The following is a 44,696-nucleotide window of genomic DNA, read 5'->3' as shown; positions in this document are numbered from 1 at the left end:
TTATAATGCACTACGGGTTTGTTTAATATTATAGGCTTGAAATCTGATCAATCTATAAAAAATGTCAACAAAAAAACTCAGTGAATGGTACGCTACCGCTATTTGTGGAAATGATATCACTTCCTCCTGTCTCTATGTTTCGGCTCTGGCTATTGTAGCGGCAGGTCAGTATGCATGGATCGCACTTTTGATGGTGGCAGCGGTACTCTTTCTATTCAGAAAGATCTATGGCGAGGTGGTCGGAGCATTGCCCCTCAATGGTGGTGCATATAATGTTCTGCTAAATACCACGACAAAAAGTAACGCGTCTATCGCAGCCTGTCTTACCATCTTGTCTTACATGGCAACGGCTGTGATCTCCTCAAGCGAGGCGATGCATTACCTACATCATATTTTGCCATATTTCAATGTAAACATCGCAACATTCGTACTGTTGCTCATATTTCTGGGGCTGACTATTTTGGGAATTTCTGAAAGTGCCGTAGTAGCCCTGATCATCTTCTTATTCCATCTTGCAACAATGGGACTGTTGATTGGTTCCTGCTTTTTCTTTGTCTGGCAGCATGGATTCTCAATATTGATCGACAATTTTCATCTTCCTGCCAGAAATGGAAGTATCTTAACCGCTATTTTCTTTGGATTTTCAGCTGCTATGCTTGGGATCTCAGGATTTGAGAGCTCTTCAAATTTTGTGGAGGAGCAGGAGCGAGGTGTTTTTGCGAAAACATTAAGAAATATGTGGATCGCAATATCAGTGCTGAACCCGATGATTGCATTTCTTGTAATATGCATCATCCCCATATCGGCAGTAGAATCACACCAAAATTCTTTCTTAAGTTATATTGGTACTTTGACCGGTGGAAAATGGCTCGCTACGATCATTTCGATCAATGCGGTCTCCGTTTTAAGTGGTGCGGTATTAACTTCATTTGTTGGGGTCAATGGTCTTATCAAAAGGATGACATTGGACAGAATATTACCAAATTACTTTCTGAAAGAAAATAAACGTGGCAGTACATACAGGATCCTGATCCTTTTCTTTCTGCTGTGTCTTTCAGTGCTATTGGTGACCACAGGACAATTGGCACCATTGGCCGCTGTTTATGCTCTGTCTTTCCTGACTGTCATGGCATCATTTGCGTTAGGAAATATACTGCTTAAACTCAGAAGGTCTCGTCTGCCACGTCCGGAATACGCCAAACCCGGCGTTGTGCTGTTGGCTTTTGCCGCTATAATTATTGCTCTATACGGGAACATCATGACCAAGCCTCAATATCTTGTCACCTTTCTGCAATATTTTATTCCTTCGGTACTGATCATTCTGGCCATGCTGTTGCGAAAGGATATTTTGCATTTTATTGTTAATCTGCTTCAGTCGCTGTCGAAGAACTATAAAAAATACACGCTCACAAGACAGAGATCATTGTACCGGAGCCTGAAAAAACTCTATGAGCAGGATTTTGTTTTCTTCTCAAAAGGTGATGATATCGCGACATTAAATAAGGTGATGATGTATCTTCATGAGAATGAGGTGACTAATAAAATGAAAATTGTCACAGTACTTCATGAGGCCCAGCAGCCGGATCCGAAGTTTCTCGCAGATTTTGACACTCTGGACAGAGCTTATCCCGAGGTCGATATGGAATATGTGACTATACTGGGTGACTTCACACCGGAACTTGTCGAGGAACTCAGTAACAAATGGGGAATCCCAAAGAACTTTATGTTTATCAGCAGTCCAGGGGAAAAATTCAGTTACAGAGTTGATGAACTTGGAGGAGTAAGGCTTATTTTGTAATTACAAAAAGCAAATTAAGATTAGCTCAAGAATAGATTCTGTACCTTAAACTGCCTGGTAAAAAGGCAGTTAAAAAAATACATCTTAAAAAGAAGGCCGCAGTAATCTCTGTGGTCTTTATTAATTTAATCTCCTTATGGATTATGTGATTTCTTTAAATTTTATTGGCTAGCGGTCAATCATTGAATAAAAACGTCATTGGCTATTGAAAAATACCTTTCCAAATAAACCAGACTGTCAGCAGCGGTAGATTGATGAGGGCCGTCAAAGCTTATATAAGGGAAATTTACACCAATCCAATCTTACCATCAACAAAATATACGGAGCGTACGTATCTATCAACAAATTTCATAATGATTTTTACGGATAAATATCAAAAGATATTCCTGTCAGAAGTGATTACTATTGATAAATCATTAATAATTGAAGTTAGTATCTCTATTTTTGTAAAGTTTTTTAATATAGTTGTTCATAGGCAATATTTCTTACTGAAATTATGAACCAATTTTTGAAATCGTTGAAAAATTGATAATAATAAACGATTTATAATTTTTAGCACATAATTTGTATTGAGGAAAATGTCTAATGTTTTTAGAAAAAGTAAAAAAGTGAACCGGATTGTTATTCTTTTTTTGATTAAAAAAGGAACTTTAAACCCTAAAGTAATCCTCTTTCATTTTTATTTGATTATTTCTAATACTGCATTTAGTATTAATAATAAAGCAATACAGCCAATACATTTTAGAAAACCTAATGATTAAAAAAAAACTCAAAAATAAAATCCGATGCAGAGTTATGCTTATTGATCAGGAAGAATGACAAAGTGGCCTTAGAATGTTTATATCTTGATTATTGCTGTATCTTATATGGTTTGGCGCTTAGATCTGTCAAATCACAAGTAGATGCACAAGAGATCGTTCAATTAACCTTTTTAAAGATATGGAAAAACATCGATCTTTTTGAAGGTCAAAAACCTCCGCTGAAGATATGGGTAATACAAAATCTGATGACCGTCATTCGAGAATTCCTGACATCTAAAAATATCAAATTCAATTTCACAATAGCTGATTTTCCCAATTTTAGTTTTGAGCTGATACAGGATAATACTGAAGATTACAGGAAATTGGATATTGATAATTTAAAATCAATTTCGATCTGAAAGTTTGGTCTTTGTTCATTTCCAAAAATTATTATTCTAACGACAAGTCAAACACAATTTTACCAATATCATTAGAACAATAATTTAATCTTAGTTTCTTCGATGAAATGTACCTTAATCTGGCTGCAATATTTTTTTTGGTTCTATTGTTGCTAAATAAGGATATGAGAAAGATTTTTTTGGTCGAAGAACAATTCATAGATTTTGCCTTGAATTTATATTAAGACCCTTTTCTTGGATTTACAAATGGCATAAGCCAAGAATAATTTCATATGATGAGCTGAAAGAATTTATAGAAATAAACTCCGATATTGAGTTAGGAGATAATCCACTTGATGAACTAAGTAAAATAAAAAGACTTTTAAATGGTGATTTAGATTGTTCAAATACTGATAACATTGAATCGTGGATATATATTTCTGAATTATATTTCAATTTCTTAAGAGATAAAAAGGCAATAGATTTCAATGAAATTTTATTCAAATCATATAAGATTGTTTCTGAAAATGATTTTGTTGCACAATCTATAGCAAATAAATTTTACGAAATATCGATTGATGAGTTTCAGGATACAAATATATTTCAATACGAAATTTTAAAGGCTATTCGAAATGAATCTGAAGATTGTACATTTTTTATGGTTGGAGATGAAAAACAAAAAATATATGCCTTTGCTGGAGCTATTGATAATGCATTCAGTAGAGCATCATATGATTTTCAAGCAGAAATAGAAAATTTAGATACAACATATCGTTCTACTACAAATATAGTTAAAGGATACTCAATTCTTTTTAAAGATCATCTTGAATTACAGAATGATTCAAAGTACAAAGACTTTAATTTTGATATAGTAATTTGTGAAACCAAATATGACAATAATAATGATTACATAGCTAATACCATAGCCAAGCTTATAAGTGATGGTAAAGCTGAATTATCCGATATTGCTATATTAACAACGAGTTGGAGAGATGCTTATTTCATAAGTAAGTCACTTCGTCAAAAGTATCACGTGGTTGGTCTTGGGTCTTTACCTCATAAAAATATGAATACTTCCTCTTTTGGACTTATACGTTCTTTAAGCAAATTTTTATTTTCACCTTCAATTATAAACTTAAGAATAATCAAAAGAAATTTTGATTCTCATTCTTTAGAAAATAACATAGTATTTACAGAAAAAGAATTAACTTATAAAATTAACTCATTGATAACAAGTTTTAAAGAGCTTGAATTAACTGCTAATTTAACTAAAGGTTTAAGTTCAGTAAAACACATATTTGATACAATTTTTAGTGTAAATAACTCTGATATTGAAGAAATAATCAACAGTATAAATAATATTGATAAATCTCAATTATAAAGATTGATTTTTTATAGTTAAATAGGTTTTATTCTCTCAAAATTACAACAAGATTAAAGATAAGATATTTCCTTTTATCAATTGAAGCTTTTAAAGCAAATAGGTGGGATTAGGGAGTTTTAGTACATAATATACGAATTTCGGTACATTACGATAGATTGCTATGGCATAACATTTGTAAAATTCTCCTCAAAATTATTGTTGATTTACAAAATAATATAAATCATTAATCAAAATCTAAATTATGAGTTTTATAGACAAAGTAAAATTGGCTGCCGAGCTAGCAAAGGCGAATTTCAGTGAAGGTATCGATGATGGTTACGACCATTCCACTACATCTGCCGGAAAAAAAGGGTTAAGATCCGGTCGTGTATCTGAGTTAACTGCGATGGCAGACCTAAAACCCGGAGGTGCAGAAAATCTCAAAACCATAATGGAAATTGCAGGCGGAGATCTGAAAGGTGCAACCAAAGTAGGAACGCTGCATGATCTTCGTATAGTTTTGTTTGATAACGATACCAAGATTCTTTTCTGCACGGCTTATGATGGCGACTGGGATGCTTATATTGATGATTTCGCTACAAAAATTCCGCAGCTGATGGACATCATTTTTGGGAATGTTGAAGGCTGGCCAGGCATAAAAAACCCGAGTGTAAAACAGTTCATTCTAGACCATCAGATTACCGCGACAGGTTGGTATGTAGGTGTTCCGCATCTTACGGTGAATGATATAAGGAGAAATGATAAAATCATTAAAGGACTGAATAAGGCAATTGACGAAGCAAATAAAATCTAATCTATGGCACTGGAATTTTTAAAGCGGATTTTTAATCCCAATAAAGTAGAAATTGAGCTGAATGAAATACAGGCCTTAATTCTCAGAAGCCGACCTATACCATATTTCGGAACAGTGGCTATTATTGAAATCAAAGATGCTGTGGCAGCCAGACAAATGCTCCAAAAACTTTTGCCGATTGTGAGTTCTGCGGAAGAATGGCATAAGAATGAAGGCGCATCGGTTACGTTGACGTTCACTTATAAAGGTCTGGAAAAAATCGGCGTGCCTAAAGAGTCGCTTGAGACTTTCCCCGAATCCTTCAAGGAAGGAATGGCAGACCGCTCCCGTTTTCTATATGACATTGGTGTCAATGACCCCAAAAACTGGGAAAGGGTTTTTAAAAGGTCGCATATTCACATCGCTGCGGCGATTATCGCCAACAATGAAGAGGCGTGGAAAAGCAAGCTGGAGGAATTTCGGTCTAAATTGGCTGATAATAGAGGCATAGAAGTAATCTTGAGTCACAATTTCAGCGTATCTGAAGAGGTTAAAAATGTGTTCGGATTCAGAGACGGTATTAGCAACCCGGAAATTGAAGGCAGTGGGATAGAAGTTCCGGCTGGATTTGACCGCCCGCTTAAAGCAGGCGAATTTATACTGGGCTATCCTGGAGAAGCCGGCACCATAAAGCCGTTTCCACAGCCTGAAGTTTTAGGGAAGAACGGTTCTTTTATGGTTTTCAGAAAGTACCAGAGCCAAGTGGCGGAATTTAATCAGTTCGTTAAAGAAAATTCTTCTTCGCCGGAAGAGGGAGAGCTCTTGGCTGCTAAAATGGTAGGTCGCTGGCGAAGTGGTGCACCTTTGGTTTTAGCTCCCGAAAAGGATGATAAATCGCTAGGAGATGATATGCAAAAAAACAATGATTTTTCTTTCAAGAATGATGAGTACGGTAAAAAGTGTCCGTTCAGTTCGCATATCCGCAGGATGAACCCAAGAGATTCCAAATCTTTTGTTTTGGAGGATGAACGTTTGCACAGGATTATCAGAAAAAGTGTAACTTTTGGCGACATTGTTCCGCCGGAGGTAACCAAAAATGACGGTAAGGAACGTGGACAGTACTTTATTGGCATTAGTGCTGATGCAATGGGAACACTGGAATTTCTTCAAAAACAATGGGCAAACGATGGTAACGCCCAAAATCTGGGAACAGAAAAAGATCCTATGATCGGTGTACAGGACGAAGACGCACTGTTTTCTGCACCGGGAGAACCCCTCATCAAAAGATACCGTGGTTTGCAGACCTACAACATCGTGAAAGGCGGCGAATATTGTTTTATCCCAAGCATTTCTGCTTTAAAATGGATTAGCGAATTAAAATAAAAAAAGCACTATGGAAGATTACATCAAGTACAGTTACGAAGTGGAAGAAATTCCAGAAAATTTCGATGAGTATATTACCACCATTAATAACGATATCCGCGAATACATCAAAAATACGCCAAACCTAAGCAGGGCGACCCATCATACCAGAGATGCGCACGCCAATGGCTATGCAGTGCTGAAAGCAGAGGTTGAAATTTTGGATAATCTGCCCGAAGAACTGGCGCAGGGCATTTATTCGAAACCCGGAAAACACCAGGCAGCAGTTCGCTTTTCCAATGGTTCGTCCAGAGTTTTGCCCGATAAACTAAGCGGTAATGCACAAGGATTTGCTTTAAAGATTTTTGGGATAGATGGCAAAAAATTATCTCCGGGAGAGGAAGATTCTCCCAATGTTGATTTTAACCTGATTAATAATCCGGTGTTTTTCTGCAACTCGGCAGAACATTATGTTTTCATTTCAAAGCTGTTTTTAAAGCTAAATGATTTCTTTGAAAAGGGAGCGTTGGGAAAATTGGAATTTGCCACACTTTGGGTCACCGAAAATAAAAAAGCATTTCCAAATTTTGAGGCTTTGAAGGAATTGGGAGCTCTTAAAACTTTTGAAAAAATCCCTTCCATCAACAGTTTTCTTTATGAATTTTACAGTATGGGAGCAGTTCGCCACGGTGATTATATCGCCAAAGTAAGAGTGAGCCCAACTGAGCAGACCAAGAACGCCATCACTGAAAAAAATATTGATCTAGACAGCGCAGAATGGCCGTACAGAAAAGGAATTATCAAAGAAACAGCTCAAAAAGACCTTACGTTTGAGTTGCAAATACAACTTTGCAAAGACCTGAAAGAAATGCCTGTGAATGACCTTACAAAAGAATGGTCGCAGGAATTATCACCATTCCGTACGGTGGCAAAAATCACAATACCAAAACAAACGGTTCCTGAGGATGGTAATTTTGAAATTATGGAAAATCTGTCGTTTACACCGTTCAGAACCATCGAAGAGAATTCACCGATCGGAAATTTACAGCGTTCACGGCAATCAGCGTATGTAACATCTTCAACCTCAAGACACGAGCTAAACCACAAAAAACGTAAAGAACCAAAGAATTTGGAGGAAGCATTCAGTCCGGAGTTTTATCAATTATAATTGAAAATGAAGATTGCTGAGTCCTAGTTCCGTAAATTTTATTACCAAAAATCAACCAAAATTATGAGCAAAATAAAAAATGTAACGGTAGCCGGAAGTGGTGTTTTAGGATTCCAAATTGCTTTTCAAACAGCAATTCACGGATTTGAAACCACTGTTTACGATATCAGTGATGAGGTGTTGGAAAAGGCGAAAGCAAAGTTCGAGGGCTTGGCCGAAAGTCATAAAAAGGATCTTGGCGCCACCGAAGAACAAATTACAGAAGCCAGGGAAAGACTGCACTATTCATCCGATTTGGCATTTGCCGTGAAAGATGCCGATCTTTTGATAGAAGCAGTGCCAGAAGATATTAAAATAAAAACGGAATTTTATAAGCAACTCTCCGCAATTGCACCGGAGAAAACCATTTTTGTAAGTAATTCATCCACCTTGTTGCCAAGTCAGTTTGCTGAGGTGACAGGAAGACCGGCTCAATACCTTAACCTGCATTTTGCCAATCAAATATGGTTGCGAAATACGGCGGAAATTATGCCACATCCAGGAACCGACGAAAAAATAACTGAGGAAATAGTCGATTTTTCAAAGGCGATAGGGATGGTGCCTATTTTGGTAAAAAAAGAAGTTCCAGGTTATGTGCTCAATTCTTTATTAAATCCATTTCTGAATGCCGGAATGCAGCTTTGGATTGGCGATTATGCTACGCCAGAAACCATAGACAAAACCTGGATGCTGGGAACTGGTTCGCCTTACGGACCAATGGCTTTGTATGATATTATCGGATTGACGACACCATACAACATTTACAAACTGCAAGTAGAGAAGGGCAAAACAGATGATAAGATTGTTCTGGATAAACTTAAATCAACTTTCATCGACCAAAATAAACTGGGAATTTCTACTGGCGAAGGCTTTTACAAATATCCAAATCCTTCGTGGCAAAGTCCAGATTTTTTGAAAGTGCCGGAAGCCGATTTATCTAAAATCAGTATCAAAAATGTTGTGGTGGCTGGAAGTGGTGTTCTCGGTTTTCAGATTGCGGTGCAGTGCGCTTATTTCGGCTATAAAGTCACGGTTTATGATGTTAATGATGAAGCTTTAAATAAGGCAAAAAACCGTTTTGATGTCTTGGCTGAAGAATATAAAAACTACCTGAAAGCTGATGAAGAAAAAATCGAAAATACCAAAAATAATCTCACTTATTCGACAGATCTGATGTCTTCTTTACAAGATGCTGATTTATTGATAGAAGCCGTTCCGGAAAGCATCGATATCAAAAAAGATTTCTGGGAAAAAGCTTCTAAGCAAGCGCCTGAAAAAACCATTTTTGCGAGTAACTCATCCACACTTTTGCCGAGCAGATTAAGCACATTTACCAATCGTCCGGAAAAATTCATCCATTTACATTTTGCCAATCATATAATGGTTCGTAATACGGCAGAAATAATGGGTTCTGATCAAACCGACCCAACGGTTTATAACGAGATTGTAGAGTTTGCAAAATCCATTGCTATGCTGCCCGTGGAACTGAAGAAGGAAAAATCGGGCTACGTTCTGGATTCTTTGTTGATTCCGCTTTTGGTGGCTGGCCTTGCACTGTGGGCGAATGACGTTGCCGATCCTGCAACCATTGATAAAACCTGGAGAATAGCAACAGGTGCTCCTTTTGGACCAATGGCTATTTTAGATTTGAATGGGATGAACACCAATTATAACATCCTAAAAGAAATCCCGGGAGAACTAACACAGAAAATAGCAGAAAAGCTAAAAGCCGAACTTATCGACAAAGGAAAACTTGGTCAGCAATCCGGCGAAGGTTTTTACAAATATCCTGATCCGGAATGGCAAAGCAAGGATTTTTTAAAAGCTTAAAGTATCCTGAATTCTCATCGAAAACAGTGAAAGAAGCCATAAATATAAATACCATAAAAAACTCGGGATTTTTAAAATCCTGAGTTTTTCAAGTATAAAACAACCTCTTATAACAACTTAGCTTCTTTTAAAATCTCTTCAACATAAGTACCTTCTATTTTCTTGATACCATATTTCTCAAGGATTGAAATCAACCAAGGAAATTCAATTTCATTGAGGTTTTTGTTGTCATTAAGGTGATAGATGGATTTCAGCAGTACCCTGATGTCATATGAAGAAGCAAAAACTTCCGGGACACCTCTGTCTACATCCAAAAGGGTGTAAACTGCCTCCATTGCTGTACGCACGGAATATTCGGTTGTGAATACGGTGTCTTTTCCAGTTTCGGCAAAATTACCGATAAAAGCCAGGTTTACAGAATCCTTCGGAACCACCAATGGGCGGTCTCCCAATGCACGAGGCATAAAGTAAGATGTGATATAAGGCATACGGCAAGGGATGCTGTTGGCAGCTTGTGCAATTTCTGCTATTTCATTTTCAGGAACACCAATATGGTATAAAAATTCTTTGCAAAGCTCTATGCCCGTAGCTTCTGTAATTTTCTTTTGGATATAATTTCCTGGTTTATGAGAATACAACCCATAGACCCAAACAATTACTTCATTTTTTTTCTGAGCCTTGAAGTGGGGCTGTCTGCTGATGGAAAAGCCATACCACCAATTGGAGTCGTTTATTGTGACAGGTCCGCTAGTCACTATTGAACCGCTTCTTGGGTCTTTTTTTGTTATTTTTTCTATATACGGAATCACTTTTTCGTCGAAGAAGGTAATGCTTCCGGAGATTACCCAGTTGGCTTCGGGAATGTTTTTGTAGAACTTTTCGGGTTTTCCAAAGGCATCGTCCTGGTCTGCCAGATTCTGCCAAAGTTGCCAACTTCCGCCAATGCCGTCTGCAACATGAGCAGGGTTATGATTGTCACCGTATGTACTGCTTTCGGTAATGGAGCCGTTGGTAACAAACACCAGGTCGTTTTTGGTCAGGCTGATGCTTTCTGCATTGCCATTCTTAATATATTCGATTTTCTTCGCTACTTTTTTGCCGTTTTCATTTTCTACAAGTATGTTCTGAACCTGGCTATCATACTGGAAGGTAACACCGTGGGACTCAAGGTAGCTTACCAACGGACGAATCAGTGATTCATATTGGTTGTATTTCGTGAAGCGTAGTGAGGACATATCTGCTATGCTGCCAACGTGATGGATGAAACGAAGAACATATCGGCGCATTTCCATCGCACTTGCCCAAGGTTCGAATGCGAACATCGTAGCCCAGTATGTCCAAAAGTTGGATTGGAAAAATTCTTCTGTAAATACCTGGTCTATCTGTACATCCTGTAGTTTTTCTTCAGGAAGAAGAACCAGCGCTATAAGTTCGTGGATGGCTTTCTGGGACAGGGTAAGCTTACCATCCGTGGGCAGTCTTTCTCCACGGTTTTCGATAACACGGGCGTGGGAAAAGCTAGGGTCTTCTTTATTGAGCCAATAATATTCGTCCAGTACAGAAACGCCTTCCGTTTCTAATGAGGGTATCGAGCGGAACAAATCCCAAAGGGTTTCGAAATGTGTTTCCATTTCCCGTCCGCCTCGTATGATGTAGCCTTTCTGCTCATTCCAGATGCCGTCCATACTGCCACCGGGTAAAGCTAATTCTTCCAGAATACGGATTTTGTTTCCTTCCATTTGCGCATCGCGTATCAAAAAAGCTGCAGCAGCCAATGAAGCTAATCCCGAACCGATAAGAACGGCAGATTTCTGTTCAATATTTGCCGGTTTTTTCGGGCGGGCAAATGCTTCGTAATTTCCATTACTGTAATACATAATTAGAATTTTTTAGTTTATAATATATGATAAAATAACCTTGTTTTTATTTAATAAAGTTACACATATTGCTTTCACTTTATATATCCCAAAATTCTAATTGTATATGCTGATATTCCAATAATATTATCTTTGGAGATTCTGTTTTTCGGCTTCCTTTTTCTTTTTTTCCTGCTTGCGGAAGTAACCTCTGAAGAGAAAATTATGCTTCAGAGCCTCCATATTCTGGTTGAAGCCTTCGGTTCCCTTTTCGATATTGTAAAGGCTGTTATTGATGTTTTTTGTAAGAACGGTATCAGTGATAAGGGCATTTATCGGTCCTTTTCCCTTTTCTATATTTTTACTGAATGCCTGCAGGTTTTTACCAACTATGATAAGTTCATTGCTTACTGTATTAAGATTATTGCTGGCGGCATTGACGTTATTGAAAGTCTGCTTAAGCTGGGACTCAAAATCTTTGTTGGCAAGGAGAAGCCCCGTTGCTCCTTTTCCCTGGCGTGTAGACGTAATGATGGCTTCTGCAGTACTGCTCAGGTTTTCTATATTTTCCGTGCTTTGGCGTATTTTCAGGATGGATAATTTTAAGTTTTCGGCAAACGCCTTGTCATTAATTAATTTTAAAATCTGACTGCTGTCAATTTTATGCACAGTGTTTTTAAGAGATTTGGATATATCCTGTATATTGTTGTTGCTTGCCGATAGCGTGTTGAGTATTTCATCCACACCTGGTTTGGTATCTGCCGTGAGATATTCTTTTTCCTGCACTGGTCTGCCCGGCTTACCGTAAGGCAAAATATTGACCACCGCATTGCCGATAATGCCTTCTGTTCCAATCGAGGCTTTGGCATTATTGTCTATATGCTTTGCAATATCTTTGTCTATAAGCATAATGACCTCTATATCATCCCTTCCGGACAATTTTACTGACTTTACAGAACCTGCCTGCATCCCTGAAAATAGCACATTGCTTCCTTCTCTGAGTCCATTGGAGTTTTTGAATCTTGCCCTGAGCTCAAATTTGCTGGTAAAAATGCCTGAACCGCTGCCAATGTAAAAGAAAACAGCCATCATAAGTATAAGCCCCGAAATTACAAATAAGCCGAGCTTGATATTATTTTTATTCATATTTTAATCAAAAAATTGTTTAATGTTTTCGTCATCAGAACTTTCAAATTCCTGATAAGTACCTTGTGCATAGCATTTTCCGTCAAGCAGCAAGACTACTTTGTCAGCCGTATTTTTCACACAGTTCATATCGTGTGAGATAATGATTGATGATGTTTTGTATTTTCTATGTATATCCATGATAAGGCTGTCTATTTCTTTTGCCGTTACCGTATCAAGTCCGGTGGTAGGTTCATCATAAAGGATGATTTCCGGCTTGAGGATGACAGTACGTGCCAGAGCTATTCTTTTCAGCATCCCTCCCGACAATTCGGATGGCATAAGGTCTACGGTATGTTTAAGCCCCACACTATCGAGTGCTTCTTCAACCCGTGCGTCAATTTCAACCTGCTTCAGCCGGAACCACCGTCTTCTTAAAGGGAATTCCAGATTTTCGCGGATGGTCATAGAGTCATAGATGGCATTTCCCTGAAAAAGAAAACCTATTTTTGAGCGTGCCTTGTCCAGCTCTTGATTTTCCAGTTGGACAATATCCTGCCCGGAAATCATTATCCTACCGCTATCAGGTGTTAAAAGCCGGACGATACATTTGATAAGCACAGATTTTCCCGTGCCTGATTTTCCGAGAACTACAACATTTTCGTTCTTATCGACCGTTAGGTTAAAACCGTTAAGCACTTTTTTTTCACCAAAGCTTTTATAAATATCTTCAATGACGATGGCCGGTCCATTGTCATTATTGCCGTTTGCTGTTGTTTTTGTTTCCGCCATAATGATGATTTAATTATATCCGAGAATGCCGGTTATCTGTACCGCAATCAGGTCCAAAACGAAGATAAGGATAGAGGAGAGCACGACCGCTGAATTGGCGGCGTTCCCCACGCCCCGTGTTCCTTTTACTGCATTATAGCCTTTATAGGCACCCACGATTCCCACTGCAAAACCGAAAAAAAAGCTTTTGATAAAAGCTGGTATGATGTCACTGAAATCCAAGGAGTCAAAAACCTGTGAATAGAAAAGTGACAGGCTAGTTGTACCGCCAATGTTAACACCTATCCAGGCACCATATAGTGAAATGGCATCCGCCAGGATGATAAGTACGGGAAGCATAAATGTTGTAGCCAGGACACGTGTGGCAACAAGGTATTTAAAAGGATGTGTACCGCTTACTTCCATTGCGTCTATCTGTTCGGTAACCCGCATCGAGCCCAGCTCTGCCCCGATGCTACTGGCAATTTTACCTGCAAAGATGAGAGCGGCGATTACGGGTGCTATTTCACGGATGATGGCAATGCCTACCATTACAGGCAGCTGGGATTCCACACCATAGCGTACGAGGCTTGGCCGCAGCTGCATCGTAAGAACCAAGCCGATGATAAAGCCTGTCATGGCAATAAGCCCCAAAGATTTGTAACCTATGAGATAGCATTGTGCGAGCAGTTCCTTTATTTCATATGGTGGACGGAAACCTAATAGAAAGTAATTTTTGGTAAACTGTGTGATATTGCCTGTTTCCTGTAAAAAACTACGTATTTTAATCATTAACAAATTATTTTTTTAAATTAAAATATTTTTAGTCTACTTTTCCAATTGCTGTATTTTTTTATTGAGCCAATCCCTTATATCTTCATATACATATTCTTTAATATCCTCATTAAGTATTTCGTGCCGCATGTCAAGATAGATTTTTGTTTTAACATCTTTAAATCCATCTTTTTGCATTTGCGTAACTGTTTTTTCAACACCTTTTCCGAAGTTTCCTATCGGATCATCAGCTCCGCTTACAAAAAGAAAAGGAAATTCTTTTGAGATTTTTTCTGCCCAGTTTCTTTCCGTTGCCTGTTGGTTTAGAGAAACTAATGCGTAAAAACCATTATTGGTAAAAGGTACTCCGCATAGGCTGTCCCTGCAAAATGATTCCCGGTTGGATTTGCTGAGGCTCAGCCAACTGGTAAGGTCGCCATCTTTCTCGCCTTTAAAATGTTGATTATTAATTTTTGAAAAAGTTTGGTTGATGAATTTGCTCCGGTGTTTTGGAGCAATAATATTGTTGATTGACAGAAAAAATTTAGCCAAACCGATTCCGTTGATTTTTCCTCCCGTTCCCACGATGACAGCGCCTTTAAAATCAGCTTCCTGATTCTGAAGTAAGCATCTTGCAATGAAAGACCCCATAGAATGCCCCAGTAAAAAATGAGAAATGTTAGGATAGTTGTTTTCTAAATATGCTGCCATCGTTGCGGCATCGTCTATCAGTTGCTGCTTGGGATTTTCTTTTTGAAAATAACCAAGTTCTTCCAGGTTTTCCGCCGTTTTTCCGTGTCCGAGATGGTCATATAATAGAACTGCAAAACCGTTGTTCGCCAGATATTCCGCAAAATCTTTATAACGACCGCTATGCTCCTGCATCCCGTGTAGTATAAGGACAGTAGCCTTTGGAGGTTCATTTATTGGTTCGAATAATTCATAAAAAAGATTGTGCGTACCTGAGTTGGCAATTTTCTTCCTCTTTATATATCCTGATGTGTGTTTTGCCATAGTCGGTTGGTTTTGTACAAAAATAAATATTCTGCCCTTGACAAAAGCAAGAGCAGAATAAAGTTAGATAAATTGGTTATTATAGACAATCTTTTATAGATTAAAGAGAGATTCGGTATCCTAATGAAAGATTCCAGCCACGGTTATAAGATGTTACGTTGTCTATATTGGAAAGATTACCTAATCCCAGGCCATATTGTCCTTTCAGATAGATTCCCCAAGGTGTTTCATATCCGGCACCGAAATTAAATCCCCAATCGAATCCTTTTGTTTCATCGCTGCCACTACCAAAGTTGATGTCGGTTTCCTGAGAACCGATTACTGGGATATTCTCTCCTTTATATTTGCCGCTTACTCCAAATCCGATGTAAGGCCCTACCTCTGCAAAAATTCCTCCGGACTTTCCTCCTTCAATTTTATACTGATATCCGAGATTAACAGGGACTTCAAGGTAGTCTAGGCTGGTTTTGAAATCTCCGATGCTGGTGGTGGTTTTTGAACCCTTGTTGCTATAAAATAAACCGGGCTTTACGTAGAAACCTTGTGACAAAGGGATGTTAAAGCCTGCCCCGATGCGGAATCCTGTTTTGGAGTCATCAGATTCGGAAGAATTATCGCCTACCTCAGTCTTTATTTTATTAAAATTCAGACCTATTTCAGGGTCAATCGTAATTTGCGCTTTTACAGCGAAAGTAGTTGCACAAAGTGCAATGGCCAGTGTGATTTTTTTCATTTTTTGTATTGGATTTAAATTGTCAATCTAATATTGTCGTTAACAAAATTTTTTTATTTTTAATTTCTGTAAGAGGTATGAATGGCTTTTGCCAACACGTCTGGTTTTTTCCAGTGTTCCGTTACTGGAGTTACTTTTTTATCGAGACCGAGTAGGGTATATACCGCGATGCGTGCTGCACGAACCGAATATTCTTCCGTGAAAACCATATCTTCAGGAATTTCTACAAACTGGCTAATCATTGCTAAGTTGGTGCTGCCTTCAGGAACAACTGCAGGACGGTCTTTTTTAGCTCTTGGCTGAAACAAAGCATCGATGTAAGGCATCATACACGGAATAACATTGATAATGCTATCTTTTATTTCCTGTTCGTGCTTTTCAAAATGTAAATGATGAATCAACTCTGTCAAAATTTCTTCGCCCGTGCAATCAATCATCGGCTTTTTCACATAATCTCCCACTGCATCTGGATATAATCCGTAGCCCCAAAGAATGGTAGTATCATCGCCTTGCGCTTTGAAATGCGGTTGTGCGGCCACCACAATTGACATTCGCCACGATGAATCTTTAAATGTCATCAAAGCTCCGCTGCCCGGTTTGTTGCCAGTGTATTCTTCAATAAGTTTTAGAAATTTATTTCCTTTGAATGTTGGCGTAAATGAATACCATTTTGTTTCATCAGGTTTTGTAAAGAACGGGTCGGGGTTACCCAATTTGCCGGGTTTCTTGTTGGCAATTTTACGCCATAATGCAAAACTTGGCGGATTTGACGGTAAATATTTTGCAGGCGTATTATAATCGCCGTTATTAGAATTATCTGTAATACATCCGTTGGTAAAGAATACCAAATCGCCTTCATTCACGGTTATTTTCTCTGTATTTCCTTCTGCATTGATGCATTCTATTTCCGTTACGGTAATGCCATCATCATCGGCAAAATCCAAATCGGTAACGGTTTTTCTTAATGAAAAGTCCACTTTATGCTGATCCAAAAATGCCTTCAACGGTAAGATAACGGATTCATATTGGTTGTATGGTGTTCTGGTAACCCCTTCGAGTGTTTCGATTCTTGAAAACTCCAGAAGCATGCGTTTCATGTAACGCTGAAATTCAAAAATGCTGCTCCATTCCTGCCATGCAAAAGTGGTCTGCCACATATACCAGAAGTTGGTGGTGAAAAAATGGTCGCTGAACCAGTCTCTGATGGTCATATTATCCAATTCATTTTCATCAGCAAAGAACAGTTTTACCATTTTCATACGGTCACCAGTATTGAACTGCATATTGGTAACAGGAAGGATATTCCCATCCTTATCTATAAGTCTTGCTTTTGCCTGTGTCGGGTTTGCATGGTCAAAAGCAAGAATTTCGTCTTTTACGGAAATGTTTGGTACTTCCAATGAAGGGATACGGTTGGCCAAATCCCAGAAATTCTCGTAAGTTTCTTCGTTAAGCATTCGTCCGCCACGGCAGATAAACCCTTCTTTTTTAGTTCCTGCTCCATCATTGCTTCCTCCCAATATTGGTAATGCTTCAATGATGTGTATGTTTTCGCCTTTAAACTCACCATCTTCTAACAGATATACGGCACCAGCAAGACTTGCTAATCCGCCTCCGACAAAATATGCATGTTTGTTCGATTTGCTCATATGATACTTTTTTTAAGGTTATTTTTAAATGATAAAGATATTGATATACCATAATTCCCTAGTATCCCTAAATTCGAAAATCATATACGGAATTTCTTTTTTAAAAATGCTGTTGTCTTCGGTACCTTTGGGGCGATATTGACGCATGCTTTTTAAAGAAACGGCCGAATGCAGAGGTAGAATTAAAGCCTGTTTCAAATGCAATCTGAGAAATATTTTTTTCTGGATAGCCGAGCAGAACGCAAACCTCTTTTAATAAGGCCTCATCAATAATCTGATGCGGCGTTTTGCCGGTCGCTTTTTTTACAATCAGAATAAGATATTTGTTGGAAATGAATAGCTTGTCCGCATAGTATTGTACGTCCTTATGCTGCAAAATATTTTCTTTCACCAATTCATTGAATTTAAAAAAAATATGATTGTTATCCTGTGGAGTGGAATATGCGTTGTCTTTTCTGCCTTCATCAGTTAGGACTGCAACTTCCAATAAAATATTAATAATAATAGTACGAAGAATATCTTCTGTAAAACGACCATTCCTCGTGGTCTGCTGCTGAAGATATTCCAACAAATTGATTAAGTGTTTACTACTTGCTTCGTTGGAAATAACTACATTAAAGGTAGTTTTATTGAATAGAGACAGATTCTCGATAAAAAATGGATTAGAAATGTTCTTCAGCAGGAAATTCTTTTCAAAGAATAGAACCTTCATGCGGAAATCTTTGCTGGTATTTACAAATTTTATAATTGTTGACGGAGCAGATATCAGGAATCCGTTTTGGGATATATTGTAATGGTGATTATCAATTTCTAAATCAATACTACCGGAAACACAGATGCAGAATGCATAAAAATCCATGCGGAACAGTCTTTTTGGGAATTCAAAAATGAGTTTTCCTGAAGATATATAGTAAGGTTCATCACAGTGTACCTGATAAAAAGATAATATTTCTTTAATACTTTCGTAAGCTTTCATAGTTCCGGTTAATGGTACAGATGTGGAGTTTTTAAATAACTTTATTGATTATCAATACTATACAAAGATATAATAAAAAAAACGATGTACTATAATGCATCGTTTTTTATTTTTTGCCGACTAAAAAAGCAAAATAGCGATTCCGGAACGTAGTAATTTATGCTAGATGGTTCAGTTGTGGAGTTACTAATTTACTTTAAATCATTATGAATAAACGGCGAAATCAATGCATTCACTGTAATTACAGCTACTGTATCAAGGCAGGAACAACATCACAAAATAAGCAGCGCTATCAGTGCAAAAAATGTAAAAAGAAGTTCATTGGGAACTATTCTTATCGTGCATATCATAAAAGTACTAATCATAATATTCAGCAACTAATAAAAGAAGGAGTTGGTATTAGAGGTATTAGCAGATTACTTGATGTCAGCAAGACGACTGTACTAAAAAAGATTTTAAAAATCGCTTCTAAAGTTGTTAAGCCACCAATCAGTTCATTTCTGTGTACGCCAATTCCATCATCTTTGATTGTAATCTGACTTATAATTGTTGGATGTATTTCAGAATTATCTGTATAATCTATATCAATCCATACATTGTTCGCTTTTGCCTGGATAGAATTGTTAATTAATTCACAAAATGCTGTAAACGTACTAATGTAGTTTGCAAATAATTCATTTACTAATCTAGAGTTTGTAGTTAATTTTCTATTCATCGGTTATGGTTGATTTTTTTTAGCTATCTTTTCGTACAATATTTGTAATTACTAAAATATTTATGAGCTAATTTAACATATTAAGTTAAACAATTGATACTACAAATTAAATTGAATCTAAAATTCATTTATTAGAATATCAAATTATTATAATATTTTTTGTTTTAAAAATTAATATCCCATTTTCTTACGGGGCAATTCAATTTCATGTGGATATGGCTCTCTAAAAGTGACACTCACATCTTCCCGAAGACTTCTTTCTATTTCCAGTGATTTTTCCTTATCCATCGAATATCGAGGATCTGCGATCAGTGGCATCTTTGCCATTTTTATGATGGTGACCGTTGGAAAGTGGTAGTCCACCTCAACCGTTCCCAATAATAGATAAATGCCACCTTCTTTAAAAGGAAACCTTCTGAGACTATCAGGGAAATGGGCTGTGTCAAAATACTGTCCTTCGGCATCGATCCAAGTCCCGAAATACATATCATCCTTCTTCCCGGGATGATTTTTCTTTTTAATGGGCACATGCTTTCTTGAGATCAGATAGGCCAACATCTTAACCTGTTTCTTATGGTATTTCAGCAGATCCCTCACCAAAACGTGACCTCTGTATTTTGTCTTCAGCAGGTCAAACATAGAAAAGGAAACAGGAAAGCCCAATATTTCGATCTCATCAAAAGCATCTTCAAATTGATTCCGTTCAATAACAGGCAGTTGATAATCCTTCTGAGGCTCATCAAATAAAGAAATGATCTTCGTTTTATACTGCCCTTTTGATAATAGGAATCGAGCTTCGATCAGCAATTCATGTTTTTGTTTTCCTGTAAACCTGAAGGCCCCAATAAAAATGAGTATCTGCAGTGACTCTATACCGATCGGTACTCGCTTAATAAAATCCTCAAGTGATGTATAATCTCCATTGTTTCTTCGTTCGTCAGTAATGAACTGCTTGAGAGAAGCTTCCAGTTTTTCGATATGCATAAAACCAAGATATACGTCAGTCCCATACACTGTCGTCTGAAATTCACTGAGGTTGACACAGGGATTATGAATGGTTGCCCCAGCCATTTTGGCTTCATGGACATATACTTCTGTTCTGTAAAATCCACCACCGTTATTGATGGCTGATACCATAAATTCGATAGGGTAGTAGGCCTTGAGATAAAGGCTTTGGTAGCTCTCCACTGCATAGGAAGCCGAGTGTGCCTTGCAGAATGAATAGCCGGCAAACGATTCGATCTGGCGATATACTTCCTGAGATAATTGTTCAGGATGTCCTTTTTTCCTGCAAGACTCAAAAAAATCATCTTTTAATTTCTGTAATGCAGATAAAGAACGGCCTTTACCGCTCATTGCTCTGCGCAAGACATCACCATTTTCTGCAGAAACACCACCGAAATGAAGTGCGATTTTGATGACATCCTCCTGATAGACCATAATACCATAGGTTTCTCCCAATTCCTTTTCAAAGACCTCGTGAAAATATTCGAACTGATCGGGATGGTTATGCCGGAATATATATTCCCGCATCATTCCGCTTTGGGCTACACCAGGACGGATAATGGATGAGGCGGCCACCAAAACCTTGTAATTCTCACACTTCAATCTTCTCAATAATCCCCGCATAGCAGGCGATTCAATATAGAAACAGCCAATCGTCTTTCCGATACTCAGGAACTCATTGCACTTGGCTTCATTCTTTGAGATCCTTGTATCCTCAATGTCAACAGTGATCCCTCTTTTTTCTTCAATCAGTCTAACCGTATCTTTTATGGTTCCCAATCCTCTTTGTGATAGAATATCAAATTTCTCTAAACCTATATCTTCTGCAGTATGCATATCAAATTGTACGATCGGGAATTCCTTTGGGGGAAATTCCAAAGCAGAATAATTCGTGATCGGTTCCTCTGAGATCAGTATCCCGCAGGAATGCATGCTTCGTTGATTAGGGAAACCTACTAATAATTTTTCATATTTATAGATCTCATCAACGATGGAATTCTGATCATGCTGATCCCTCGGTTTTTTAGATAGAATATCCAGTTCTTCTTTGGGTAGCCCGAACACTTTCCCCAATTCCCTAAACCTCGATCTGCTTTTAAATTCCACATTCGTTCCGCAAAAGGCAACATGGTCTTTTCCATATTTATCAAAGATATATTGCAGTATGGTGTCCCGGTTCTTCCAGCTCCAGTCCAGATCAAAATCTGGTGGTGTCTTCCTGTTAAGATTTAAAAACCTTTCAAAATAAAGGTCCAGTTCCAAAGGGCATATGTCCGTGATCCCGATACAATAGCTCACAATGGAATTGGCACCGCTGCCACGACCAACATGCATAAAGTCCATCCGATTGCTGTACTGGACGATATCCCAGGTGATCAAAAAATAGCCACAGAAATTAAGTTGATCGATCACTGCCAGTTCTTTATCCACTCTTGCCTTTGCCTGTACGTTATCATCAGGATATCTTTTGTCTAAGCCCTCATAAGCCAGTTTTTTCAATAATTTAAAATCATTTTCCTTGTTTTCGGTATAGTACTTTTTGTTTTTGGGTGTTTTAAAGTCAAAGTCAAAACAGCATTCATCAACAATATATTTGGTGTTTTCAATGATCTCCTGATATTGGGAATACTTCTCTAACAGTCTTCTTTTACCGATAAAAGTCTCATTGCTTTTACAATAATCATCCTCTGTGAGTTTAGTAAATAAAGTGTTGCCTGCTATTGCCCTCAGAACCTTATGCAGTTCATATTCTTCATCCGTCTTAAAGGTTACCGGATGCAGGATAACCATTTTATGGGTCAAGGCCGTCAGCTCAGGAGCGTATAACAGATTTAATTCATCCTGTCTTATTCCTATATATTCATGTTCCAGTAGTTTTTCCGGTATATTCTTCAGAGGGTAGATCACAAAGCTATCTTCCAGCTGAGGATTAGCTTTAGGGATCTCGATTCCTTCACAATTGTAATTGGTCAAAAGCCTGTTGACCTCTGCGATGCCTTTTGGGTTTTTGGCAAGACAGATGTAGTATTGTTCATTCTCCACCCGAATATCAACCCCAACAATTGGTTTGATCCCTACATTCTGACAAAGCTTATAAAACTGGTAGATACCCGTAACCGTATTGATGTCGGTCAATGCCAAAACCTTTAGTTTATGGTCAACAGCGAGCTGAACCAGATCTTCAACAGAAATGGTCCCATAACGCAAACTGTGATAAGTATGGCAATTGAGAAACATAATAAAATATTAAAGTATTAGACCTGATGCTCTGCCGACACTGGATGGACCGAACCTATCCTTCAGATGATCCATCGTCTGATACAAAGAGATCAATTCTTCCGTATCTTCAAAAAGATCCATTTGGTGCAGGCCATGGACCAGACCGGTAAATCTGACACCGATCAATCGGATCCTCATTCTTCTTGTATAGACCTTATTGAATAGTTCCAAAACATACCTGAGCAAAGTATGATCAGCCGAAGTATAGGGGATCCTGCATTGTTTGGTCTCCGTATCAAAATTCGCATATCGAATCTTAATGGAAACTGTTGAGGTCAGCCATTTTTCGTGTCTCAGCTGATAACAAAGTTTTTCAACCATTCCTGACAATACACTTCTGATGTTCTGAATATCGATGGTATCCTGAGAAAATGTATTCTCTGTAGAGATCGATTTTCTTTCGGAGTATGGAACAACCGGCGTTTCGTCGATACCGTGTGCTTTCTTCCAAAGGGTCGTACCATTCTTTCCGACCAGCTCCTGCAATACATGGACGGGCATCTCAGAAAGCGTCTTTATGGTCTTGACACCTAATCGTGAAAACAGGTTGAATGTTTCAGGTCCGACCATCGGGATCTTTTTAATCGATAAAGGATTTAGGAAATTTTGGATATTGGCCTCTTTCACTTCAAATCTTCCGGTGGGTTTGGATTCACCGGTTCCGATCTTAGAGACCGTCTTATTAGTGGAAAGAGCAAAGCTGATCGGCAAACCTGTATTTTCAGTTACAGCATCGACGATCTCATTCGTCCATTGAAAGCAGCCGAAGAACTGATCCATTCCTGACAAATCAATATAAAATTCATCAATGCTGGCTTTTTCCAACACCGGAACTTTTTCCTGAATGACCTCTGTTACCAGATGCGACATATTGGAATAATATTCCGTATCCCCTTTTATCACTCTTGCCTCCGGACACAAACGCAAGGCCATTTTAATGGGCATAGCCGAACGGACACCGAATTTTCTTGCTTCATACGAGCATGATGCCACTACACCACGATCCCCACCTCCTATGATTACGGGCTGTTTCTCCAATACAGAGTTTTTCAGCCGTTCACAGGAAACAAAAAAGGTGTCCAGGTCCATGTGTGCAATTGCTCTTTCCATTTGACAAAATTAGATACATTATGTATCTTTTTTATTATATTTGCAGATACAAATTGTATCAATGTCAATATTTTCAGAAAACATCAGGCTTCTAAGGCATAAGAAAAATTTATCTCAGCAGAGTTTTGCAGAAAGTCTAGGGATGAGTAGAGTGCGTTATTCAAAATACGAAGACGGGCGTTCAGAGGCACCTTACGAGATCCTGATCCGGATCTCCAAATTCTTCAATGTGAGTATCGATCTGCTGCTGACCCTTGATATCAGCAAATATCCGGTGGACAATATGATGAAGCTACCGGAGAACAGGGTGGTATTGCCGATTACCGTAGATTCTGAAGGGGAGAATTTTATCGAGATCGTACCTCAGAAAGCATCGATGGGTTATCTGAAAGGCTTCAGTGATGCAGATTATATTTATAAGCTTTCCCGAATGAAACTTCCCTTTTTGAAGAATGGAAAATACAGGGCTTTTCTGGCGGATGGTGATTCGATGCCTCCTTTTGCAGACGGCTCCTATATTATAGGCGAATACATAGAACAATTGACCGACCTGAAACCTGGGAAGGAATATATTTTCGTCACTTCAGAAGGCATCACTTACAAGACATTGGTCAAGCAGACGAAAAAGTCAGTTATTGTCTCGGCTGACAATACATTTTATGAGCCTTACGAGATCCCTCTTGAAAATGTTTTTGAGGTATGGAAATATGTGCGTGGAATCCTTCCGGAAAATTATAAACCTGGAAAGACAAATGAGACATATATCAATACAGTGTTGCAGGAACTTAAAACCAGTATCAAAGAACTGGATGACAAAGTCTCTTCCATTAAATAATTTTTATCAATCAATATTCCCATGCAGCTGAGTTTATTTGATGCCGAAGAGTTTTACGAGTTTCCAAAAGACCTTTTGGAATACAGGGAGAATTTCCTGAGTAGGGAAGAGGCTGATGGATTAAAAGACCATCTGCTTAAAACCGCCACATGGGAACAGCGTACTCAGAAAATGTATGATAAGACCGTCTTGACGCCGCGACTAACTGCCTGGTATGGCGATCAGAACAAATCTTACGAATCAGCTGATAATAATACTTCAAGTACCAATCTCTGGATCCCGGAGCTATTATCCCTGAAAGAGCGAATTGAAAAAGAATTTGGATATAGGTTCAATGGTGTTCTATTAAATCTCTATCGTGACAACAATGATTCAGTTGCCTGGCACAGGGACAAAGAAAACAGATATGGAAAACGCCCTGTCATTGCATCGATCAGCCTTGGGCAGACCAGGAACTTTGATTTCAGAAAAAGAGACCACCATCAAAGCAAATACGGTCTGCCGCTTCCTAATGGTTCACTCCTTATTATGAAAGGTGACCTGCAGGAAAACTGGGAACACCGGATCGCCAAATCTACTGTACGTATGAAGGAACGTATTAATCTAACATTCCGATTGATCAGTGAACTATAATATCATAAAAAATAAAATTAAATAATAGTTATATGTCTATTTCTTACTACGATTTTAAAAATCTGCCCACGCAATCTCAATATGAATTGGCTTTGGCCGAAGGAAGGGTCATCAGTGAAACCTCTAAGGATGGACTAAAGTTTGTATTGTATGAGCTGTCGAGTTTTTCAGTTGAGATCGTATATAATACCATCAATAAAAAGATAGAAGGTCTTAGCGTCTTCCAGAATAAAGGAACTTTATGACACATAAAATAATTCATTTGTCTGCATATCAAAAAAAGTGTGATTGGGATCACATTAAAATAGTGACTTAGATCCTGTATTTGAAACACAGATAAATTCAAACTTTGTAGTAATAAATTAAATAGATATAAAAATGAGCAAAAAAGTTTTATTTGTGCTTACTAGTCACGACGAATTAGGAAATACAGGTCAGAAGACGGGATTTTGGACGGAAGAGCTAGCGGCTCCTTATTATGCATTGTCTGATAAAAATGTGGAAATAACATTGGCATCTCCAAAGGGTGGTCAACCACCAATTGATCCGAAAAGTGAAGACCCTTCATCTCAAACGGATACTACACGCAGAATGGACAATGATGAGGTTTTAAAGGATAAATTAAAAAATACCCATAAATTATCCGAAGTCAAAAGCGAAGACTTTGATGCGGTATTTTATCCTGGTGGTCACGGTCCTTTATGGGATCTGGCTGAAGACAAGGTTTCTCAACAACTTATCGTAGATTTTTATACCAATGACAAACCTGTAGCATTTGTATGCCACGCACCAGGGGTTTTGAAGGATGTGAAAATTGACGGTGAATATTTGGTAAAAGATAAAAATGTCACTGGATTTACAAATACCGAGGAAGAGGCTGTACAACTTACGGAGATAGTTCCGTTTCTGGTTGAAGATATGCTGAAACAGAATGGCGGATCATACAGTAAAGTTGAAGATTGGGCTCCTTACGCTGTGGTTGACGGAAGACTGGTCACAGGACAAAATCCTGCATCATCTGAAAAAGTGGCTGAGGAATTATTAAAACTTATTTAGTTTTTTCATTCCAAAGGATCAGACCTTAACGTTCGACTGTAAAATAATTCCATTCTTTTTAGGAAAAATTAGGATAATCAGGTCTTTTTTAAAATACAATTAACACCACCATTCACTTTCAAATGTATTTAGTTTACATAATTTTGCAAAGGAAATACTTTTATAAAGGTTTTCATGGTTATTAGTTTTTATCCCCATATTATTTGGGGATTTTTTATTTCTAAAGCAACTAAAATGTTGTAATAGTTGAAGCCAAAAGTTAGAAAGCGACATACGTTCTATATTCTTTTAAAGTATAGGTAATTGTTGCATTCAATTTAAAAGCTCACCTTTTCAGGATATGTAAACACGGCTATTTTATTTAAGTTCAATTAGCAATACCTTTGCTTATCAAGCTTTTTTAAAACGACAGTCAATCACATGGACGATCAAGATGTCACATATCCGGTCTATTCACCAGCCTCAGTCATTGGGATCTTCAGCAATGCCCTGAAGCTCAATGCCACGGTCAATCTGATCTATCTTAAAGGCAGATATGCTTTTGGTGGTGGTAAATCCTATGGGAACTACTATTATGACCTTCTGTTCTCAGAAGGTGATCATACTTCGATAGGGATTCGTATTTCTTCATTGCTCAGGAGCAAGATCATCAATAATGAAGTGTATACGCTCAGAGGCTTTATTGAGAAAAACATTAAAAATTCTTCGATTGAACTGCGCTTTGTGGTTGACGAGATCGTTCAGCAGGAAGAAAAATCCATCTCCGAAGAAGAATTGGAAAGGTATGGGCTGATCCAGAAAAAACTGGAGACAGGATCAAAAGACCTTGAAACCCTGATCAGGGATAAGATGCTCAAAGATGAAAAGGTCAGGGTCGCTAACATTTATGGAAATAATGCGATTGTCCGGAAGGATTTTTTCGAAGGATTGGATGTTTCCCGAAAATATTTTGATATTTCAGATCACAGCTGTAATATCACTTCCTCCACTGCGATCATTTCCAAACTGAAGGAAATTTCAGCTTTGGATTATGACATTGTTGCCTTGGTCAGGGGAGGAGGTGACCGGCAGAGTATGGAAACCTTCAATGAACTGAGCCGATCCGAATTATTCATAACAATGAAACCGGTTACTGTTACGGCTATCGGTCATACGGTCGATGAAACTTTATTGGATAAGCTGGCTGACAAGCGTTTTCATTTACCCCACGATTACGGCGCTGGATTGCATGCCATTGCAGAGAAGCTATCCCACGAAAGATCAAATTCAAGAGCTTTGCTCATCGATGAGGTCAAAAAAGATGTTACCAAGCAGTTTTCGGAACAGGTAGAAACTTTAGAAAAGCAGCTGAAGAAGAAAAATGAAGAATTCACCGAAGCCCAGAAAATATATAAAGAGCAGGTAGAGAACCATAACAAAACCTTTACAGACCAACTGAAAATCAGAAACGAGGAATTTCATAAACTTCAGGTAGCGTCCGGTAAACAGCTTGAAGATCTTCAGAAGAATTTCCAGGAGCAGCAGAAACAACGCCAGGCTGAAATGGAAAACTACAAAAAGGAGATCGCCATTCTGCACGAAAAGAATGTCCAGTCCGGCATCAATGAAAAGACTGCTTCATTAAGAATTCTTTTAGAAAATGTAAGGCAGGATAATGTAAGGCTGAATCAGGAAGTGCACAGAAATAAAACTAATTATGGGAAGATTATTATAGTTTTTCTTATAGCATTGATCATTGGCTTTTTCTTAGCAAAACTGGTTTAAATAGCGTTTTGAACCGAGACACGTTACTAGATCAGTTTTCTCTCTTTGGCAATAACGGCAAGGTGGAAAGGCGTTTTCGCACCGCATAGCTTTTTTATAATTGTAAGTCTTTTCTCAATGCTGCTCTTACTTGTAATGATCGATTCGTCGTCCTCAAGTTGTTTCGGTATATCACCGATCTTCAGACCTTGTGACAAGTACTTTAGTATCAAAAAATCTACTTTTTCCATTTAACAAATTTAAAAATAATTATGTTCTGTCGAGTTCGATCCAGACAGGTGCATGGTCACTGCTTTTTTCCCAGCCGCGGACTTCCTTATCTATACCCCCTCTGATCAGGCTTGATTTCAAATATGGGCTTAGTAAAATATGATCTAGTCTGATTCCCGCATTTCTGTCGTACGCTTTGTATAGATAGTCCCAAAATGTGTAGATCGTTTCATCTTGAAATAAGGTACGGATAGAATCTGTCCATCCATTTTTCAGAAACTGCCTGTAAGCTTTTCTGACTTCTGGTTGAAAAAGTGCATCATCTTTCCATCTTTCAGGTTTATAAACATCTTTTTCAGTCGGAATAATATTAAAATCGCCTATCAATATGGCAGGCAGATTCATATCGATAAATTGTTTTGTTCTTTTTTTTAGACGCTTGATCCATTCCATTTTGTATTCAAACTTTGGCCCTGGAAAAGGATTTCCATTCGGTAAGTAGAGACAGCAGATCACGATCTGGTCAATAATCACTTCAAGATAGCGGCTTTGAATATCATCTGCATTACCAGGCAGTGAACGCTGGACTTCTGTCATGTCAAAATCTCTACACAGGATTGCTATTCCATTCCATTGCTTTTGTCCATGCCATATCGCCTGATAGCCGGCTTGGTTAATTTCAGCAATAGGGAATTTTTCCTGCTGCGCCTTCAATTCCTGAAGGCATACGATATCTGGCTTTGCATTTTTCAGCCACTTAAGAAGGACAGGCAGGCGACTGTTGATGCCGTTCACATTGTATGTTGCTATTTTCATCGTTACGACTTACGTTTATAATTTCTTTAAAGCTGAAGCTTTGTGGACAGCATTTTTACCGGTCTTTTCGCTCATCACCTCATATTGCGGGCTGTCTTGAGAAGCTCTTCTCTGCCTGTTTATAAAGATAAAATCGCTGGTATGAATTTTTGTGATGATTCCATGGGTCTCTCCATAACGAAATTTCCATTTGACCTTATCTCCTTTTTTCAACATTATTTTTATTTTATACCGGTTTCAATATGATCTGATAAATCAACATAAAGACAAAAACCATACCTTATAAAAGAGCCTTTTTACTTTATATCATACGACATTCAGTACGACGATAAAACCGATTAAGATATTTATTCTAAAATATAAATACAATAAATCTTTTCGGTACTACGAAAAGGTAGTGATTTTATGTGATGATCAATTTTCAACTTTACCCCAATAAAAAGTTGATCAACTGTTCAAATCATTATTAACATCAAAAAATCACCGTTATGAATATCGAAAGAACAGAATTTACCGCCTGGATGGAAAGGATCATGGAACGATTCGACATCCTGAAAGAGCAAGTTTCATCCAGCCAATCCAGATTCATAGAGATCGACGGGGAGGTGCTGCTTGACAATCAGGACGTATTACAACTCTTAAAGATCAGTTCAAGATCATTGCAACGCTACCGCACAGACAAAAAGCTGCCTTATTACACCATCAGTGGAAAGCTTTATTACAAGCTGTCCGATGTCCATCAGCTCATCAGAGAATGTTTAAGTACATAATGAAGTAAGACAGATGCTGCCAAAGAAGTAGACAAAGTTCCAAATCAAAACAGTCACCACCAACCCCTCTATCTTCATCGAACAAAATATCTGCTATGGAAGAGAAGGTACAGAATGCACCCAATGAAACGAATAAAATCAAGCCGGTGTCCGACACATTGCTTGTCTTGAACATCCATACCAATGCGGTCGAGATGGTTAAAGGAATCGACCAAGATGGAAACCTTCAAAAGATACCTCCCAAAGAGAAAAGAGACAACGACCAATTGATCCGGGTTGACAAGCAGGGTGACCTGTTCTCGAACTTCTTTTCCAATTTTTACCGGCAGCTTAAAAACCCATCGCATTTCAATTTCTTCAAGGTCTCGGAATACGATGCCGTCAACATGGCGAAAGACCTTCAGCAATATGTTGATCAGGCATCCCCTGAAGAAAAGGAAAAGCTGAAAGATTATGCAATACAATTAAAAAATACAAACCCATTAAAAAATCAGAATACAATGGAAAACAACACAGAAACTCAGGAATACCGTTTCCAGCCGGAACAGATCGACTGGAAGACAATGGAAAAATTTGGGCTTAACAAGGAAAAGCTAGAAAAGATGAATGCTATGGATTCTCTGCTCAGAGGTTTCAAGACCAATAATTTAATTCCTATTACCATCAATCTGGGAACAGCGGTCAGCAAGATGGATGTCCGTCTATCACTCCAGACCGCAGACAACGGAGAGGTTGCCGTGAATCTGCACGGCATTCGCAAAGAGCCTAACTACAATCTTAAGTTCCTCGGTCACGAGTTCACTGACGAAGACAAGAAAAACCTGAAAGAAAGCGGAAATATGGGCAGGGTCGTCGATCTGGTCAATCCGAAAACCGATGAGATCATTCCGTCCGTGATCAGCCGTGACAGATTGACCAATGAATTGGTCGCCTACAGGGCTGAGTATATGAAAATCCCGGATGACATCAAGGGTATCAAGCTGGATGACCACCAGAAACAAACATTGCTGGAAGGCAAGCCTCTTTATCTTGAAGGGATGACCTCCAAAAAAGGAGAACTGTTCGATGCCACAGTACAGTTCAATGCAGACAAGCGCTATGTCGAATTTATCTTCAACAATAACCAGAACCAGCAACAAACCCAACAGCAGAACCCATCCAGTCAGCAAAATCAATCCAAAGGTGGGGAAGCCCCGAGAGTATTCCGTGGAAAAGAACTGGATGATGCACAGTATGATAAATTCAAAGCAGGGCAGACGGTGTATGTTGATGGATTGGTGGACGGCAAAGGAAAAGCGTATCAAGGCTACATCACCTTCAACAAGGAAACATCTAAAACGAACTTTTCCTTTACCAATCCCAACAAGCTGAAAGAAAAAGCCCAACCATCAGAAGAACATAAGACCCAAAAGGCGGTCAATTCCGATGGCAAGACGAATGAGGCCACCAAGAATCTCAAAGAGCCTTTAGATTCCAAACAGCAACAGCCTGCCAACAAGCAACAGGAAGCCCAGCAAAAGAAACCGGTCAGATCTAAAGGACGCAAGATGTAACCAAAAAATCAAAACAATTCCAACCACAATAAACCCAAAGGTATGAAAGCCATCATCGCAGAAAAGCCCAGTGTCGCAAGAGAGATCGCACAATTATTAAATGCCAATGAAAGAAAAGACGGTTACCTGGAAGGCAACGGGTATTGCGTGACCTGGGCATTGGGTCATTTGGTATCATTGGGAATGCCGGAGGATTATGGTATAAGAGGCTTTGACAAAGCCTCTTTGCCAATCTTTCCAGACCCATTCCTATTGATACCCAGACTCATTAAAAAGCCAAATCAAAAAGGCTATCAGCCTGATCCTTCCGCACTGAAACAGCTAAAGATCTTACAAAATGTCATTGATCGATGCGACAGCATCATTGTCGCAACCGATGCAGGAAGGGAAGGAGAGTTGATCTTCCGGTATATTTATCACTATCTCCAATGCAACAAACCCTTTGAAAGATTATGGATCAGCTCTCTGACAGAAAAGGCCATACAGGACGGTTTTAAAAAGCTCCAGCCAGGTTCAGCGTTCAACGGCTTATATAATGCCGCCAAATCCAGAAGCGAAGCAGACTGGCTGGTCGGAATCAACGCTACGCAGGCCTTGAGCATTGCCGCCCATCAGGATGTCTATTCTTTGGGACGAGTACAGACCCCGACATTAGCCCTGATCTGCAAGAGATTTGAAGACCATCAGAATTTCACACAAAAGAAATACTGGCAGATCCAGCTGAAACACCGCAAAGATTATCTGGACTTTACCAGCCAGTCCAATGAACAATGGGAGGACAAAAAGCAGGCAGAACAGATCCTAAAATCCATAGAGCGGGAAGGCAAAGCTACTGTTGAAGATGTATCCGTCAAAATCGTACAGGAATCATCCCCAGTACTTTTTGACCTGACAGAACTTCAGAAGGAAGCCAACAGAAAACTGGGTATGTCGGCCGATGAGGTTCTGCAGACCGCACAGGCGCTTTATGAAAAGCGATTCATTACCTATCCGAGAACCGGCAGCAAATATATTCCTGAAGATCTTTGGGCAGAGATCCCGGAGCTGGTCAGAATTCTGAATACCGTCGATCAATTCAAAGCTGCCGTGTCAACGCTAAAATTCGGCAGCTTCAACAAACGGATGGTGAATGACCTCAAGGTGACCGACCACCACGGACTATTGATCACTACGAAGATACCATCCGCGCTCACTGCAACAGAAAAAGCCATCTACGATATGATCGCCTACCGTCTTCTTGAATCACTCTCAGAGCATTGTTCCAAAGAGGTCAGCCATATCACGATCAAAGTACATCATTATGAATTCAACATCAAAGGGTCCAAAATACTGACCAAAGGCTGGCGGGCCATCAAAGGCATCCTTTCAGAAAACAGTGACAATACAACTGAGGACAGCAAATTCAACAGAAATAACGACACCAGCGTTGAAGAACCCCTCATTAACCTTCCTGAGTTCAAGGCAGGAGATGAACTCAAGATCTCACAAGAGGACCTTTCGGAAAAAACAACACGACCTCCCAAATTATACAGTGAGGCCGATCTTTTGTCAGCAATGGAAAATGCAGGAAGGACAATAGAAGATAAAGAACAGCAAAAAGCAATTTCAAGTACCGGCATCGGTACACCTGCCACAAGAGCCTCGATTATCGAGACTTTGCTTAGCAGGAGCTATATCATCAGAAAAAGCAAAGCTTTAATTCCAACTGAAAAAGGACTGAAAGTATACGATCTGGTCAAAGATCAAAAGATCGCTAATGTGCAGATGACCGCAGAGTGGGAGATGGCATTGGAAAAGATCGAAAAAGGCGAACTTAGTTCAAAACAATTCATCACCGACATCAAAAACTACACATCAGAGATCACCGCAGAACTTCTGTCACTCTCCATTCCACAGGAAAACATTCCTGAACTCAAATGTCCAAAATGCCAGCAGCAAAACCTGCTTATCAAAGACAAGATCATCAAATGTCCGGATGAGCACTGCAACTGGATGCAGTTCAGAACGGTTTGCAGTGTACAGCTTAGCATAGAGCAGATCACTGCACTCATCAACGACAGAAAAACGCCGCTCATCAAAAATATGAAGGCTAAAAACGGCAAAAAGTTCAGTGCCTTTATAGTTTTAAAGGACGATAACAAAACAATATTTGAGTTCCCCGCTAAATAGATGTACTCTGAAAATATGTATATTAGAAATAAAAATTATGAAAGTGAAACTATGTTACCTGCACACATCACTTGAGATCAAATGGAAATTGCCATTCTTTCCCCGTATTGGAGAATACATATCCACCGCTGAATTTTTATCAGAGAAGGAGTGGCGGCAGCTTGGTGCGGAGCAAGATTATTTCCAGATCATCAACATCTCCTGGTTTCTGTATAAAGATGCCAGACAGTCAACTGTCGAAATTCTACTGGAGTAGGTTCAGATCCGTATGATAATAATTTTGGTAAACTACCCTAAAACTCAATACTAAAGTAAATATGAAATTTGGATTAACTGTAAGATAGCTCAAATATTGTAAAATTATCTGCCCATAATCGGAATTTTTCCGATTATGGTATTAAAAATTTACAAACATTAGTGTTTTCAATTTAATCTAACTTGGAGGCGGCAGTCCAGTTTTTATAAGATTTTATTTCGATTGTTTTAAAGGGATGTATTGTAAATCGATTATGCTTTATTGATTACAAATTCGATAAACCAATTGGGAAAATTTTCAGGATCAATGTTCACGGTCAATGCATCGTCATCCTTCTCTGCAATCAGCAGCATTTCATCGGAATTATCAAACAGGAATGCCCGATCTGCCATCTTCAACGCGGGATAAAGATTTTGTAATGTATTGGTATATCTGGATATGATTTTCTTCGGGTCTACATAGTGCCCGCCCTTTTGCACTCTGTTGTCTACCCGTGAGACATTTAGCTTTGCCTGATCAAGGCAGATAAAATAGAGATAGACCTTATATCCCAGTTTCCTGGCTTCAATGATCTCATCCAGTTTTGAAGTATGGCTCATCACGGTTTCAAATGAAAAAGAGATGTCACTCTTCATAAGGTGTTCTCTAATAAATGAGGTGATCAATGCCGCCTCATAACTATGCGTATCATGCGATTTGTCAACGATGATGTTTTCTCTTATCTCAATATCTATTTTATGTCCCGTATCCAGCGATTTTTGCAAGAGTGTTTTTGCATTGGCGCTTTGAAAAAAACTGTTGAGGTCATCTTGTTTCAGCTGAAGACCGAAAGGCTGTAAATCAAGAAATCCTTTTTCAAGGATCTCTTTTTCTATAGCATCGGAATTAATAAAGATTCCTGGGTCAAAATTTCGTTGAAATGTTTCAAATAAGGTCGATTTGCCAGAACCATTTGGTCCTGCAAAAATTCGCAGTCTTTTTACTTTAGGCATATTTTGCTACCTTTAGTAAGTCCGCTTTTTGCGAATTCGACTTTTTCTACAGATGAGGTTCTAACCATCTTTCCCTCGAAAACTCTATAAATTCCTCCATCCTTGATGATCTCAAAGGGGATATCCAAAGCAATAGAAGATCTTTTGGCATTGTGCGATGCCGCTTTTGCAAATCTCACAAGTTCCCTCCTGTCACTTATTCGGCGACTGGTTCTGATCCTGCTTCTGATATTATCTTTTCTACTCATTTTAAAATTTATTACGCTAAATTACAAAATATTTCTCCTATCAAAAGATTGTACGGAAATTCTCTAAATAAACTTTCTACTATTATACAGTGGGCTTTATAAAATAATTATCTAAAGCTTCCTTCATTTTTTTATCTTTCATTTTTATTGTTAAGTCTCTAATTGTGTCGGGTTCAAAATATTTCACATGAAACTTATTAGAGCTTTCAGAAAGTTTATCCAAAATTTCTTTTGCAGGTTCTGCAATGCCTCCTGTAGCCCAATATTCAAAGTGTACTGAATGGTTTTTTAATGTTTCCTGTTTAAGAAGCCAACTCTTAAATGCAGGAATTTTAATAGATGTCCATTTCCATATTTTATCTTCGTCTATTTGACTATTTGTAGCCTTGCACTCTACAAATACAACCTTATCACTATAAGTAGCAAAAACATCAATTTCATGTCTTCCATTATTTTCGAAGATCTCTCTTCCAATATCTATGCTTTGACATTTTTTGATATGAATATGTCCAACAAAATATTCGAACAATGTGCCTCGAATGTTATAGATTAGTGTTTCATTAAATATTTTCAACTCAGTAATAAGCTGTAGATATTTATCGGGCTTCGATTTTAAGTTTGCTCCTGCATTATTTAAAATCACTACAAGCTCATTTAAAGCCTGTGCATATTTCTCACCAAACAACTCACTAATAAAACCAATTGCAATTCCTTTCTTTTTTAATTCCGCCAGTGCTTCTGGATGCAGATTATCAACTATTAGATATGGCATTATACGAGGGGCATTTTTAAAACTTTGAATGTGATTGAGTTTCTCAATGAAAAACATAATATCTTCTTTGTAAAATTCTCTTCCGAACATAATATCCGCTAGAATAAAACCAGGCTTCCCATTATCACTTAGTCCTCGTATGTATGATGGTCCTTTAAAACCCCACCTGAATTTACCATATTCTGCAAATATTTCTCCTTTGTTAAAAGAGATTAAGCCCGTGTTTTTCATTATCTTATGAAAATGAGAAAGAATATCATCTTTAATAACTTCTATAGTACGATTTGAGATACTTGTTGTTTTAAGACCTGAAAACTTTGGTGAAAAATGATATTCTTCGTTACCGATAAAGATGAGAATCCCTTGGTCAACAAATTTTTTTAATACTTGTTTAAAAGGTAAATGTTTAAGCAGAGGCTTTATTGGATAGTTTGTGTAACACTCTAAATATCTTTTATTAATAATACCTCCGTGAATCTTCAGTGCATTAATACAATACCAATATTTTCTGCCGCTTTCAAATAAAGCTTTTGTAAATACAGAAAATAATTTATCATCCTCATATTGATTTTCTAAAAAACATAGCGATTGATTACTAGTGAAAAAACCTTTTATCTTTTTTAAGTTTTTTGTTCTAGATATTTTTTGACTGGCAGTATTAACAGGAATCTTTTCAGCTTTGGCGAGATATTCAGCTAGTTTTCCTGACAGAAGAGGTCCTCTATTATGTAAAATATTTTCAATTGTTGTCATATGGCTCTATATATAAATTACTCGTTAGAGTAAGGGAACAACGCAAAAAAAAATGCGCTGAATACCTTGGATACACAATTTTACTTTCTCAAAATGCCTTTTTTGCAGTCATATCGGTTTTTGAGACCTATTGATACTTATTTAAAAAACTTCCACACATTTTGCTAATACGAATCAGCCGTAGCTCATCTTCCGTAAGCACTTTTATCATATTCTGCCATAAAATCTTGATTATGTACTTTTTTTTGGCAAATTTTTAAATAATGTAAATTTTTCACTGTAAGGTTTGAATTTTTCTTTTCGATTGGGGCTCAAACAATTATAAAATAATCATAGTAATTCATAATCAGATAATTGTGCTCTGACCATTGATGTGTATTTTGTATTATTCGATATCTTAAATTTGTCTGCTGAAATTTCTTTCATATTCAATTCCACTGGCACCAATGCTAAAAGCTTTTGTGGGACTTAATTCTATTCTACTTAGCAATTTATCCCTTTTGCTAAATGATAATTTCGTACCGATAATCTTTCCGTCGCTAGTTATTAAGTAACTAAATTCCCACTTGTTTTTTGAGTTAAAAATAAAATGAATTTCACTTATGTCGACCTGACTTTGAAGAGACGTAACTTTCTTGTGAACACTAAATAATTTTGTTGCCTGCAACCCCTTTTCTATTTTCGTTGCATCATCTGATTTGATGTGCAATTCTATTGTAGGTGTGCCTGGGATTTCGAATATTGTGTGCAAAATCTTGTCTTTGGGAATCATGTTTTGCCTAACAATTCGAACTGTTTCTGATAGTTTTTTTACTGCAGCTTTAGCATTTTTTTTGCATCCATCATAAATATCTTCAGCGATATCTTCAGCAATTTTTTCTCCTATTTTCGCAAAAAAGGGTTTCAAAAGTGGATATAAAATAAAATAATATTTAGCAAGAGTTATTACAACTTGTGGATCTGGAACAAGATTTTTCCTCATACCAAGTTCAAGAGATATTTCTTCAGAATAAACTTGTCTTAGCTTTTTAGCAGTATTCTGTAAAACATTAATATTTTCAAAATTATTTTTATCAATTAAAATTTGAAATTTATCTGTATTTTCTGATGTTATAAAAGAAATTGGTTTTTCAGGCTCTTCTAAAATTAAACTTTTGTCAAAATTTGCCGTTACTCTATTTTTAAACACTAAAGGTTCAGCAAATACATGAAAAATTTTATTTACTTCTTTAATCTCTGCGTTGTCAAAATATCCCAAAGGAGGAATATCTCTACGATGATTTATTAGATACCGCATTTTATAATTACCGTTTATGATTTTTACGTAATCTTCCATTATATTAAAAGGGATAAAATCTCCGTGAAGATCAGTTGTCATAGATCTAAGTATTACTTTTTCTGCCTAATAATTATCTAGTTGAAGATGTTAATGCTACCAATGCATTATTCTGTATAAAAATTATTACGTACACAAACATCTATCATATTTATTTGTTTGTTCACTTTTTTTTAATAATCAATTATTGAAGATATTTAAAATGATGCATTATTATAAAATATTACATCATTTTCTACAAGATCATAGTAATCCATTTCTTTATTATATTTGAATTCAATTTCCTTGTTATTTCTCATCTGTACATTTTGAGAGCTGAAAGAATTTTCAACAAATTCTAAATGAATCCTAACAAAAGCGTGAACATCTGTGACAATTATTTTATCACGGTCTTCCTCATCATCATTTATTTTAAAATCAGCAATATCCACTGATTCTACGGAATTTACGGGTCTTCCTTTACCAATTTTTTTGTCTGCTAAAAGTTTTTTTTCTATTAAATTTTTAAGATCAATTAAAATTTTTTCTTTGTCTTTGGGTCTCATTTTAAATTTGATTTTTGGTTATTGTTTGTATATGAAATTTATTGAAGATTAACTTTTATCTTTTTTATTTCATTTTTGGTTAGTTCATGAGAATTACTCTCTGACTGTCGATAATATCGCCAGAGATATAAAAGTCCAATAACAATAAAAATGAATGAAATCCATTTCAAAATCTGCTCAAAGAATCTTGTGAAAACAGATTTTTCGAAACTTGAAAATCCTTCAATTCCAGAACTATTTCTTCTATAAAATTTTCTTCGGTAAATCCAATATTGAAGTATGAAGGAGTAAACAGATAATTCCAATTATTAAAAGCTTATTCATTTTCAAAAAAGTTTTATATTTTTATCTCAGAAATGCCATCTTAGAAGCACTTTACAGGGCTTCAGAATTTCAAATTTTTACTTCACAGTAGTATTCATCAACTGTTATTTTATCACACACTGTGTTGTAATTCAATCTCAGGCATTTCGTCATATGTTCTACCATTTAGAATTCTTCCACTTGCCTTTTTATTTTTACCACCCCATTGTTTAAAAAAGAATGCTACTTGATTTTTATCACATTGTTCCTGAATGTCAATTACCCAATTGGCATCCATAGGTCTGGGTTTGTGGCCGCTTTCACCTCCAACAATAACCCAATCTATTTTTTCAAGATTTAAATTTGGCAGTGGACCAATTAGAGGTTCTAGTGATAAAAATTTTACTCTCGCGTCAGTTTTTCTTAAAAAGTCGATTCTATAATCTACTTTTTCGTTTTCGACCGAGACTCCCATCCAAATATTATGTGTCCATTTCAATTCTTTATGAAGTTCAAAAAGTCTTTCAGCACGTTTTGTCAAGACTTGAAAAACGTGTTGAGGATTATTGTTCATTACTTTAAAAACTTTCTTAATAAAGTCGAGTGGGATATCCTGATGAAATAAATCACTCATTGAATTTACGAATACTACTTTAGAATTTTTCCAAGTGTATGGGATTTTTAGAGCGTCTTCGTGTGTTCTGACTTCAAAATTATCTTTATATTTTTCCACACCCATTGCCTGTAATCTTTTAGACATTACTTCTGCGTAACAGAATTTACAACCTGCCGATATTTTATCGCACCCAGTTGTGGGATTCCAGGTCATTTCTGTCCATTCTATGCTAGATTGTGCCATAATATTATTTTAATATATAGTAAACTTTTTTTCTCTCAACGTCCTTAGCCTTATAGTATTTGACATAAAATGATTTTCTTCGGGCATGTGAATCAGTTGTATTTAAAAGAACGTCAAGTAATCCTCGATCTTGCCAATCAGCTAGTATTTCATTAGTATGTTTTGTAAGAAAACCTTCTTTAAGTGTGAATTCATATAGATCAAAATTATATTTTCTTTCTGAATTTAGAAATATTTTCAAAAGCTCTTCTAATCTGTTCGTTTTGTGATCGAAAAATAATGATGGAGCATTTCCTGAATACTCCCAACCTCTGCCTTCTTCTGAGTCAATTTCCCATTTAGATTCCAGCATTTTTTCAAATCCCTTGATGTGAGAGGTAAAAAAATATAGACAAAATACCGTGTTTTCTTCTTTCTTCAGTGTGAAATTATCAACAAAATAGTCGCTGCCGAAATATTTTTGAAAACCTTGCTTCAATGAGAAAATAAAATCCCAAACATTACTTGAGGATTTCACATCTTCTGTGATTTGCAAATCAGAAATAAGATTCTTCAGTACGTCTGGAGTTTCTTTATCTGAAAATCTATACATAAACTGTATTGGAAGCCATAATAGAATTTCACTTTTTTTATGTGTTCCAATTAATTCTTTGATATCACTCGCTTTTAGCTCCTTATATCCATATGGGTCTATGAAAACGAACGCTTTTTCTTTTTTATAGTTTCTAAATCTATCCTGTAAGGCTTTTACTTCTTCTTTATAATCATTATTTGTAATAATCAAATTACCAATATTGTGGTGATGAAGTTTTTTTTCTTCAATAATGCTTTTTAGGATAGCAGTTTTATTTTCATCAATGTCATTAAATATACAATCAATTTTAGGAAGTTTATTACTTCTTTGATTGATAACACTAAAATAGGTATCCTTCACATTTTTTAGTGCAACCAAAGGACTTCCATGTCCACCGTTTTCATATTGACCCTGTCCGCAGAAAAGATCATAAATATAAATTTTTTCAGTAAAGCCATCATTACTGATAATATTTAGATATCGTTTCAAATATTCTCCTAATAGCCTGACCTTCGCTTCTGAATGATCAAGCAAATTTGATTTAACATTTAGTTTATTCATGGTTAAATTACTTGATTTTTAAATTCAAGCACTTTCCAAATATACAAAATGTGATTTATGATTTTTTACGGATTTCAGTAAAATTTTGAAAATAAATTTAGAAATCTATTCTAAGTTGATTAGAATTTTGTTTTTCTCGTAGTTTAAATAATAAATTTAGAATATCATTTTCATTAATCGAGGTGTACTTTGGATATTGATCTCTTATGGTTAATAGTCTTTCAAGCGGATCCTCATATTTATCATCAATATATCCAATTTTCGAAAATAAATAATTAATAGTATTTAAAGAAAAATCTAAATCGTACTTTTTAGCTAAATATATTGCTCTCAGAATATTTGCTTCGATTGAAGGATTTAAATTTTTGTATACAGAATTTTCCTGTAAAATATTTAACTCTTTATTAGACATACATTCGTTAAAATAACGTAGATTGTAATTGAATGTATGTAAATTTATAACCAATGAGTCAAAGTTATAAAAGCACCCTTTTGCGATGCTATTTAATTTATCATTATCGTTCAATGTCACCAGATTATTTTTAAATGCCCAATTATTATCAATTGTCCAGATATCAATTTCTGTTGATTGTAGGGAAATTTTCATCCCCCCATATCTGTTTATTGAGTAAGTTGCATTTGAGTTCTTAATTAAAGATAATAATAAGTCATTAGATATATCTGTAATTATATCAATATCTCTACTATCTTTATTTAATAGGTAATCTCTGAAGTAACCTCCAACTATGTATGCAGAACCTGAGATAAATAACTCGAAAAAAAAATCCATAAAAGATTCCGCCTTCATATGTTCTATAAAATGAAGGTAAAAGCCTTTTTTTATGTCTTTTATCTTGTTCACTTATAATTTGATACCTTTTAATTCTTGATATAAGTTTATAGCGTAGGTGTCAGTCATTCCAGTTACGAAATCGATGATCATTTGCAATTTTTTGTATTCTTCATTTTTATAATTCTCTACCTTTTCATACACAAATCTATGACTGGAAGAAATTAGTTTATATATTCTTGCTTCATAGGTATTCCCCTCTGCTTTAAAACGTGAACTTCTGGAGGCCTTTACCATAATTTTTAGTAATCCATAGATAGCTTCCCATCCAGCTATTTCCTTCTTCACAATATTTTTATCATCAAATACTTTATATTGTAATTTTTTATATGCAGCTCTAATATCTGCTGCATCTGATACATCTATAATTTCTGACTCAAGGTTGCCGGTCATAATTAAATCATATTTCTCTTTAAAGGTTTCGATAATATTAGAAATCATTAACCTTTGAGTGAAAATTCTAAATTTCTGGATTACAATTGATTCGTCAATTTCTCCTTTTTCAAACAATTCAATTAATCTCGAAAGTTCAGAAATGACTTCATCTTTATTATTCTTAAGATTATTCTCAAAAATTTTTTTAACATCGTAGATATTAATTATATTCAATTTGACTCCATCCTCGATATCAGCGGCGCTGTAGGCAATATCGTCCGCTGCTTCCATCAGATAAACAATTGGGCTTCTTCTGTTATTAAGTTCTAGATGGTTGTTCAAAATATTGAAAGTTTCTACTTCCGAAACAAAATAACCAAATTTTCTTTTTGAAATTTCAGGATAATTTTTCCCCTTATTACCTTCTACAGAATTTGAAGGATATTTAATACTCGATGCTAATGTTGAATATGTTAAGTTGTAGCCAAAAGAATCACCAAAATAGTATAATTTTGACAAAATTCTTAAGGTTTGGACATTTCCATCAAAATTTGTAAAATCGCTTTTCTCTAGTTCACTTAGTATTGGATCTATCGAATTATTTTCTTTTTGTTTCTCTTTTTCGTAATCTAAAAACTCTCGAGATTGAAAGTAATCTTCGAAAAATTTTTTTACAGCCTCCTCTCCAAAATGTCCAAAAGGAGGATTTCCTAAATCGTGTATTAAACCTGAGACACGAAGCAGAGAACTAATATACCCTTTTTTATCAGAATTAATCTCTTTTTTTTCAATAAGGATATTTTCTATACTTTGACCAATAGAACTTGCAATGTATGAGACCTCTAAAGAATGAGTTAAACGTGTTCTAATATAATCACTTTGTTCAAGAGGGAATACTTGTGTTTTATCTTGTAATCGTCTGATTGGTGCACTTGAAATGAGTCTACCGTAATCATTCTCAAATGGATTTCGTCCATCTGTTGAAATAGTAGGTGTTTTCTCTCTAAACCGTATATCCTGTAATAATAATTCCCATTTTTCGGTGTAACTCATTTATATTAATTTTATGGAGCCAATTTACGAAAATCGATAGAATTTTACTCTCTGTTTGCACTATTATATTGTTAATTTAGAATTTAATTTTTATATGCTTTTCTGACCAAATCCCCTTGGTTTTCCTTTGAAAACTTAAGCTTTTTGTTTCTTTCTTCAACTCTGATGAAAAATTCTGATAAAGAAATTTCAAAAAAATCGCAAATTGCAAATAATTTACTGCAAGTTATGTTATGATCAGTTGAAGTATATCTTTCTAATCCTAAATTTTTACCCACTTCATTAAAGTATTCAATGTTTTCGTGGAGGAGTGCTTTCCCCCTATCCCTATATAAATCTTTAAGAACATCAGATATAGCCTCTGTTAATTCTATTATTTTAATTTGTTTGCCCATAAAAACAAATGGACTAATAAAAAATTGCGATAACAATTACACATGTGTAAATAAAAGTGTATATTAGCAAAATATTACATTAAAAAATAATGTAATTTTGCGATACTTCAAAGAATATTAGAAGCTATTGCTTAGAATCTCGCTTCCGAAAACTGGTAATTTTCAAAATAACAACGAGAGTATAAGCAGAAGCTCACGACCTAGGCGTGGGCTCTCTTATCTGTTGTTATGGGTATACCAGTGCCTCGGAGCCGATATGTAGAGTCCCATGCCGTTTTCTTTCAATGCTATTAGCCCACATCTACGTTAAAATCTAAGCCCGCTTCCTAAAATACAGTATCAGACTACACAATACAATAGGAGGGTACAACCTATTGCGGCTTTAAATAGCTCACTCGGGACACAGATTTCATTCATATCAAATTCTTTCCGGTGCCTTGCGGTCACTGCTTTAGATCCTCACCAGTCCTTTTTCATACCAAAGGGCATCAGGAAAGTTTTTATCCATCAATGAAGCCACTACTAAAATTACAAAAGATCAAAAACAAAAAAGCCCCTTCCCATACAGTTTGACGACCTTGGGAAAGAGCGAAGCTTAGTAATTACTGAACAATTAAAAAACCTTTTACAAATCTATGAAAAATTCCTATTACAAGATAGGAGGTATTTTCTTTGGCCTTATGCTGACCGCTGTCAGCAGCAACATAAAAGCCCAAACCCGCACCATTTCCGGTACCGTTACCACGTCCAACAAACCCCTTTCAGGAGTAACCATCTCCCAAGAGGGAAGTGATGAGGTAACCACCACCAGCGAAAACGGAACCTACACATTACAGGTTTCAGCAGAAAATCCCATCCTATTGTTCAGACACCCTGATTATTCAGAAGAGCGAATCAAAGCCAATAATCAGAAAGTCATCAATATCAGTTTAAAGGAAAATGTAAAGGGAATCGAAGAAGTTATTCTCAATGCAGGCTACTACAAGGTCAGAGACAAAGAAAGAACCGGTAGTATCGCCAAAGTTTCAGCAAAAGACATAGAAAACCAGCCCGTCAACAACGTCCTGTCCGCAATTCAGGGACGGATTTCAGGGGTCAGTGTCACCCAGAATAGTGGAATGCCCGGTGGAGGATTCAACATTCAGATCAGAGGTAAAAATAGTCTCAGGACCACTGCCAACAGTGGTGTGGATGGTAATATGCCACTATACGTTGTCGATGGTGTAAGCATCGGTGGTGATTTGCCCAGCAAGTTTTCAGGAACGGTGTTGCCGGGAAGTATCATCAATCCCCTGAACAGTATTCCTGTTAATAATATCGAAAGTATAGAGGTCTTGAAGGATGCGGATGCGACCGCTATCTACGGGAGTCGGGGTGCAAGCGGTGTGATCTTGGTGACAACGAAGAAAGGAAAGGGAACGGGCGTAGGCATTACGTTCAATAGCTCGTACGGCATCAGCAGGTCTATGATCGGACTTGAAATGATGAATACGGAACAGTACGTCGCAATGCGAAAACA

The 44,696-nt window shown here is 37.0% G+C and carries 41 protein-coding genes and 1 pseudogene (1 of these 42 running past the window's edge); 17 read left to right on the top strand and 25 right to left on the bottom strand.

Translation table 11 applies throughout. The features are described 5' to 3' along the window. Positions 1–61: 61 nt before the first annotated feature. The 7 genes from AXA65_RS15565 (at position 62) to AXA65_RS20490 (ending at position 9,491) form a co-directional block, all read left to right on the top strand. On the top strand, positions 62–1,798 hold the full coding sequence (locus tag AXA65_RS15565) for an APC family permease (RefSeq protein ID WP_063970991.1): 1,737 nt from the start codon (positions 62–64) through the stop codon (positions 1,796–1,798). An 802-nt stretch (positions 1,799–2,600) separates the two neighbouring features. Further along, entirely contained in the window at positions 2,601–2,957 is a 357-nt protein-coding gene (locus tag AXA65_RS15555; RefSeq protein ID WP_165596613.1) for an RNA polymerase sigma factor, read from the top strand. Positions 2,958–3,150: 193 nt separating this feature from the next. Next, complete coding sequence (locus AXA65_RS19625) at positions 3,151–4,317, top strand: UvrD-helicase domain-containing protein (protein WP_086048230.1); 1,167 nt, start codon at positions 3,151–3,153, stop codon at positions 4,315–4,317. A gap of 244 nt (positions 4,318–4,561) precedes the next feature. Beyond that, positions 4,562–5,113 (top strand): hypothetical protein, encoded by a 552-nt coding sequence (locus AXA65_RS15545; RefSeq protein WP_063970987.1) that lies wholly within the window; start codon positions 4,562–4,564, stop codon positions 5,111–5,113. 3 nt (positions 5,114–5,116) lie between these two features. Beyond that, positions 5,117–6,475 carry a Dyp-type peroxidase gene (locus AXA65_RS15540; protein WP_063970986.1) on the top strand — a complete coding sequence of 453 codons (1,359 nt, stop codon included), beginning with the start codon at positions 5,117–5,119 and terminating at the stop codon, positions 6,473–6,475. A 10-nt stretch (positions 6,476–6,485) separates the two neighbouring features. Beyond that, positions 6,486–7,622 (top strand): catalase family protein, encoded by a 1,137-nt coding sequence (locus AXA65_RS15535; protein ID WP_063970985.1) that lies wholly within the window; start codon positions 6,486–6,488, stop codon positions 7,620–7,622. 63 nt (positions 7,623–7,685) lie between these two features. Further along, the gene (locus AXA65_RS20490; RefSeq protein WP_063970984.1) at positions 7,686–9,491 is read left to right on the top strand and encodes a 3-hydroxyacyl-CoA dehydrogenase; all 1,806 of its coding nucleotides are present in this window, start codon (positions 7,686–7,688) and stop codon (positions 9,489–9,491) included. A gap of 107 nt (positions 9,492–9,598) precedes the next feature. Here AXA65_RS20490 and AXA65_RS15525 read toward each other — a convergent pair whose 3' ends face one another. From AXA65_RS15525 to dinB, 11 genes are all read right to left on the bottom strand, one after another. Then, positions 9,599–11,368, bottom strand: coding sequence for an oleate hydratase (locus AXA65_RS15525; RefSeq protein WP_063970983.1), 1,770 nt, complete (start codon positions 11,366–11,368; stop codon positions 9,599–9,601). Between the two features lie 126 nt (positions 11,369–11,494). Then, positions 11,495–12,493 carry an MlaD family protein gene (locus AXA65_RS15520; protein WP_063970982.1) on the bottom strand — a complete coding sequence of 333 codons (999 nt, stop codon included), beginning with the start codon at positions 12,491–12,493 and terminating at the stop codon, positions 11,495–11,497. A 3-nt stretch (positions 12,494–12,496) separates the two neighbouring features. Further along, positions 12,497–13,264 (bottom strand): ABC transporter ATP-binding protein, encoded by a 768-nt coding sequence (locus AXA65_RS15515; protein ID WP_063970981.1) that lies wholly within the window; start codon positions 13,262–13,264, stop codon positions 12,497–12,499. 9 nt (positions 13,265–13,273) lie between these two features. Beyond that, positions 13,274–14,035, bottom strand: a complete 762-nt coding sequence (locus AXA65_RS15510; RefSeq protein WP_028122566.1) for an MlaE family ABC transporter permease — start codon at positions 14,033–14,035, stop codon at positions 13,274–13,276. A gap of 36 nt (positions 14,036–14,071) precedes the next feature. Further along, positions 14,072–15,031, bottom strand: coding sequence for an alpha/beta fold hydrolase (locus AXA65_RS15505; protein ID WP_063970980.1), 960 nt, complete (start codon positions 15,029–15,031; stop codon positions 14,072–14,074). A gap of 100 nt (positions 15,032–15,131) precedes the next feature. Beyond that, on the bottom strand, positions 15,132–15,764 hold the full coding sequence (locus tag AXA65_RS15500; RefSeq protein WP_063970979.1) for a porin family protein: 633 nt from the start codon (positions 15,762–15,764) through the stop codon (positions 15,132–15,134). Positions 15,765–15,823: 59 nt separating this feature from the next. After that, the gene (locus tag AXA65_RS15495) at positions 15,824–17,413 is read right to left on the bottom strand and encodes an oleate hydratase (protein WP_063970978.1); all 1,590 of its coding nucleotides are present in this window, start codon (positions 17,411–17,413) and stop codon (positions 15,824–15,826) included. A 100-nt stretch (positions 17,414–17,513) separates the two neighbouring features. Beyond that, positions 17,514–18,125, bottom strand: a complete 612-nt coding sequence (locus tag AXA65_RS15490) for a helix-turn-helix domain-containing protein (protein ID WP_228391694.1) — start codon at positions 18,123–18,125, stop codon at positions 17,514–17,516. A 634-nt stretch (positions 18,126–18,759) separates the two neighbouring features. Continuing rightward, entirely contained in the window at positions 18,760–19,104 is a 345-nt protein-coding gene (locus AXA65_RS15485; RefSeq protein ID WP_063970976.1) for an ATP-binding protein, read from the bottom strand. A 171-nt stretch (positions 19,105–19,275) separates the two neighbouring features. Further along, positions 19,276–22,347, bottom strand: coding sequence for a DNA polymerase III subunit alpha (locus AXA65_RS15480; RefSeq protein ID WP_063970975.1), 3,072 nt, complete (start codon positions 22,345–22,347; stop codon positions 19,276–19,278). 9 nt (positions 22,348–22,356) lie between these two features. Then, positions 22,357–23,499 carry a DNA polymerase IV gene (gene dinB, locus AXA65_RS15475; protein ID WP_063970974.1) on the bottom strand — a complete coding sequence of 381 codons (1,143 nt, stop codon included), beginning with the start codon at positions 23,497–23,499 and terminating at the stop codon, positions 22,357–22,359. A gap of 61 nt (positions 23,500–23,560) precedes the next feature. Between dinB and AXA65_RS15470 the strand changes: the two genes are divergently transcribed. From AXA65_RS15470 to AXA65_RS15450, 5 genes are all read left to right on the top strand, one after another. Continuing rightward, positions 23,561–24,334 (top strand): XRE family transcriptional regulator, encoded by a 774-nt coding sequence (locus AXA65_RS15470; protein ID WP_063970973.1) that lies wholly within the window; start codon positions 23,561–23,563, stop codon positions 24,332–24,334. A gap of 21 nt (positions 24,335–24,355) precedes the next feature. After that, on the top strand, positions 24,356–24,967 hold the full coding sequence (locus AXA65_RS15465; protein ID WP_063970972.1) for an alpha-ketoglutarate-dependent dioxygenase AlkB family protein: 612 nt from the start codon (positions 24,356–24,358) through the stop codon (positions 24,965–24,967). Positions 24,968–24,999: 32 nt separating this feature from the next. After that, positions 25,000–25,212: a hypothetical protein gene (locus tag AXA65_RS15460; protein ID WP_063970971.1), complete on the top strand. Its 213-nt coding sequence runs from the start codon at positions 25,000–25,002 to the stop codon at positions 25,210–25,212. A gap of 133 nt (positions 25,213–25,345) precedes the next feature. Beyond that, the gene (locus tag AXA65_RS15455) at positions 25,346–26,023 is read left to right on the top strand and encodes a type 1 glutamine amidotransferase domain-containing protein (RefSeq protein WP_063970970.1); all 678 of its coding nucleotides are present in this window, start codon (positions 25,346–25,348) and stop codon (positions 26,021–26,023) included. A 420-nt stretch (positions 26,024–26,443) separates the two neighbouring features. Then, a complete protein-coding gene (locus AXA65_RS15450; protein WP_063970969.1) occupies positions 26,444–27,787 on the top strand; it encodes an exodeoxyribonuclease VII large subunit in 1,344 nt (447 codons plus the stop codon). Positions 27,788–27,813: 26 nt separating this feature from the next. On the opposite strand, the gene AXA65_RS15445 is transcribed toward AXA65_RS15450, so the two are convergent. The 3 genes from AXA65_RS15445 to AXA65_RS15435 are packed head-to-tail and all read right to left on the bottom strand — an operon-like array spanning position 27,814 to position 29,029. Then, on the bottom strand, positions 27,814–28,017 hold the full coding sequence (locus AXA65_RS15445) for a hypothetical protein (RefSeq protein ID WP_063970968.1): 204 nt from the start codon (positions 28,015–28,017) through the stop codon (positions 27,814–27,816). A gap of 19 nt (positions 28,018–28,036) precedes the next feature. Then, positions 28,037–28,813, bottom strand: a complete 777-nt coding sequence (gene xth / locus AXA65_RS15440; RefSeq protein WP_063970967.1) for an exodeoxyribonuclease III — start codon at positions 28,811–28,813, stop codon at positions 28,037–28,039. Positions 28,814–28,828: 15 nt separating this feature from the next. Beyond that, positions 28,829–29,029 (bottom strand): DUF2945 domain-containing protein, encoded by a 201-nt coding sequence (locus AXA65_RS15435; protein ID WP_063970966.1) that lies wholly within the window; start codon positions 29,027–29,029, stop codon positions 28,829–28,831. A gap of 272 nt (positions 29,030–29,301) precedes the next feature. Here AXA65_RS15435 and AXA65_RS15430 point away from each other — a divergent pair, with 272 nt between their 5' ends. The 4 genes from AXA65_RS15430 (at position 29,302) to AXA65_RS15415 (ending at position 33,561) form a co-directional block, all read left to right on the top strand. Beyond that, positions 29,302–29,583 carry a helix-turn-helix domain-containing protein gene (locus tag AXA65_RS15430; RefSeq protein WP_063970965.1) on the top strand — a complete coding sequence of 94 codons (282 nt, stop codon included), beginning with the start codon at positions 29,302–29,304 and terminating at the stop codon, positions 29,581–29,583. Between the two features lie 95 nt (positions 29,584–29,678). Next, entirely contained in the window at positions 29,679–31,136 is a 1,458-nt protein-coding gene (locus AXA65_RS15425; protein ID WP_063970964.1) for a DUF3945 domain-containing protein, read from the top strand. Positions 31,137–31,178: 42 nt separating this feature from the next. Next, positions 31,179–33,305 carry a type IA DNA topoisomerase gene (locus AXA65_RS15420; protein ID WP_063970963.1) on the top strand — a complete coding sequence of 709 codons (2,127 nt, stop codon included), beginning with the start codon at positions 31,179–31,181 and terminating at the stop codon, positions 33,303–33,305. A gap of 37 nt (positions 33,306–33,342) precedes the next feature. Further along, the gene (locus AXA65_RS15415; RefSeq protein ID WP_063970962.1) at positions 33,343–33,561 is read left to right on the top strand and encodes a hypothetical protein; all 219 of its coding nucleotides are present in this window, start codon (positions 33,343–33,345) and stop codon (positions 33,559–33,561) included. A gap of 251 nt (positions 33,562–33,812) precedes the next feature. Here AXA65_RS15415 and AXA65_RS15410 read toward each other — a convergent pair whose 3' ends face one another. The 11 genes and pseudogenes from AXA65_RS15410 to AXA65_RS15360 form a co-directional block, all read right to left on the bottom strand. Continuing rightward, positions 33,813–34,553 (bottom strand): zeta toxin family protein, encoded by a 741-nt coding sequence (locus AXA65_RS15410; RefSeq protein WP_086048229.1) that lies wholly within the window; start codon positions 34,551–34,553, stop codon positions 33,813–33,815. Further along, positions 34,541–34,801: a hypothetical protein gene (locus AXA65_RS15405; RefSeq protein WP_063970961.1), complete on the bottom strand. Its 261-nt coding sequence runs from the start codon at positions 34,799–34,801 to the stop codon at positions 34,541–34,543. Before AXA65_RS15405 ends, AXA65_RS15410 begins: the two co-directional genes overlap by 13 nt. A gap of 82 nt (positions 34,802–34,883) precedes the next feature. Then, a complete protein-coding gene (locus AXA65_RS15400; protein WP_063970960.1) occupies positions 34,884–36,326 on the bottom strand; it encodes a hypothetical protein in 1,443 nt (480 codons plus the stop codon). A 231-nt stretch (positions 36,327–36,557) separates the two neighbouring features. Continuing rightward, positions 36,558–36,644, bottom strand: a pseudogene (locus AXA65_RS20595) (hypothetical protein); the annotation flags it as partial. Positions 36,645–36,723: 79 nt separating this feature from the next. Beyond that, a complete protein-coding gene (locus tag AXA65_RS15395) occupies positions 36,724–37,704 on the bottom strand; it encodes a hypothetical protein (protein ID WP_131797838.1) in 981 nt (326 codons plus the stop codon). Between the two features lie 155 nt (positions 37,705–37,859). Beyond that, entirely contained in the window at positions 37,860–38,207 is a 348-nt protein-coding gene (locus tag AXA65_RS15390; RefSeq protein WP_063970958.1) for a hypothetical protein, read from the bottom strand. Positions 38,208–38,643: 436 nt separating this feature from the next. After that, on the bottom strand, positions 38,644–39,369 hold the full coding sequence (locus tag AXA65_RS15380) for a DUF5131 family protein (RefSeq protein WP_063970957.1): 726 nt from the start codon (positions 39,367–39,369) through the stop codon (positions 38,644–38,646). 4 nt (positions 39,370–39,373) lie between these two features. Beyond that, a complete protein-coding gene (tcmP, locus tag AXA65_RS15375) occupies positions 39,374–40,504 on the bottom strand; it encodes a three-Cys-motif partner protein TcmP (protein ID WP_063970956.1) in 1,131 nt (376 codons plus the stop codon). A gap of 97 nt (positions 40,505–40,601) precedes the next feature. Then, positions 40,602–41,366, bottom strand: a complete 765-nt coding sequence (locus tag AXA65_RS15370; RefSeq protein ID WP_063970955.1) for a hypothetical protein — start codon at positions 41,364–41,366, stop codon at positions 40,602–40,604. Next, entirely contained in the window at positions 41,367–42,782 is a 1,416-nt protein-coding gene (dgt, locus tag AXA65_RS15365; RefSeq protein ID WP_063970954.1) for a dGTP triphosphohydrolase, read from the bottom strand. An 83-nt stretch (positions 42,783–42,865) separates the two neighbouring features. Beyond that, positions 42,866–43,177, bottom strand: a complete 312-nt coding sequence (locus AXA65_RS15360; protein ID WP_063970953.1) for a hypothetical protein — start codon at positions 43,175–43,177, stop codon at positions 42,866–42,868. A gap of 635 nt (positions 43,178–43,812) precedes the next feature. Here AXA65_RS15360 and AXA65_RS15355 point away from each other — a divergent pair. After that, a protein-coding gene (locus AXA65_RS15355) for a SusC/RagA family TonB-linked outer membrane protein (RefSeq protein ID WP_063970952.1) crosses the window boundary here: on the top strand, positions 43,813–44,696 show its 5' end (the start). Its footprint extends 2,113 nt past the window's final position; only the first 884 of its 2,997 coding nucleotides appear in the window; its start codon is at positions 43,813–43,815; the stop codon falls past the right edge of the window.

The sequence above is a fragment of the Chryseobacterium sp. FP211-J200 genome, from assembly GCF_001643375.1.
GTDB lineage: Bacteria > Bacteroidota > Bacteroidia > Flavobacteriales > Weeksellaceae > Epilithonimonas > Epilithonimonas ginsengisoli.
Note: the sequence above shows the minus strand (reverse complement) of the source record. Positions and strands in the feature narration are given on the sequence as shown.

Coding starts and splice junctions, on each gene's coding strand:
- AXA65_RS15435 (WP_063970966.1), bottom strand. CDS start 29,029: ATGTTGAAAAAAGGAGATAAGGTCAAATGGAAATTTCGTTATGGAGAG.
- dgt (WP_063970954.1), bottom strand. CDS start 42,782: ATGAGTTACACCGAAAAATGGGAATTATTATTACAGGATATACGGTTT.
- AXA65_RS15410 (WP_086048229.1), bottom strand. CDS start 34,553: ATGCCTAAAGTAAAAAGACTGCGAATTTTTGCAGGACCAAATGGTTCT.
- AXA65_RS15545 (WP_063970987.1), top strand. CDS start 4,562: ATGAGTTTTATAGACAAAGTAAAATTGGCTGCCGAGCTAGCAAAGGCG.
- AXA65_RS15490 (WP_228391694.1), bottom strand. CDS start 18,125: ATGAAGGTTCTATTCTTTGAAAAGAATTTCCTGCTGAAGAACATTTCT.
- AXA65_RS15455 (WP_063970970.1), top strand. CDS start 25,346: ATGAGCAAAAAAGTTTTATTTGTGCTTACTAGTCACGACGAATTAGGA.
- AXA65_RS15360 (WP_063970953.1), bottom strand. CDS start 43,177: ATGGGCAAACAAATTAAAATAATAGAATTAACAGAGGCTATATCTGAT.
- AXA65_RS15400 (WP_063970960.1), bottom strand. CDS start 36,326: ATGACAACAATTGAAAATATTTTACATAATAGAGGACCTCTTCTGTCA.
- AXA65_RS15515 (WP_063970981.1), bottom strand. CDS start 13,264: ATGGCGGAAACAAAAACAACAGCAAACGGCAATAATGACAATGGACCG.
- AXA65_RS15405 (WP_063970961.1), bottom strand. CDS start 34,801: ATGAGTAGAAAAGATAATATCAGAAGCAGGATCAGAACCAGTCGCCGA.
- AXA65_RS15480 (WP_063970975.1), bottom strand. CDS start 22,347: ATGTTTCTCAATTGCCATACTTATCACAGTTTGCGTTATGGGACCATT.
- AXA65_RS15445 (WP_063970968.1), bottom strand. CDS start 28,017: ATGGAAAAAGTAGATTTTTTGATACTAAAGTACTTGTCACAAGGTCTG.
- AXA65_RS20490 (WP_063970984.1), top strand. CDS start 7,686: ATGAGCAAAATAAAAAATGTAACGGTAGCCGGAAGTGGTGTTTTAGGA.
- dinB (WP_063970974.1), bottom strand. CDS start 23,499: ATGGAAAGAGCAATTGCACACATGGACCTGGACACCTTTTTTGTTTCC.
- AXA65_RS15520 (WP_063970982.1), bottom strand. CDS start 12,493: ATGAATAAAAATAATATCAAGCTCGGCTTATTTGTAATTTCGGGGCTT.
- AXA65_RS15395 (WP_131797838.1), bottom strand. CDS start 37,704: ATGACAACTGATCTTCACGGAGATTTTATCCCTTTTAATATAATGGAA.
- AXA65_RS15460 (WP_063970971.1), top strand. CDS start 25,000: ATGTCTATTTCTTACTACGATTTTAAAAATCTGCCCACGCAATCTCAA.
- AXA65_RS15510 (WP_028122566.1), bottom strand. CDS start 14,035: ATGATTAAAATACGTAGTTTTTTACAGGAAACAGGCAATATCACACAG.
- AXA65_RS15450 (WP_063970969.1), top strand. CDS start 26,444: ATGGACGATCAAGATGTCACATATCCGGTCTATTCACCAGCCTCAGTC.
- AXA65_RS15535 (WP_063970985.1), top strand. CDS start 6,486: ATGGAAGATTACATCAAGTACAGTTACGAAGTGGAAGAAATTCCAGAA.
- AXA65_RS15485 (WP_063970976.1), bottom strand. CDS start 19,104: ATGAATAGAAAATTAACTACAAACTCTAGATTAGTAAATGAATTATTT.
- AXA65_RS15430 (WP_063970965.1), top strand. CDS start 29,302: ATGAATATCGAAAGAACAGAATTTACCGCCTGGATGGAAAGGATCATG.
- AXA65_RS15495 (WP_063970978.1), bottom strand. CDS start 17,413: ATGAGCAAATCGAACAAACATGCATATTTTGTCGGAGGCGGATTAGCA.
- AXA65_RS15425 (WP_063970964.1), top strand. CDS start 29,679: ATGGAAGAGAAGGTACAGAATGCACCCAATGAAACGAATAAAATCAAG.
- AXA65_RS15525 (WP_063970983.1), bottom strand. CDS start 11,368: ATGTATTACAGTAATGGAAATTACGAAGCATTTGCCCGCCCGAAAAAA.
- AXA65_RS15500 (WP_063970979.1), bottom strand. CDS start 15,764: ATGAAAAAAATCACACTGGCCATTGCACTTTGTGCAACTACTTTCGCT.
- tcmP (WP_063970956.1), bottom strand. CDS start 40,504: ATGAATAAACTAAATGTTAAATCAAATTTGCTTGATCATTCAGAAGCG.
- AXA65_RS15470 (WP_063970973.1), top strand. CDS start 23,561: ATGTCAATATTTTCAGAAAACATCAGGCTTCTAAGGCATAAGAAAAAT.
- xth (WP_063970967.1), bottom strand. CDS start 28,813: ATGAAAATAGCAACATACAATGTGAACGGCATCAACAGTCGCCTGCCT.
- AXA65_RS15415 (WP_063970962.1), top strand. CDS start 33,343: ATGAAAGTGAAACTATGTTACCTGCACACATCACTTGAGATCAAATGG.
- AXA65_RS15420 (WP_063970963.1), top strand. CDS start 31,179: ATGAAAGCCATCATCGCAGAAAAGCCCAGTGTCGCAAGAGAGATCGCA.
- AXA65_RS15505 (WP_063970980.1), bottom strand. CDS start 15,031: ATGGCAAAACACACATCAGGATATATAAAGAGGAAGAAAATTGCCAAC.
- AXA65_RS15380 (WP_063970957.1), bottom strand. CDS start 39,369: ATGGCACAATCTAGCATAGAATGGACAGAAATGACCTGGAATCCCACA.
- AXA65_RS15390 (WP_063970958.1), bottom strand. CDS start 38,207: ATGAGACCCAAAGACAAAGAAAAAATTTTAATTGATCTTAAAAATTTA.
- AXA65_RS15540 (WP_063970986.1), top strand. CDS start 5,117: ATGGCACTGGAATTTTTAAAGCGGATTTTTAATCCCAATAAAGTAGAA.
- AXA65_RS15465 (WP_063970972.1), top strand. CDS start 24,356: ATGCAGCTGAGTTTATTTGATGCCGAAGAGTTTTACGAGTTTCCAAAA.
- AXA65_RS15565 (WP_063970991.1), top strand. CDS start 62: ATGTCAACAAAAAAACTCAGTGAATGGTACGCTACCGCTATTTGTGGA.